Consider the following 42,322-nt stretch of genomic DNA (forward strand, 5'->3'; position numbering starts at 1 on the left):
AACCCTAAGGCCTTCATCACTCACGCGGCATTGCTGGATCAGGCTTTCGCCCATTGTCCAATATTCCCCACTGCTGCCTCCCGTAGGAGTCTGGGCCGTGTCTCAGTCCCAGTGTGGCTGATCATCCTCTCAGACCAGCTAGAGATCGTCGCCTTGGTGAGCTTTTACCTCACCAACTAGCTAATCTCACGCGGGCTCATCCTTGGGCGATAAATCTTTGGTCTTGCGACATCATTTGGTATTAGCAGTCATTTCTAACTGTTATTCCAAACCCAAGGGCAGATTCCCACGCGTTACGCACCCGTGCGCCACTAAGCCCGAAGGCTTCGTTCGACTTGCATGTGTTAGGCATGCCGCCAGCGTTCATTCTGAGCCATGATCAAACTCTCAAGTTTATGTACGACATGGCCGAGGTGGAATGCCCTGGCCAAGCCGCTCATTTCAAGGAGCCGCTCTGCACAAAATCTTATTACGTATGGAAACGTGTTAGGACTATGTAGAGCGACTTAGCTTTACCGAGATACCAACGCCTTGAAGCCGTTGGTCCCGGGGCCGCCGCCCACATGTCCCTTCATCAAAATCACAATGTCAAAGAGCGCAAAAGACCGACGCCTTACCTTACCCCTTTTTAGTGGGGCGGTCTGGCGCCTGGTTTTTGGTGACCGTCTCGATGGACCGTGTGGCCCGTCGCTCCGGTGAGAGGGCATATATGTGGGGGGTTCCCACCCGTCAACCGCTTCGTGAAATTTTCTGTCTTTTTTTCGAAACACGCCCCGAAACCCGCGGAAAACCGTGCTTTACACCATTTCAACAGGTCTCCGCTAAGCTCGTCCGGTGACCGAGATAGCCGCCGAATCGCCGAATCAGCCCCCCGACTCGCTACGCAACCAGGTGCGCAGCGCCGTGATCTGGCGCTCGGGCACCCAAATCGCGGGGCAAATGATCACCTGGGTCTCGACCTTCCTGGTGATCCGCGTGCTCTCCCCCAGCGATTATGGCCTGTTCGCAATGACTCAGGTCGTGCTGGTCCTGCTCAACATGCTCAATGGATATGGGCTGGCAAGCGCGCTGATCCAGCGCCGCGATGCCGGGCTCCGGGCCCAGCGCCAGCTTTTCGGCATGCTGATCCTGCTCAATCTCGCGCTGGGCGCCGCGCAGTTCCTCGCCGCGCCGGTTGCCGCGGCCTATTATCGCCAGCCGATGGTCGCCGATCTGCTTCGCGTCCAGGCGCTGCTATATATAGCGACTCCCTTCATCGCGCTTCCCTATGCGCTGCTCGCGCGGGAGATGGACTTCAAGCGCCAGGCCAAGGTGAATTTCGCCTCGGGCATCGGCGGCGCGCTCGCCGCGCTCGGCGGCGCTTATGGCGGGCTGGGCGTGTGGACTCTGGTGCTCGCGCCCGTCACGCTCTTCGCCATTCGCGCGATCGGCATGACCTGGGCGGCGCGCTCGCTGATGTGGCCCAGCTTCGATTTCCGCGGCGCCGGCGATATCGCGCGCTTCGGCGGAGTGATGGCCTTCGGTCAGATCTTCTGGTTCATCCAGAGCCAGGCCGATGTGTTCATCGCCGGCCGCCTGTTCGATCCGCACACGCTGGGCATCTATACGACCAGCCTGTTCCTCACCCAGATCTTCGTTTCGAAATTCGTGCCCCCGCTCAATGAAGTCGCCTTCACTGCCTATGCCCGGCTGAAGGATGACAAGGCGGCGGTGGGCGCGGCGTTCGTAAAATCGGCGCGGGTGATCATGGTGGTCGCCCTTCCCTTTTATCTCGGGCTCGCCGCCACGGCGGGGCCGCTGGTTGAAGTCGTGCTCGGTCCCAAATGGGCGGAGGCCGCTCCCATCGTCCATTGGCTCGCGCTCGCCATGCCGATGATGACGCTGCAGATCCTCTATGCGCCAGCTACGGATGCGTGCGGCCGCCCCGGCATCGGCGCGCAGAACGGCATGGTAGGCGCGGTCCTGTTGCCCGCGGCCTTTCTGATCGGCGTGCATTGGGGATTGCTCGGGCTCGTCGCCGCGTGGCTTGCCGCCTATCCGCTCTATTTCGGCATTTCGAGCTGGCGGACCTTGCCGGTGATCGGCGTGCGGTTCCGCGACCTTGTCGAAGCGGTCACCCCGCCGGCGCTGGCGGCGGTGGCGATGGCGTTGATCGTGACGCTGGTCGATGGCTTGCTGCCCGCGATGGGAGCGCTCGCCCGGCTCGCCTTTCTGGGCTGCACCGGCGCGGCGGCCTATGGAGCATGGCTGGCAATCTTCGCGCGCGACACGCTCGCCCAGGTTTACGATCTGGTCCGCAAGCGCCGAAGCTAGGGTCTATTCTACGCCGACTGGATATAGCTTCGCATCGCCTCGGCCTCGCTCTCGATCCGATCGATGCGGTGCTTCACGAGGTCGCCGATCGATACCATCCCCACGCATTTGCCGCCGTCGATCACCGGCAAGTGCCGGATGCGCCGCTGCGTCATCAGCGCGAGCGCGCCCAGGATCGATTCGCCCGGCGCCACGGTGATCGCGGGCGTGGTCATCACCTCCGAAACGCGCCGGTCGAGCGCACCCGCCCCCTCGCGCTCCAGGCCGTGGATCACGTCGCGCTCCGAAAAGATGCCGAGAACGGCATCGCCGCCCATCACGGGCACGGCGCCGATCCTTCGTGCGGCGAGCAGTTGCACGGCTTCGGATACGGTGCGGTCGGCGGTAATGGACACCACTTCGTGCCCTTTCCCACTCAGGATTGCCGCGATGGTCATCGCCAGTCTCCTCAAACCGGGTTCAGGCGGTTGTTTCTTCCATGTTTCGCCCCCAATTGCAAAAGCATGGATGAGTCGCCGAACACGCTCGACGATCCGCGCTACGCCGCCTTCGCCTGGGGCCGCTACAAACGGATCCTGTGGTGGATGGCCGGCGTCGCCGCGCTCGCCAGTGCGGTCGCGGTGACGATGATGTGGTGGTCGCTGGGCGAGCTGCGCATCCATGTCGCGATCACCACGGTGCTCGGCACTTTCCTCACGATCATGATGACCGCGGCCTTGATGGGGCTGATGTTCCTCAGCTCGGGCACCGGGCATGACGAGCAAGTCGAGGATCCGCTCAAGGGCGAAGTCGAGCTGGACTAACCCACGTCCTTCAGCCGATAGCTGAGCCGCGCCGTCCCGTTTGCGGGCACCTCCACGATCCACACATCCTTGCTCTTTCGACGGATCAGCCGCGCCGACGGGCTCTGGAGCCTATGGCTATCGCTGATGTCGAGCTCGGCCTCGTAGCGCACCGGATAGGGATTGGCGTTGGTCACCGTCAGGACATGCTCGTCCCAATCGCTGCCATAAGCCTCGCCGTCCTCCAGCGCCGCATGCACCTGCGTCGCGTCGCTCAGCTCGACTTCGACTTCCTCCCCGATCGCCTTGTCGGTTATCGCGCCTTCGCCGATCAGCATCCTGCGCTCTCCCAGCGGCTCGAAAACCGCGACCGGACCCTGCGGCAATGGCAGTCCGAGCCCCTTGTCCTTCCTGTTCTGCGCGCGCAGCAATATGCGCACTCCGTCGTCGAGATCGTCATCGCTTATCCGGCTGCGATAAATCACATCGACCGGCACCGAAGACTGATCGAGCATCGCCACCTGCTTCTGGCTCATCGCTGCGACGGTGGTGGAGTGCGGTATCCGATAGAGCTTGAGATCTCCCAAATTCTCCTGTGTCGCCCGCGATGCAGTGACGACGATTTCCTGGTCGCTCTCCGCCCGCATCGCCATTGGTGCCGGCATCGCCTGCGCGAGATTGCCGTCGGGGAAGCCACCGATATCTTCCGCCACCATCATGTCGGCCGACAACGGCAACGCGAAGCACCCAAAGCTCAGCGGCTCCGCGCGCGGCGCTTGCGGCTCCTCTCCCTCCTCGCGATTAAGTCGCCCCGCGATCACCATCGCCGTCGCATTCTCGAAACTGGTCACGTCGCCATTGGCCAGCGTAACCCACGCAAACAGGTCGGCGCTCTTTCCCCCCGGCCGCATCGTCGCGACATAATTGGCCTGCCAGTCATAGCCCCAGGCGAGATAGGAAAGCGTCAGCGTCACCTGGCCCGAGCGCGCGCTTTCGGTCTCGATCGACAAGGTCGGCTTGGCCGAAAGCCCTTCGGGCGCTTTGTCGTAAATGATCCCGTCATTCTGCCTGCAATCCGCCGCGACGAACCCCCCGGCGGTCTCGAAGATCGCCGCGCCGTCCGCGCCCGAGCGGATGATCGCGCGCTCCTCCGTCACCTTGCCGTCCCGCGTCCGCCGGATCGTCACCGGGCGGTTGAGGCTGCGTTCGTACAGGCTCCGCTCGGATAGCAAATCCGCATCCATGTTCTTTTCGCGCACGCCCTCGGGCAATCCGGTGACGATCGCGCTTTCGGGCAGCATGCGCCCGGCTACGCCTTCGAAGCGGATCACCGCGCGGCCCTGCGGGATCGTCACGGTGCGCGTCTCGGTGATCAGCGCGTATCCGCCCAGCCAACCGAGATTCATTTCACCCGATCCGCGATGCGGCGCGCGATAGATCGAGACGGAGACGCGGTCCGGCCCCTCCGAGGTCACCGTCTGCGCGAATGCCGGTCCGGCGAGAAGCAGCACCGCCAACAACACCAACCGCTCACCCTGAGCTTGTCGAAGGGTCGCTCGCGCCCTGCATAGCCCAAGCGACCAAAGATGCTTCGACAAGCTCAGCATGAGCGGGAGAGGGGCGAGGCCCACGGTTGCAGGGCTCAGTAGCGCGTGAGAAACACGGCAGTGACGACAGTCTCGCCATTCGCCGGCACCGCGACCTTCCACAGGGCCTCGTCGGCATTGGTCCGGTCGCTGGGCTGGGATTCGCTTTCGATCCGCGTGTCCTTCCACCAGCTGTCGAGCCCGCCCTGCGCCAGCTCGACGGTAACGCCCGCGTCGCGCGCATTGGTCACGCGGTAGCGCATCGTCGTGCGCCATTTATCGTCGCCCAGCCGCTCGCGCTTCTCCACCGTCGTCTGCACCTTCACGTCGAAGGCCTCGCCGGTCTTGAGCGCCAGGCGCGACCCCATCGGAGTATGGCCGATATTGCTCTCGCCGATGAATTGAGGCTGTCCGCGCACGTCACGCATATAGACGCGCACTGTGCCGGCGGGCAGCGCATCGCCCAGCCCGCCTTCGCGCGAAGAGGAAAAGCGCAGCACCGTATCGGCGCTCTGCGCTTCGTCGCTGCGGCCGAGCCAGGCATTGCGATAGAAATAAGCCTTGGCGGCGGGCGAGCCGCTCACATCGAGGAAGCTCACTTGCTTCTGCTGTGCGTTGGCGATCGTCGTGCGCTCGGCGAGCGGATAGACATAGAAGTCGCCCAGCCGCTCGCGATTCGCGCTCTCGGTGCCCGCGGCATTGCCCGGAGGCGCGGGTGGGCGGTAGTTGCGCCGCCCGCCGCCCTGCTCGGTGCCGACCGAGCCCGCCACAAGCAAAGTGCTCGCCTTGCTGAATGTGGTGCCGCTATTATTGGTCAGCGTGATCCAGCCCTGCACGTCGATCTTGCCCCCGGCCTCGTCGAACAAGGCGACATAATCGGCCTTCCAGCCCAGCCCGCGCGACAGGTAATTGAGCGTCACGGGCCGCGCGCCGGCGCTCGCGCTGTCCAGCGTCACCGAAAGCGTCGGTCGTGCCCGCAAATTGGGCGGCAAGGACGCAAACACTACTCGCGCGCCGCCCATCCGCTCCAGTATTTCGATCCGATTGCCGATCTGGACGACCGTGCCTCCGTTATTGGCAAGCACGCGGGCTTCCTCGCGGATCTCGGCCTTGGTCTCGGGGTTGGTGCGGATGATCGTGATCGTGCGGCCCACTGCCTTGGCCATCAGCTTTTCGGGAGTGAGCAGGTCGTAATCGAAATTCTGCTCGACGATCCCGATGCCTGTGCCGGAAAGCGTCACTGTCTCGGGGCGGATGCTCGCGGAGACGTCCGGAAATTCCTGCCGCGTTCGGCCGCCCGGCAGGTTCAGCATTCGCTTGTCCTGCACCAGCGCCAGATTATCGTTGTAGATCGTCACCGCGACTTCGCCCTGCGCGCTGCTCTCGGGATCGGTGAGGGGCACGCCCTGCGCGTGCGCGGCAAACGGAAGCGCCGTCAAAACAAGTGCGGCCAAACGCATAGCATCCTCCCCGATCAGTCGGGGAGGATGCTAGCAGGTTGATTGCGAAGGGCTAGGCCCGTCGCGAAAATCAGGCGGCCGGAGTCTCGCTGTCGTCGCTGCGCGCGCGGCGGCGGCGAGGCTTCTTCTCGGGCTCGGCGGCACCGCTCTCCGCCGAGAGATCGGCGCCAAGTGCGGGCGGCAGCACCGCCGCATCGATGCTGTGAACGGCCTCGGCCGGAGCTTCGTCGCGGCGCGGACGCGCGGCGCGGCGGGGGCGTTCCTGGCGCTCGCCCCGCTCGGGACGTTGCTCCTGCCGCTCCGGACGCGCCTCGCGTTCGGGCCGCTGCTCGCGCTCCGCGCCATAGCTTTCCTGCGTGCCCGGCTCGCCTTCGGCCTGATGGCCATTGGCATAGCCATTGCCGGCGTTGTTGGGGCGCGCGCGCCGGCTGTCGCGATCGTCGCGGTCGTTATTCCCGTTATTTGGGCGCGTATCGCGATACTCGCGCGGCTCACGGGCTTCGCGCGGCTCGCGCTGCTGGCGAGGCTCGTGATGCTGCTGCTGGTCGTCGCTGCGATTGCCTTCGGACTCGAAATCGAAATCGTCGTCCTGGTCGTCATTCGCTTCCTGCGGGCGGCGCGCCTGCGGGTTCTGCTCGTCCATGCGCGAGCGGCTTTCGCTCAGCACGCGGAAATAGTGATCGGCGAACTGCAGATAATATTCGGCGTTTACGCGATCCCCCTGACGCTGGGCGTCGGAGGCCAGGCTCTTATACTTCTCAAGCAGCTGAGCGGCATTGCCGCGCGCGCGATTGTCGATGCGGTTGCCATTGTCGCGCGGGCCGGAATTGCCGCCACCGGGGCGCTGCTGACCACCACGGCCGCGACGGCGGCCGTTATTAGCCTGACGATTGTTCATCAAGGTCTGTATGTCCTGTCTTTACTAAGCCGTCCGTCGGTCCATCTTGGGTCCCGGATGCAAGTTACCTGTGCGGAGCGCCTTGCCAGCGCTTTCGCGTGCCATGGCTGCCGGACTGCAGCAGCGCACATGACTATGGAGTGGAGCTGGGCGTTTTACCGCCCGTGCGTTCAGTCGCTTGTTTGAAAAGCCACCCTGCCCCGCGCACTGTCTTAGCGGCTGCAACACCAAAGTCCAAGCGGAAATATGGCTTGTCCGCAACGGGATTCAAGTAAGCAGCACCGCTCTGGGTCGCCCACCCAGGTCGTTTCGCGCACGCGGCGAAAAACCTTGATCCAGAGCAAGCCCGCAGACCGCCTCGGCCTGGGTCCAGCCGATCTCGATCACCGCCGCGCCGCCGGGAGTCAGGAGCCGCCGTAGATCAGGGATGATGCGGCGGTAAGCATCGAGCCCGTCCGCGCCCGCGAACAGCGCGGAGGGCGGCTCGAAGCGGCGCACATCCTCGCCGATAGCCTCGCCGATCCCCACATATGGCGGGTTGCACAGGATCAGGTCGAAGCGCCCCTCCACGCCCGCCGCCCAATCGCCCAACACGAATTCCGCGCGATCGGCCATGCCCAGCCGCCGGGCGTTGACTCGCGCATAGCCAAGCGCTGCCTCCGATCCGTCCACGCCCAGCCCAGTCGCCTTGGGCCATTGATCCAGCGCCGCCAGCAGCAGCGTTCCCGGCCCCGTCCCAAGATCGAGGATCGTCGAAGGCGCGCGCGCGCCGAAATGCTCGATCGCCGCTTCGATCAGCGTCTCGCTGTCCGCGCGCGGGATCAGCGCGCCCGGACCGACGGCCAGCTCGATCGTCCAGAAACCGCGCATGCCCGTGATGTACGCAACCGGCTCGTGCGTCATGCGGCGTTCGACCAGCGCCTCGAACTCCTCGGGGGCTTCTGCATCCAGATGCCGCAAGAGCAGCGCGTCCCGCTCCACCCCCAATGCATGCGCCATCAGCAGCTCGGCATCGAGCCGCGGGGTGTCGCTGACATCGGCAAGGTGTCGAGTCGCGGCCGCTAGCGCCGCGTCGATCATGAATCCAGCTGCGCCAGCCGGTCCGCTTCGTCCTGCGCGCTCAGCGCCCCTAGCAGTTCGCCCATCTCTCCCTGCATGATCTCGGGCAGCCGATGCAGCGTCAGGTTGATGCGGTGATCGGTCACGCGGCCTTGCGGGAAATTATAGGTGCGGATGCGCTCGCTGCGGTCGCCCGAGCCGACCATCGATTTGCGCGCGCCCGCCCGCTCGGCATGCAGCCGCTCGCGCTCCTGCTCGTATAGCCGCGTCCGAAGCACGCGGAGAGCCTTGGCCTTGTTCTTGTGCTGCGATTTCTCGTCCTGCTGGATCACGGTCAGCCCGGTCGGGATATGGACGATCCGCACGGCGCTGTCCGTGGTGTTCACCGATTGCCCGCCCGGGCCGGACGAACGATAGACATCGATGCGCAAATCCTTGTCGTCGATCTTGATATCGACTTCCTCGGCCTCGGGCAGCACCGCCACTGTCGCAGCGGAGGTATGGATGCGCCCCTGGGTCTCGGTCGCGGGCACGCGCTGGACGCGGTGGACTCCGCTCTCGAACTTGAGCCGGGCAAACACCCCCTTGCCCTCGACCGATGCGATTGCTTCCTTGAACCCGCCCGAATCCGATGCGGAGGACGAGATCAACTCCACCCGCCAGCCCTGCCCCTCGGCATATTTCTGGTACATCCGGAACAGGTCGCCGGCGAACAGCGCCGCCTCGTCGCCCCCGGTGCCCGCGCGGATTTCGAGCATCGCCGCGCGCTCGTCGGCGGCGTCGCGCGGCAACAGCGCCAGCGCCAGCGAACGCTCCGCCTCGGGGATGGTCAGCTTGAGCGCCTCGATCTCCTCGCGCGCCATTTCGCGCAACTCGTCGTCGCCATCGGCCTCCATATGGACCAGCACGTCGAGCTCGGCGCGCAACCGCCGAACTTCCCCCGCCGCCTTGGCGACTGGCTCCAGCTCGGCATATTCCTTGGAAACCGCGACGAACTTGTCGCCGGGCAAGTCGCCAGTCGCCATCAGCGCCTGCAACTCATCCCGCCGCGCCTCGATGGCGGCGATGCGATCGGGGGGGATGTTCATGGCGACGGCCTTTTCCCGTCACCCCGGCCTTGAGCCGGGGTCCCGCTACCTACGCAGGCGTCCGAGAGAAAGCGGGACCCCGGCTCAAGGCCGGGGTGACGAAGAGGAGTCATGCCGACTGCTCAATCAGCTTGAAGACCAAGTCGGAATCGAGCGCACCCTCACGCAGTACACGCGGATTCACTACGGGATTTCCGTCGCGGGTCTGGAATGAAACGGTCATGGCGGGCGCGGCTTTCAACGCTCGCTCATAACGCTTCTTGGGATTTCCAACCGCAAATAGCTCAGCCCGAAATCCGGATCGGCGCAGCGTCGCAACAAACGCTCCCGCTTCCATGTCGAACTCCGAAGCCTCCGCAATCACAGCGATCTGCAGCACCTCGGCCACCGGCTCCTCGATCAGCATCGCCAGCCGCTCGACACCCGCCGCCCAGCCCACGCCCGGCGTCTCCGGCCCGCCCAGCGAGCCGATCAGCCCGTCATAGCGCCCGCCCGCCAACACCGTCCCCTGCGCCCCCAGCCGATCGGTGACGAACTCGAACGCAGTGTGCCGGTAGTAATCGAGCCCGCGCACCAGCCGCGCATTGCGGGTCCAGGCGACGCCGGCCGCGTCCAGCCCGTCGGTCACCGCCTTGAAGAAGGCCGCCGCTTCGTCGGTCAGATAGGCGTCGATATCGGGCGCGGAGTCGGCGATCGGGCGGTCCTTGGGGTCCTTGCTGTCCAAGATACGCAGCGGGTTCTTCTCCAGACGCATCACGCTGTCTTCGGAAAGCTGATCCCGGTGCTTCTCGAAATGCGCCACCAAAGCCGCCCGCCAGGCATCCCGCGTCTCGGCATCGCCCAGTGTGTTGAGCTGGAGCGTCACGCCTTCGGAAATCCCCAGCTCGCGCAGCAGCTGATCGGCAAGCACCAGCAATTCCACATCGGCGGCGGGCTCGGCGGCGCCGATGATCTCGGCGTCCAACTGATGAAACTGCCGGAACCGCCCCTTTTGCGGCCGCTCGTAGCGAAACACCGGTCCGGATGAGACCAGCTTCATGGGAGTATGTTGCTGCCACCCCTCGGTGATGAACGCGCGGCAGATGCCCGCGGTGAACTCCGGCCGCAGCGTGATCAGGTCGCCGCCTTTGTCCTCGAAGGTGTACATTTCCTTCGAGACGACATCGCTGGTCTCGCCCATCGATCGCGCGAACACGCCGGTCGCCTCGAACACGGGGATTTCCACGCGCTGGAAGCAATACAACCGCCGCACCCGATCGAACGCATCGAGCACCGCGGCGAACCGCCTTTGCTCGTCGCCGAAAATGTCCTGGGTGCCCCGGATGCGCTTGGGCGTTTCGATACGTGCCATTGCGGCGGGGTTACTAGCAGGTTCGCGGCACCCTGCAACGCAAACGCGCTCTCTCCCTTCAAGGGAGGAGAATCAACCGGCCTTCCTTGCCCGAACCCCCGCTCATCCTGAGCTTGTCGAAGGATCATCCTGAGCTTGTCAAAGGGTTGCAATGTAGGATTTCGCCTGCTTGGCTGAGCCGGTCGGCAGTGCCGCCCGCTCTTTGAAATCGTCGCTATAAACTGCCCATGGCCAGTGCGAACATTGGGACCATTCGCGCGCCCGCTGACCCCTGACTTCCCGCTCAGCCTTACTCCCGCTCGGGTCATCCATCTTTAAGCCCTTGGCCTAAACTTCGCCTAAACTTCCGCCCGCGCCAGCAGCGCCTTGGCCTGCTTGAGATGCGGCTGGTCGATCATCTTGCCCCCCAGCTTCAGCGCCCCCGCACCGGGATTGTCGGCAAAGGCCTGGATCACCGCGCGGGCATAATCGATTTCGGCTTCGCTGGGCGTGAAGCCCGCATTGATCGCCGCCACCTGCGCGGGATGGATTGCCATCATGCCGGTGAAGCCGTCGCGCCGCCCGCCCGCGACATAGCCGGTCAGACCCTCAAGATCAGCGATATCGGGATACACCGTCTCGATCGCCGCCACGCCTGCCGCCCACGCGCCGAACAACGTAAGCGAGCGCACCATCTGATACGGCGCGGTGTAGCTGCCGTCCGCCTCGCGCGCGCTCGCCGCGCCGATCGCGGCGGGCAAGTCCTCCGCCCCCCAGGTCAGCCCGAGCAAGTGGATCGCTACCTCACTATAGCTGCCGAGCGTGAACACCGCCGCCGCCGTCTCGCTGGCGATCGGCAGGATCGGCGGGCATTCGCCCCATGCCATGCCCACCAGGGTTCGCACTGAGGCGGAGCCCTCGGCCTTGGGCAGCATGATCGCGTCAGGGCGCTTCTTCAGCACGGCGTCCAGATCGGCGCGCGCCTGGTCTCCATCGATCGGATTGATGCGGACGAGGCACGGCGTGCGCCGCTCGCCGCCCAACCACTCCGCCACTGCGGCCCGAGCCTCCGGCTTCTTCTCCAGGGCGACCGAATCCTCAAGATCGAGGATCAGCGCGTCCGCTCCGCTTGCCTCGGCCTTGGCGAAGCGATCGGGCCGGTCGCCCGGGACGAACAGCAGCGATCGCAGCCTCACGCGCTCAAGCCCTGTGCCTGGGCCAGCGCCCGCATCCGTGCGAATTCCATCAACTGGTCCGCCATCGCCGAGACCTGGCCGCTCACCGCCGGGTCCGCGAAACCACCCTCCGCATCGAAGACCGGGTTGAGCGAATTGATCGTCACCCCCAAGGGGGTCGGCCATCCACGCAGCGCATGGGCGATCGCGCGCAGCGTCGCCAGCGTGCTGCCCGTCGCCTGCCAGCCCGCCGCGACAGCCGCGAGCCCCACTGCGCGCCCGTCGAGATAGGGGCGCTCGTCCCCGGCCATGTCCTGCACATAATCCAGCGCGTTCTTGAGCATGCCCGATATCGTGCCGTGATAGCCGGGCGACACGATCACCACCCCGCCCGCCTCGCGCAAGGCGGCGACCAGCGCGAGTGCATCGCCGCAGCGCTCGTCGCTGATGCCATAGGTCGGGAAATCGAGTTCGGCCCCGGCGAACACCCGAGTGCGCGCACCGCGCGCCGCGCACGCCTCCAATATCTTGCGCGTGATCCGCTCGGACGAGCTGGCGGCGGCGACGGTGCCACCGAGTCCGACGATGAGCGGGGCTTGCGGATCGGTCATGCATTCCTCTCGGTTTCAGCGGCATCCTCTGCCCCGAAGCGCGGCGCGGCGCCAGCGATTTGGGCAGGCCGCATCAGGCAGAGCAAAGCCGCCGCCGTCGTGATCGCCGCGGTCGCGATGGCCAGCGGCACAAGGCCTCCCTCGATGAATGGCGCCACGGCGGCGGTGCCCAGCGATGTCGTGCCCAATATCGCCACGACGACCAGCGCCGCGCCGCGCGCATCGTCGCCGCGAGCTTCCACCACCGCGGCGTGGAAGCCCGGAGCGCCGCGAAACCCCAGCCCGGCGTTGAGCGCCAGGAAGATCGCCGTCACCACGCGCGTATCGCCCCCGCCGGCCAACGCATAACCGAGCATCCCCAGCCCACCCGCCGCCGAAAGCAGCGTCCCCCACAATATGACGCGCTCCGCGCCATGATCAGCGGTCAGCCTTCCGGTAAGGCTCGATGCGAAAATGAAGCTGGCGATCCCGCAAAGCTGCATCGCGATGAAATTCGTCAGCGTCCCGCCCAGGCCGTGCGTGAACACTGTCGGCGCGCCGAATACGAAGACGAGCAGCCCGCCTAGCGTAAAGGCATGGCCCAGCGCCTGGCGCTGGAAACGATAATTGACGAGCAGCCGATGATAGCCATGCTCACCGCGCCGGCTTGCCGCCGGAGGCAGCGGCCCCATCCACCGCGCCACCAACGCTGCCAGCAGAAGCGCGGCCACGGCGATCAGGTCGAACGAGGCGCGCCAGCCGAACCATGCCAGCAGCCAGACCCCCGCTATCGGTGCAAGCGCGGGAGCCATGGATTCGACGCTTCCCAGCAGCCCGAGCTTTGCCACCGCGCGCTCGTCGCCATACAGGCTGCGGACGATCCCCGGCGCATACACCGCAGCCGCCGCGCCCGCCGCTCCCTGAACCACGCGCAGCGCAATCAGCATCGGCAGGCTCGAAGCAAAACCGCAGAGCGTCGAAATCAGGCCATAGGCCAGCAGCGAGCCAACCAGCAGCTTGCGCCGATCGAACCGCGCTCCTAGCTCGCCGAAACCGAGCAGCCCGATCGCCGCTCCGGCAGTGAATGCGGCCAGCACCAGCTGCGCCTCGGCCAGTGTCCCGCCCAGCACGCGCGGCAGCCCCGGAATGGCCGGAAGCACTAGGTCGGTCCCGGCGATCCCGATCACCGTCCCGCTGACGACCAGGAGGAATTTGGAAGCAGGGGAAGATGCTCGCGCCATGGCCGGCCTATGGGCTTTATCCCGCCACGGCGTAAAGTGCGCCGCCGCCGATCGCCGGAACGCAACAGGTTGACCGTGCCAGCGTTCCTGTGGCAGTCGGCGCGCGGCTGGCGGGTATAGTACAATGGTAGTACAGCAGCCTTCCAAGCTAATGCGCTAGCTTATCATGGGTGCCCATGCTAGCACCTGTCGCTTCGAAACCCGCAGAAATCTCCCGTTCTTTCTCCCCATGCCGACCCATACATGCACCCCCCTACGCGGTGCATACTGGAGACAGAAAGGAGACAATTATGCCGAAGATGCTTCTAACCGAGATGAGCGTCCGCGCCTTGAAGGGCTCCGACAAATACCAAAAGTTCCTTGATACCAAGACCCCCGGCTTTGGCATTCGCGTCGGCAAGCGGGCGAAGACGTGGGTGTGCATGCGCGGTCGGAGCCGCGAACTTATCACGATAGGCTCCTATCCAGACCTCTCATTGGCGGACGCAAGGGCGGAGGCAAAGAAACTCTTATCGACGGCTCCGGAGCCGAAACAGGCACCCATGACGTTTGCGGCGGCCCGTACCGTTTTCCTCGCCGAGCACTACGTGGGCGCAGCCCTTCGCACGAAATACAACGTGACGAAGCTGCTCGAGCGCCATTTCAAGAAGATCGAACAAACCCAGCTTGCGGACCTAGACGATACGGACATCAAGGGGTGCCTCGATAAGATTGCGGCCACGCCATCCGAGCAGCTTCATGCGTACCGGGCCATCCGATGCATGCTCCGGTGGTGTACCCGCCCGCCGCGCCGCTACATCAAGCACTCGCCGATGGAGGGCTACGAACCCCCGAGCGCAGACCGGAGGGGCACCCGAATCCTCTCGGACAACGAACTCAAAGCCGTATGGAACGCCTCAGAAACCTACCCTCACCGCGTCTTGCGGCTGATGGTGCTCTGGGGCACCCGCAACACCGAAACGTGCGTCCTTGAGCGAAAATGGAAGCCTGAGGAGGTGCTGGTCATCCCCGGCAAGGTGACCAAGAACGGTCGGGACCACGCGATCCCCGTCCTCCCGCTCGCACAGCAACAGCTCGACGGGATGCCGGAGCAGGATCGATACTTCTTCCGTTCCCGCTGGGGCGACACGCACCTTTCTGTTGCCGGGCTCGCGAAGGCACAGCGCGAAGTAAAGAAGGCATCCGGAACGACCGGCTGGCAAATCCGAGACCTACGTCGGACGTTCCGTTCTAATATGGCGCGGCTCAAGGTTCCCCGCGAAGTTTGCGAGGTGCTCATCAACCACGCCCCGCCCGTCCTTGATGAAATCTACGACCGGTACGATCGCCTTGAAGAGAAGCGCGAGGCGCTGGCAAAATATGAAGCCTTCATGGTACGTTTGCTTGCCTAGGTATGACCTGGGACCGTTGCAACGCTCCCCTAATGGGAGCTTGCAATGAGGTTGCTATCGAAGAAGCAGGTGCGTGAGACAGTTCTGTACAGCCCAGCGCACATAGCCCGCCTGGAGGCGGCCGGACTATTCCCCAAGCGGGTACGTCTAGGTGCCGGAAGGGTCGGTTGGGTGGACGAGGAAGTGCAGGACTGGCTCAAGCACCGGATTGCAGAACGCGATAAACCCGGCTCCTAATGGAGCCACTTAGGGCCGACGGGAAACCGCCGGCCCTTTTTTCCAATCCTAGACTAGGATGTGAACTCATAAACGGCCGCTATCGGCATGGCGGCTGAATGTCCGGGATTGGGTGGTTTGCCGACTGTCCGGATTCAGTAACGAGAATCGCCTGAGCTGCCGTTCGCTGGACCAGTGGTGGCGACAGCTATGCGCCCTAGTTTCTGCCGTTCAGCCGCGACGATGTTTGGCCCGAAAGCCGCCGCTGATTCAGTTGCGTTGGCAACATGGGTTGGTGAGCTAGAAGGCCCTGTCCATTTGGTTTGAAAGATGGCCGCGCTGATATTCCTCGAATCTGAATCGTCGCCTATCTGCATCGAGTTCGACGAAATAGCCCAGACTATAGCCGCACACATGTTCGGGCAGCGACCGTCCGTCTGCCGACCAGATGTCGTCGAACGAAGCTTTGGTTAGCGCCCGCAGCCGAACCCGGTCCTTTTGCTTTTCGCGCTCGGGATGCGACAGGCGCTTCATCTCGATCGCGATCAGATTGTCGCGCTCTACGACTCGGCCACGGCTATGCAGAATAAGGTCGCATGTGATCCGCACGACATGCATCGCCTCGTCGAGAATCGTCTTTACCTGTCCGCCCTGCTTACGGTTATATTCGGTGTCGGCTCGATACTGACCAAAGCCCGCCTCGGCCGCGGCCATCTCCAGTAAGGGCCCCCATCGCGCGCAAAGGTTGCGTTAGCTCGTGCCGTGGAGGATATTTTCTGCCTCGCGCTCGGTGAACTGCTCGAACGAGCGGAAGAACAGTTCTCGAAGGTTGTCCATTGCCTCCTCCCCTGATCCGAGCAAGGAGGTGGCACTCGGCGGCCACTGTGACCCGGCCTTCAATTCAATGAGCGTGCTGCGCGCTCATATCTGCGCCCCACTACCAGCGCCGAACGATCAAGCTCCGGCGCAATTTTTGAGGTTGTGAGAATGATCTGATGCGGAACCGTCGCTGACTCGGACATGGCAACAAGCAAACGTTGGAAGTTCCAGGACCTCTCCTCGACCATCCCTTTGTCCTCAATATTATCAAACAGTATCCACCGCGGAAGGTTGAACCGCTGATCGACGAGTGCGGCATCGAGCATTCCGGCCGCGAAGCTGTTCTTCAGGATCACCATCCCGCTGGCGCTTCCCGCGCGGTTCTTCTCGCCGTTGATCGCGATCCAGTCACCGGAGAATTCGAAGGAGACATTCTCCACCTCGCCAAAATCGCTGTGTTCCTGGAGATCCTTGTCCAGCAACGCCTTTGTCCGGTTCGATATTAGCGTGAGCGCCTCTCGTTTCCGGTTCCCCTGCGCCCGGGAAATCGCTTCGATCTCCGCCTTGAGGCGGGTCACCCGCGAATTCAGATCCTCTTTGGCCTGTGATCCGGCCTTGATCTGTTTTGCCAATTCCAGGCGCTTCTGGTGCCCTTCCAGTTCACTATCGATGAAGCCGGCCTTGCGGCTCAACTCTGCGATAGCGCTTTCGCGGCCGGTGACGGTTCCCGTGTCGGCCAGCTCGATCGTCGAGGTGGCGCGTCTCAGCGCCTGCCGCGCCACTCGCAGCTGTCCGGATTTCTGGGTCCGTTCCGCGTGTCGGTCGGCCTGCAGCGCCTCGGACTCCTTCAACTGCATCTGCAGATCCAGGCGTACCGCCAGTGTCCTGGAATCATCGCCTCCCTCCAGTCGGCGCGCATTACACAGCTGACAATGGTCGGCATGCTTCGGTTCGACCGACGCGAAGCATGATGGACAATATTCGAAGGCAAGATGCCCAAGGGCAAAAAATGTCACGGAGGAATCTTCGAAGTCCGACAGCGATTGCTTTAGGTGACGGATGAAATCCTCGGCGTCGTCGATTTCAAAATCGAGAACTTCGATCTCGTTGACGAGCCGGACCACCTGGCGTCTAGCCTTGGCATAGTCGCTGAATGCGGAAGCCCGCATCCGCTTCAACCCATCCTGATCCACACTGGGCTCCGACGAGTCGACCAGATCGCGGATGGACTTTAACAATTCCGACCGCTCGGTTTCCAGCTTCCCGACCGAGGCCTGGATATGCTCGATGAGAATGTTCTCACCATACCCTGAGGCCACGGCGACTAGGCTGCGATACGCCGTCGCCGCCGCCTCATATTGTTTCTCGGTCTCTCGCAGCGCGATCTGCTTTTCGTAGAGATCGTATCCACCCACACCGGTCAGCAAGTCGCCAATCGCCTGACGCGTCTGCCAAGTGTCAAAATTCTCGACCCGAAAGATTCGCTGCACCGGCGTGAGCTGGTCCACATACAGGATACGCAGCAGTTGGTGCATCGTGATGTTGCTCGCGCCGTCACTAACGGACTCGGGGAGCCCGATGGCCCGGAACAACACTTGGCTAAAACTATAGCCATGCTCCGGTCGCTTGTAGCCGAGCAGCTGCCACCCATCGTTCGGCGAAGAAAGCGCATTGTCCATGTCGCCGAAATAGATCGACATGGGCCGCAAGCCATCCGTGGACACGTCGCGACGAAGGGTAAGCGTGCCTGCCGGGGTCAATATCTGTAGATACACGCGTTCCGCGCGCGAGGCCGATTCCTTCCACTCGCGCAGATCCCCGCCGAGACTGAAATAGATAAAATCGGCCAAGGTTGATTTGCCAGAGCCGTTCGAGCCGTGAATGATGTTCACCCCGGCATGAAACGGCTCGTCATAGAGCACGTTTGCCCCGCGCGTGATGAGCATCCGCTCGATGCGAAGAAAGGCGCTCATACCACCGGCCCCCGCGCCGGCAGGCCTGCGCGCTTGAAAAGATTGTCTTTCCCTGACATCGGCAACGATGCGAGATCGACCACGAGGAAGCGCATCAGCGCCGCGTCGTCGATATTTCGTTCTGTCGCCTTCGTAAGAATTTCAGCAGGAACCTGCTCAAATTCGAGACTGGCATATCGATCCCGCAGGGCATCGCGCTTCAACAGCCCAAGTCCGGTAAGCTGCTTCAGCGCAGTTGCCTGATAGATTTGCAGATCCTGCCAGACGGACGCGGTGCCCGGCAGGCGGACAAACGTTGATTTCTCGGTGTCGCTCCGCAGTTCTCGAAAGCGCGCCTTGATCTCCGATGGCAGCGAAAGTCGCTCTAGCATGACTGGGAACATAAGGAACATGTCGAGCACGCGAAGCTGCTCAAGCGGCAAGGCCTCACCCTTGGCGCATAGCAGACGTACCATGCGGAAGATGCAGTGATAGGGGTCGCGCGACGCGAACCAGACGCGGAAATCAGTCATGGTCCCATGCCAGATGGCAGTTGCCCGCAAGGTAATACAAGGCGCCGTCAACCAGGCCCGCGGTAATTTGCCCTTCACCCGTCGAATGTGCCGACACGCACGGCTCGACAACATGCTCCTGAACGACACGGTCGACCGCAGCAATATCGGCGCCGTCGGCAATCTCGCGCGCCACGTGGCGGTTGAACCGGGTTTCCACGTCGGCCATGAGCTTGGCGTATCGCGTCACCGCCGATGGCTGCGCGATATGCCGCTGGAGCATCATATTGAATCGCTCTTTCTTCCGCTTCGCGTCGTTAATCGCGTAGCTTCGCCCCGCTTCTGCCAGCTTCTGCTCAAGATCACGACGATCCTCTTCGGCGGGCGTCATGTAATATTGGAAATCCGCCAAGATTTCAGCATCAATCTCTGTCGGAATATCGTCGGAGGCGATGGTGGCTTGCCCTTCGCTAGCTCCTGGCTCCTTCATGCCCGCGGTTTCGATGCCCGCAGCCGGCGGCGTTACCTTCTTGAGCAACTGGCGAATGAAGGAGCTCATCGATTTGAAGATGGGCGCCGTGCGTGTGGCCGGCTTGCAGATGGCGATATGGTCGGTCTGCACCCCGATCGGCTCGCAGCCAGTCACACCTGGGTTGGCTGTCACCTTATCGACGACATGGACGCCATAGGTCTTCTCGGTCTCGAAATAGGCGCGGACCGCTACATCCTGCCGTGCGGCCCATGATCTGAAGAAGTCGTTCAGATCGACCAGATTGTCATCGCCATACGCGAGCTGTTTCGACTGCTTGCTCAGAAATTGCCGCACGAGCAGATCGAGCGTCTTCGCTGCCTGCGCCCCCTGATGCGGCGTTGCTAGAAAGGCAACACCCGTGACGGAGCGCCCGATTTCGATGAAGTCGGGGCTCAACGACTCCGCGCAGCGGCGGAGCATCTGCTTGACGATCAAGCCGCCCAAGCTGTGCGCGACAAGCAGGGTATGCGGCGCGCGTTCCTCGCGGCTCGCCAACCCGTCCGCCATGATGAGTGCAAGGTCTTGGATCGACGCGCCATCACCGGAAAGGAAGTTCGCGAACTTGGCTGAATCATATCCGACCGTAAATATTCGGCATGTGGGAAAGTCGGTAGCGAGCCACTCGAGCCAAGAGTCCTCCTTTGACGAACGCCAAGTCTCGAATTGATCGCCGCCGAGGCCATGCACGAAGACAATGTCCAATACCGCAGCAGGCGGCGACGTCAGCCGGGGACGCGCGAATACTTCTACCGGCCCGTCGTTCGACATTCCCACCCCAAAAAAAATCTCGTCGCTTATTCGATGTTGTAGGCCAATCTGTAAAGACGGGACTGAAATTCCAGTTACAGAAATCGAGCAGGAAACGAGATGCTCAGTCAGGATAGGCGCTTTGCCATCGGGTCCGGACACCGGCTGAAACTGGTCGCTTACATACCGCAATGCTCGTGGCTCTGGGCGCCTTGGAATCGATGGCTCGACCACGCTTTGGTCGAGCAAAGACGTGAGCAGGCGAATATCGCATTGCTGATTAATTTTGAGCGCTTTCGGGCTTCATCGCCGTTTGCGCCAGCGCGGTCTACGCCACTGGTGTTAAGTGTCGAAATTGGAGCGGTTGATCCAGTGCGGCTGCCTACAGCGAGGCGGCAACTATTAAGTGCCTGTGTTCGAAAGTAGTCAGTCCGCCACCGGCCCAGGTCAGGGCGTCACGCCCACCAGCGCGCCATTCAGCGTCCCGTCAAAGCCTTGGCCCGCGTACACGATGCCAATCTCTTCGGCGTTGGCCCCGAAGAATTGCAGCTTGTAGGTACCTCCCCAGGTTGCCCAGGTGTAAGTTGTGATACCGGAGGAAACGTTACCGGTGATGGGCCCACTAATCGTGAAGCCAACTAGCCCGCCCGTATTGCCAGTGATAAAGTCAGCGCCTGAGAGCACAATTGAAGATGTGCGAACCACTCCCGCGGCAAAATCTACGCTGATCGTGGCGTAGCTCTGCGCAAATTTCAGCTCATTGCTCGCCGCATAGTTTCCGGTACCGGCTACTCGATAGACAACCGTGCCGGTGGTGGGCATCGCAGACGCCGGGGTGGTAGGGCCATAGACGGCATAATCCAACCGGATACGCGTCGCTCCGCTGCTGCCTGGCGTGTTCTGCTGCCACGCGCCGTAGCCAACGCGAGAAAGCGGGATAGCCGGCGTTGCATTAGCTTGCTTGAAGAACAGCAGAAAATTGGTCTCGCTCGCCATGCGATTCTCAAACTCTACGCGCGGAAAGTAGTCCGGCACCGCGGTTTCGCGAACGAATTGCGCAGGGCCGAATAGCCGCGTCCCCACGTCATTTGTGAGGGAGTACGTACGCGTTGCAACATCGTAGCCAATTCGGATAGCCGGATTGGGCAGCAACACCGACCGGTCGCTGGTCGCGTTCCCGGAAGCGTTCAGCGTGAGCAACTGCGTGGTAGCGAGGACCTCCGAACTCGCGTTCGGTTTAATTTCCCCGGTGGCAGCTACAGGCGTTGGCGTTGGCGTGGGAGTAGGCGTTGGAGTGGGCGTTACCACCACACCACCACCTCCGCCCGTGCCCCCGCCTCCGCCGCTGCAGCCGGCCGACAGCATCGCAGTTGCCACCAAAACTGTTTTATTCCAGCGCATTGCCCCTCCTATGCGCTCCTTGGCTCAAACCGTCTGGCTAGTGCAAGCAAATTTCGTTTTGACGCTGCCTACACCGGCTCGGCAACATCGAGCGCCCCCCATCCGAAAGCTGCGGTGTCGTACTGCATGGCCATTGGGCCGTCAAAAAAGGAGCGTACTCGCGATTCCGCAGCGGTGCGCATAGCTGACCGCTTTGCGCCCCAGGTCCAGACGTTAGGTTGCTTAGCCGCGATGCTTGAAAGCCGTCGTTCATTCGAACTGCGCCAATGGAGACGACTGGGGGAACCGGCCTGGCGGCTTCGAGCGGTCGGGCCTCAACAGCCTTTGCTCACGATAGTTCGTCGGCACCGACGCCTCCGGCTTTGTGTGTCGCCCGTTCGTTTCGCCGCGATTGCGCAGAAGGTATGTTCGAAGGATAGCTCTGGCCGACGCGCGCCAAGGACAGATCAGATCAGCATCTCGCCTCGGCCCCCTCCCTTAGATGCCAGCTTCGCAGGAGGAGTGCGCCCTCCGAGGTCAGCGCGGCTTCGAGTGCCGCAACATCCACCTCACCCAGCTCCCGTTCGATGTTTTTCAGCCGTTCGTCGACATGCCGTTGACCAGCTTCCCCAGCGCTGCCGCGCCTGCTGATGGCACTGAGGAGGCAGTGGATGCAGCTAAAGACGAATACGCCGTGCAGCACGCCCTGCACGGCCCGGACGGTCCCGCGCCAGGGCGAATGCGCCGTCCGAGACATCGCAGCGACGAGCGGCGTCCGCGCCTCCTCGTTCGTCAGGTGGAGATGCATCGCCTCATGGACGACGCTTTCGGCCAGACGCAGCGCGCCGATCTCGTCGGTGCGCTCGGGGAACGAGACGAAGATGCGGTCCCGCCACCTAGGCTGGCTGTGGCTAACGTCGTAGCCGGGCTGAGCCGCGAGGGGATGGATGGCGCCGACAGTCGCATGTACGATCGCGGCGAGGTCGGGCGTCACGGCTAGCAGGTCGTCGACAGGGTCGAGCCGGCTCCCGAGCCCGTCGCACGGCATGGTCGAAAGCCCCTCCTCGTTCAACGCGACGAGCGCGTCTTGAGGGGCGTCGGTCAGCAGCACCTTCAGCCGTATTTCGGAGGCGACTTCGTCGAGGGTGAGCGCCTTCTCGAACAGCCAAGGCGGCGAGTGCGTCCCCCTAATCGCCAACTTCCTCGCGGAATGAGTACACGAGCGTGAAGCGCTCGCCCTCCCTGATGGTGGAGACGGCGTGGAAGGACCGGCCGGAGATCGCGAACCCAAAGCCCGAGCCGTGGACGGGTCGGATTACCCTGCGGATATCCCCGGCGTCTCCGCTTCCGAACAGCATTAGAAGCCCGCCCTGCTCGTCGCGCCACCCGCGGTTCAGCTGGATCAAGATCCTGTGGGTCTCGCCTCCCGGACGGAAGTCGTTGTGGACCCGGATGGTCTGCCCCGCCGTCATGCGGTGCGCCGTCACTTCGACGAGCCGGACGCGCCCCCGTCCGGTGGGCAGCAGCTCGTCAGCAAGGTGCGACGCGGTCGCCGGCGCCATCAGGTCCTCCAAGCCGACGGGGATTGTCTCGGCTTCCAGATGCATCTCCCACTGTTCGTAGAAGTCGGCGACGCGGAGCCTCCAGGGGGCTTCCTCCTCCATCCACCTCAACGTCCGCGCGACGAGCTCCGGAGGCAGGGCCTCGGCCGCAGTCGCGTGGGGGAATGGGTCGGTGCGCGTCGCGGCCATTCGATCGCTCAGGCCGCGCGGGCCGTGGCGTGACGTCCGACGTGCTCGTGCACTCGCTCAATCAGCATCGTCTGGTCGGCGCAGAATACCGTCGGATTGTCGTAGCCGGACGTCTCCGAGTAGCGGTGCGTGACCATGCCGCCCCCGCAGATACGCAAGTGGGGGCAGCGCCCGCAAATGCTCGACGAGGGCCGCTGAGCGCGGTGGTACGCCTGGAACTCGTCGGACGCCGCGATCTCGGCGAGGGAATGGCGGTGGACGCTCCAGTCCGCCGAGAAGCCGTCGCCGGGCGGCGAGCTTTTGAGCGTGTCATTCTTCTTCACGGCCCCGTCGGTGTCGACGATCAGTATGCCGTAGTCGGTGAGGCCCACGCCCTCCTTCACGCCCACCCCGCCCAGCGCGAGCTTGATCATGTCGTCGAGCATGCGGATCCGAAAGGGGGCGGGATCGGCGACGTAGCGGTCGAGGATCCTGGTGATCCACCGCCCGTATTCGGTTGAGGCCGCGGACGCCTTGCCGTGCGGCAGCGCGGCGTGATTGCCGTCGCGATAAAGGAAATCGACGCTCGGCACACCCAGCGCTGCGAACCAGTCGTAGACGGCGTCCGGGGAAGTGGCGGGGTCGACGACTGCCAGCACGCCCGAGAACAACGACTCCGACGAGCGGTGCGCCTTCAGCGCGCCGATGCCCTCGAGGACGCGGGCGTGCGATGCTCGCCCGGCCCGGTCGACCCGGAAGCGGTCATGGACCTCGGCCGGTCCGTCGAGGCTCACCGACAGGCTGACGCCCTCGCCGGCGCAAAGGTCCAGCACGTCGGGTCGCAGCAGGACGCCGTTGGTCTGGATCGAAATGCCGCAGTCGTGGCCGACTGCGGTTCGGAGCCTGCACAGCAGCCCGCCTAGGCCCGCCACTCCCAGCAGCAGCGGCTCGCCTCCATGCAGGACGATGGAGAACGCGCGTCCCTGTTCGCTCCTGAGTTCGCGAAGCCTCGACGCAACCGCGACCTGAGTGTCATCTGACATGCGCTTGGGCAGCAGGCGCCAGGTCTCGTCCCCCATGTGATACACGTAGCAGTAGCTGCAATCGAGGTTGCAGCGGCTCGCGACCTTCAGGAGGACAGTGTCGACGTGCACGTCGACCGGATCAGCGGTTGTGGCGGTTGAAGGTGCGGTTGTAACTGCGAGGCACGCCCGTCTCCTCGGCGCGCACCTCCTCGATCATCCTCGCGATGGCGACGCTCTCCAGCTTCACGTCGAGATCCGACGCCGCTCCCTCGTCCACTTCGGTACGGGAATCCTCAAACCAGCCGTCCATGGTGCATCTCCCTTAGCCAGCGTGGACCTTAGCGTGGTCAGGGGCGCATGGCGAGACGCTTGTTCGCCGCTTCCGCAGGCCGATGGGGATGTATTCGCTGTGAAGATGACGGCCGATACCGCTCCTCGACGAGCAGAGCTGGGCCTATTGGCAAATCCCCTATCTTCCGCCGTAGCGATCAAGTATGTAAGTCGTTCGCCCGCTCACGATCTCCTGAAACGAGCTCGGTAGGTGGGCCTGTCTATGTCGTCATGATATTCTTTTGCATTCTGGACTACTTGCCGCGATCATCACCGGCGAAATGCTTTCGAAATGTCATCGTGTTTTATCCCTGCATTGATGCGGCGTTACCGACGACGCTCGTCAGGGGCGTGGTCCGGAAGTTTGAGATGCGGTCCGCAAACGGGCCGATCGTGGATGCGAGATCGGCGCGCCGTGCTTGTTCTGGTCTTCCGCTGGCACGGGAGAGCGCGGCCGCATGCGGTCTTGGCTCGTCGGCTGTTGATCCGGGCTGTCCCCCTGTCTAGTCTGCGCATCGCTGGGGGTATGTTGTGATCGATGACGCTACGATACGGGTACGGACGCGGCGTTGCCCTGCTCGATTTGCACCTCTCGCGATCGGCGGCTCGTGACCTCGCCGCTGATCGGCCACCGCATCTTCGTGGCGTCGCCTGGCGGCCTCGGCAGCGTGCGAAGCCGGTTTAAGTCCGTCATCGCGAAGTACAACGAGGACGACGCCATGCGGCGCGGGGTGGTGTTCATCCCCGTCGGCTGGGAGGCGACGCTCGGCGGGTTCGAGCGTCCGCAGTCCATCATCAATAAGCAGCTCGAGGAATGTGACTCGCTCGTTCTCGTGCTCCATGATCGCTGGGGAACCCCATCGACCGCTGGCTACGCCAGCAACACGATGGAGGAGTTCGAGCTTTCGCGCGGGTGGCTCGGCGACGAGAGCAAGCCGATGTCCACGATCCAGGTCCTGTTCAAGGCGGTCGAGCCCGAACGGCTCACCGACGCCGGACCGCAACTGCAGGCCGTGCAGGACTTCAAAAAGAAGATCCAGGACGAAGACCTGCTGATGTACCACCAGTTCGACAGCGATGATGAGTTCGAGGGCATCCTGAGGAAGCTGCTCGCCGAGCTGGTGTGGAACGCCGAGCAGGAGTCGAGGCCGAAGGCGTCGGGCTCGACTCCAGTGGGGTCTTCTGCTCCCGCCGCGAAGCCGACGCCGGCCGAGACGACGGCGTTGGCGCCGCAAGTCCCGGACGAGGCGCCGAGCATTGACTATGCCGAGCGGCTGGCCAACGCTCACAGGTGGATCGAGGCGGAACGGGTCTTCGCAACGCTACTTACCGGCGAGGTCGACGTGCCTACGATGGTTGCCTATGCGACCTTCCTGGTCCGGCAGCGTCGCCGAGTGAAGGCGGCGGCGGTCCTGAATGACGCGGCAGCCGCGGCCAAAGCGGTCGGCAACCGCCGCTGGGAAGGGCTCGCCGCCCTGGCGAAAGCAAAGTTCGTCCATACCGTGGAGGGTGAGGAGGCCTCGCTGCCCCTCGTCACGAGCGCGGTCGGCGACCTTCAGGACCCCGACGCCGATCGCGCCGACGCGCTGCTGACGCTAGCGGACTTCTCATACCACGATGACGATCCAGCGTCCGGGGTCGAGGAGTTGCAGGCGGCGCAAGAGGCGGTGCTGCACGCCGACGTTCCGCGCCTCGTCGCGAGGCTGAACGCTCTGATCGCCCGTCGTGCGTTCAACGAGGAGCGTATCGACGAGGCAATCGACTTATATAAGGGGGCGATTGCGACGGCTGCGGGGGTGCTAGCCAACATTGAGATCGGCGAGATGCATGTCGCTCTGGGGGTCGCGCAGGAGCGGACCGGCATGGTGGACGACGCCTTGCAATCCTATCGGAACGGTGGTGCGCTCTTCGAGTCGGAGGAGGTCAGCGCGAAGCTCGCCGACGCGCTCGATCTGCAGGCCAACGCCGAACTTGAACTGGGTCGTTCTGAGGTCGCGGCGGCGCTCTACGAACGGGCCGCTGGTCTGTTCGAGACGCTCACCCGATACGGTAGTGCGGTTGACGCTTACCTCAGCGTATCGAAGATCGAGGAGACGCTCGGCCACGACGGCGCGGTCGAATTGGTAATGGAGCGGGTGCTGGAGCTGGCCGGTCGCCTCACCGATCAGAAAGAGATCGACGAGATCTACCAGATACTTGAGGCTTCGCGCGTTGCGAGGGAAGAGCGGGCCGCCGCGTCGGCCGACTAACCTGACTGTTCAGCCGGTGACGACGCCGGCGCCTCTAGCGGCGCGACAGGACCATGAAGCTGCGAGCACTGAGCGCATGTCATACGGCGCGCGACGAAATCCTCGAGATGAGTTCACGCTACGCACGGGCATCGCGAAGTCCAGGTTCGCGGCGTGAGCCATTCGACCACCAGTAAATAGGCGAACCTCCGAGCTGCGAACAATCCATTGCTCGGTATCGGTTGCAAGCCGCCGTCCGCGATCGACTGCGACTGTGTTTTGCAAATGGCAGCTATCGCCATTTGGCTCCTTAGAACCTAACGGTCGGCAACCGGCCCAACTATCGTCGAAAAGCGGTTGCGAAGCGAACGGCCGGTTTAGGGAGCCGAAAAACTGCGCGGATCGGCTGAATTTGGGTCGCTAGGCGATCGGCAGTTTATGAGTCTACCGCCTACCGCTAAGCCGCGGACAGTTTCGCCATAGACCACGACTGCCTATTCACCTACGGCATAGGGCTCCCTTTCCTGTATGCCGTAGCGCATGCGGGAAAAGCATCTGAAAGGGCGGCATTTTTCCCGAGCGTTGCGTCCCGACACACAGGGGATTTCCCTAAACAGGGCCGACGGCGATGCCTAAACAGCATCGCCCCTAAATCCCCCCGCGTGTGGTGGCGCCCCAATACGTTCCTCGATCGGCAGTGCCGAGGCAATGGATCCTGACTTCGGATTATGCCCCGAGCTGACCCGCAGCCCTTGAACAAAGTCAATGAAATCGATGTTTGCAAATTGGGCATGTTTGACGCCATCCACCATGGCCCTCCGAACAAATGAGATGACGGGCGGGACCTGAACAGGTTTTTACTCGCGCTGGGTCTCGACCGCCCTCAAAGAACGTGCCGCCAATTTTCACCCCGCAACAATCGCATTGTCGGGCCATATCCTTCCTCCTGGCAATCGACGGCTGTCGATATGAATTGGATCAAAGCAAGTCTCCGCTTCCGCACTTCAGCGTCCCAACTGGCCATATACAGATAGTCGCGCAGCGACCGCAGCGAATATCCGTAGAAAGTAGCCGAAATGGATACAAATATCCGCAATCTGCGCAGCTCTTGACTCTCGCCTTCCGTTGATTTCTTTTATCCTTCTCAAAGGCGAAGTTATTCGGGGGGATAATGCAGCTCAAACTCAAACGCTCGCAACGCGAAGGCGGTCTCGTGTCCGCGGCTGTCATCTTCTGCTTGGATGCTAGGGTCGAGTTCACACCGGCCGAGCAGCAGAACATTAAGCGGTACAAGCTTCAAAAGCAGATGATTTACAACAGCGAGGCGTCACAGAAACATCTCGCCAAAGCCGGTATGCAGATGGCAACCGGAAACGCGCTCGGCAGCGTCAAAGCGCTGGGCTCCCTCGCGCTCGCAGCAATGAAGCTCAACATCAGCATCGAGACCCTCCAGCGCGGGCAGCACATCGAGTGCAAAAGCCTAGACGAGGTGCTTGGTGCAGAAGAGGCGCTTATGACGGCCTGCCAGAACCTCAGAGGCTACCTCGACACCGCGGCTACCTTTGACGGACGCGAAGTGCTCCTGGACTTTTCGAGTGACGAGCCCGCCGTGGTCGCTCAGACAAGCACGCCCGCACCGAAGCTCATTGCCGCCCCACCCGTCGCACGATTGGAGCAGGAAACCGTCGGCCAAGAGAGTTACGCCGGGGTTGCTCCTTCATCGAACGAGGATCTCGCGTCATTCCGTGAGGCCATGACCTCCCTTTGGAATATGATTTGGAATAGGGGGAATCCGCGCCGGTACGTCGCGGTGGCTGTAGTTGCGGTGCTGTTGGTGCTGTTCTCTAATTCGTGACCGACCTCCCCGGCCCCTCCACGTACACGCCCTTCTTCCGTCGGTTCTTCACGGACGAACGTGCGAGGGAGATCCAGGAAACCCAGCAGCTCTATGACTGGGTAAAGCACCATCAGGACGCCTTCACCGAGACGAATGTCACCATAGGCAGGCGCGTCGCCGAGCATTTTGACCACCTCGGCGACACGATGAAGGACCCCCTTATTTACGCGCTATTGGACGTCCTCAACCTGGAGACTCAGCTTTGGGAGCTCCCACCGCCGGACTTTGACCGCATGAACATGAGGGAGTTCGTGGAGTACCGGAACCTCCTCTACGCAAAGCAGTATTTTTTTACCAACCGGACGACGCTTCTTGAGCATTTCGAGGAAGGGCTGGCGCGCATTTTCGGCGGACTGGCGGACGAGCTTCCCCTAACCGAAGACCCGTCGCCTTTCACCATCCCGCTGATCTATGCTCTCCCGCAGCCCGGCCTCCTCATCGATAAGATTTACGGCACTGTCGTTGATGATGCCTATGTCGATCGCGGGCTGTTCAAGAATGTGGGCAACACGCTGTATCGCAACCTCTGCCGGATTTCCGGGCGCGAGCCAGGGGAAGCCTCAAGGAAGCCGTGGAAAAACGCGAGCGACAACCCGCTCCCGCTCGACCAGATGGCGGATCAGTATCTCGCCGGCACGACGTTCCATGAGCTGTTCCAAACCCCCATCCCCCTAAAGCTCACCCACGAAAACCGCTTTTCCCACATGCATATTCTCGGCGGCACGAACGCGGGCAAGACAACCCTCATCGAGAGCCTGATCCACCACGACCTCCAGTCGGACGACCCGCCCAGCATCGTTCTGATCGATCCGCACTCTGATTTGGTCCGCAGGCTCACCCATACCGACCTGGGCCTTGGCGACCGGCTCATCATCATCGACCCCAGGGACATCAAACACCCACCCGCGCTCAATACATTCGCGGTCAACAAGGATCGCTTCGATTCCTACAACGAGGCGACGCAGGAACAGGTGACGGCCGGCGTCATCCAGACGTTCAATTACCTCTTCTCCGGCCTCACGAACCTCACCCTCACCGGCAAACAGGACGTGTTCTTCCGCTATGTCGCGCGGCTGATGCTTTCGATGCCGGATACGATGGGCAGGAACGCCACCATCCTCGACATGATGAAGCTCATGCACGATCCGCCGCAGTACGAGGTTGCGATCGCCGCCCTGCCTGACATCCCCCGTGAATTCTTCCGGCGGGATTTCATGAGCAAGACCTTCGAGCAGACCAAGGAGCAGATACGCTACCGCCTCCAGGCGATCATCGAGAACCCGACCATGGCGCGGCTGTTCACCAGCACCGAGACCAAGGTCGACCTCTTCACCGAACTCAATCGCGGCGCCGTGATCCTGGTCGACACTGCCAAGGATTTCCTCAAGGAGAATTCCTCGACCTTCGGCCGACTGTTCATCTCGCTCGTGCTCCAGGCGGTGCTTGAGCGGGCCGCAATCCGCGAGGCCGACCGCAAGTCGACGTTTCTGATCGTGGACGAGGCGGCCTCATTCTTCAGCAGCAACATCGACGATCTCTTGACCGAGGCCCGGAAGTACAAATGCGGGTGCGTCTTCGCGCACCAGTTTCTGGATCAGGCGACCGGCAGCCTGCGCGCGTCGCTTGCCGCCAACACCACGATCAAGTTTGCGTCGGGCGTTTCCGCGAACGATGCGCGCGCCATGGCGCCGGAAATGCGGACAACCCCCGATTTCATTCTCGACCAGCCACGGTTCCACTTTGCCGCGCACATCAGAAATGTCACCCCGCAGGCAGTGACCATTCCGATTATGCCCGTCGCGGATCAGCGGCAGTTGTCTTCCGCAGAATTCGAGGAGTTGATTGCACGCAATCGGGAACGGGTGTCGCTCACGCCGTTCGGGCGCGGCCGGGAAGCACCGCAGAGCTTCACAATGCGGGAAGAGCAACAGCCTCCCCAGCACCCTGATGAGGATATTTCGCCCGAGTGGTAAAAAAGTGGGGCTGCTCATACCCTGTCAGGGGTGCGCATTTCGCTCAATAACGCGCCATACCAACCGGTTACATCCGCCCATACCATGCATACCAAGCCTGTCCTCCACCGACGAGGGCATACGCCATGGCAATTCACCAATCGCTCTTTTCAAGCCGGACCGACGACTGGCCTACGCCCCAAACCTTCTACGACACCCTCCACGCCGAGTTTGGCTTCACGCTCGATCCGTGCGCTACTCGTGCGAACGCTAAGTGCAGCTCGTATTTCACCAAGGAGCAGGACGGCCTGCACCAGGACTGGGGCCAGCACCGCGTCTTTTGCAATCCGCCATACGGGCGCGCGATGCGTGAGTGGACGCGCAAGTGCTACGAGGCGTCGCAGGCAGGGGCGCTGGTGGTGCTTCTGGCGCACTCCCGCACCGATACGCGCTGGTTCCACGACTGGGTTTACGGCAAGGTGTCCGAAATCCGCTTCGTTCGAGGGCGGCTGCGTTTTGGCGGCGGCGCGCAATCCGCACCATTCCCGTCGCTTGTTGCCGTCTATCGCCCCGCAACCATTGGTCATTAATGAAAACCGACGCGCTCAGCCGGCGCCTGCGGTTTGCGACGCCCAACCCCGTCGTTCGACGGCTTGTTCTTACCGAAGCGGATTTCCGCATCTTCGAAGCCATCGACCGGCACGGCCCGTTGCCGACACACTACCTGTATCAGTTCACCCGCCATCTTCGCAAAGACTACACCCACCTTCAGAACAGGTTGACCGAGTTCTACAACGGCGATGCGCGCGGTATCTTCCTCACGCGCCCGACCCAGCAATTCGCTGGCTTCGAAGCGCGCTATCAGCACATCGTCTATGATCTCGCACCCAGGGCGAAGTCTGTGCTTGCCGATCGGCGGACACTTGCCCGCTTTCCGCCGCGGCGCACCGAACCCTTTCTGCATCAGCTCATGCAGGCGTGCGTCGGCGCGTCGTTTGAACTTACAGCGCCGACCAAGAGGCTTCGCTATATCAGCCGCGACGAGATTTTGACCCGCGTTACGTGCCCGCCAGCAACCAGGGACGCCAAGAATCCTATGGCCATCCCCTTGCCCGGCATGGGCGAGCAGCGAACGCTCGTGCCGGATGACCTGTTCGGCCTTGAGTATCCCGGTGTCGGGTTCCGTTTCTTTGCGGTCGAGATTGACCGGAACACCGAGAGCATCGAGCGTAAGAACCTTGATCAGGCTGCCTTCGGCCGGAAAGTTCAGAGCTACCTCACCGTGCTCAGAAATCAGACGCACCGGACCTATTTCGGGCTGCCGAATTTGAGCGTGCTCACCGTCACGACCAATGCCACCCACGCGCGCAATATACTGGCCTTCATCGAGAAGCGGAACGAGCCGAAATACGCCGATCGCTTCGCCTTCGCGTCCGAACCTTCCTTCGGCGCGAACTGGCGCGTGCCGCGAGAGGTGCTTTCGTACCTCCTAGACGAACCGTGGCTGACCCCCGTCGGCGCGAAGGATATCGCTATCCCGTAATCTCATCGGACGGGCATCGCAGATGATGGCAGGCAGGTTGCCCCCACCGCACCAGGGCATCTTGCACTCTCGGACTTTATTTATGAGGGGAGAGAAAGAGGAGCACATCAGGCGTCCACTCGCGCGAGGGCGTCTAGCGCTGAGGCACCGATGCTCCAGCATACGGGTCATAGCCGGGGGCAGGACTGGGCTGGGGTGAGGCGTGCGGCGGAGATCCGGCGTTCCCGCCGCGAGGTGCGGGATATTGGCGCGCCGCGTCGCCGGCAAGGGTCGCCATCGCTTGTATGCCTGCGGCGATGCTGGACGCGCCGAACAGGATGAAGCAGCCCAGCAACACCGTGGCGCCGCGTCGCAAAGGCATTCGCCCCGACAGCATCATCAGGCCGATACTCGCGACCGCGATCAGCGCGATACTGGTAGCGACCGTGCCCAGGATCGTGCCCTGAAGCCACGAGACCGCCGCGAGAAGCGGGCTCGCGCCCACCGGTTCCGATAAAGGCGGTCCGGAGAACGACACCAAGCTCGGCAGCAGGCAGCATCTCATGCCAGCAGAACTTCGGAGACACGTCGGCAGCCGTCGATGCGGTCGAGCTGGACGTACACATCCACGGTGCTCTTCACATAGTGGCGCACGTCTTCGCTTCCCAGCCGCGTGCCGGCCTGGAGCACCAGCAGGACGATCTGCTCGACCGCGCGCTCGGCGGAATCCGCATGGACAGAGGTCATCGATCCCGGATGCCCGGTGTTGACCGCGCGCAGGAATGTGTAGGCCTCGTCACCCCGCAATTCGCCGAGGATGATGCGGTCGGGACGCATGCGCAGCGACGCGGCGAGCAGGTCTGTCGCGCTCACCCGCGCCTCGCCAAGTTCGCCGCGCACGGCCAGCAAGCCAACCAGATTATCGTGGTGCTGATGGAGCTCGGGCGTATCCTCGATCAGGATGAGCCGCTCCTCGGCGGGTATCTCGCGGATCAGCGCGTTGAGGAATGTGGTTTTGCCCGTCGAAGTGCCGCCGGACACCAGGATGTTCTTGCGCCCGCGCACTGCGGCGGCAAGCATCCCGGCCACGTCGCCGGCCCCCAGCATCTCCGCGAGCCGCGCGCCGATCCCGGCCTTGCCCGGATCGGTCCCGCGCCGCGTCGTCTCGAACGCACCGGCTGCGACGTAATCCGCGAGCTTGAGGTCGGAAGAAACATGCTTGCGGATCGCGACCGCCATCGGTCCGCGCGTCGCGGGAGGCGCGACGATCTGGATGCGCGCGCCATCGGGAAGTGCTGCGGATAGCAATGGATACTCGCGGCTGATGCCCTGGTGCGACAGCGCCGCGATCTGGCGCGCCAACCGGTCGAGCGTCGCACTGTCGAGCGCGGGAGCGTCATGCCGCTCGACCGCGCCGCCCAGCGTCTCCACCCAGATTTCCCCAGGCCGATTGACGTAGATGTCGGTCACGTCGATGCGCGCCAGCATGCCCGTCAACGGCGCGAGGTAGGAGCGCAGATAAACTTGTCCCTCGACTTCCAGAGGGGCGCTGCTCACCGGCTCTCTACGCCGGTAAAATCCAGGTCCCGCGCTACGAAGACGGAAATGCTGGTGGCCGCCCGGACCTTCAGCGTCGGCCTGACCTGGGCGGACGTGGTGGCGGGGGCGCTGCCCTGAAGCGAGCCCGGCAATGCCACGATCAGTGGGGAGTTCGCCGAGCGGGCGACCAGATTCGCGCCCACATCAAGCGCCGATCGCAATATCGCGCCTGAAAAGCGTTCGAAGAAATGGCTGTTCACGCTTGCGCGGATGCCGCCACGGCCCAGCGGGTCGCCTGCGGGCGATCCGATCGCGATCGTGGCGCCATCGGGCCGTATCAGCCGAAGCCAGTTCACCAGCATCCGGTTCTGCCCCGCCTCGGTCCGCGAATCATATTCCCCGATCAAGCGGCTGCCACGCGGGATCAGCACGCGGCTCCCGTCGAATCCGCGGATATCTCGCGAGACGATCGCGCGCGCGAGCCCAGGCCGGGAGGAATCCAGCGCGGTCTCCAGCACGGCGGAGATCAGGGTGCCCTGAGGGACTGTCGTTGCCCGGTTCGCGAGGACTCCCGCGCCGGCGCGCGATCCAGCTATCGTGCTCTGCGCTGAGCTGGCGCCGTCCGCAGTGCTCGCCTGTCCGTCATTCGCAGCGCTGGATTCCGGGCTTGTCGTGTCGATCACAACGGTTGGCGCACCCGACATCCTCGCGGGCTGCGGGGAAGGTGCCGGTGCCGGGGCAGGTTGGGGAATGTAGATTGTCGTGGGAGACGCGGGAGGCGCTGACGTGGGTCTGTAGACGACGGGTGGCGCTGCTACGATCAGAGGTGGCGGACTTGGCGGCAGGACAGGCGCAGGGGCGAACTCGGGAGGCACGTAGAGGAGAGGCGGAGGGGCAGCGCTTGTTAGCGCATCGGCGGGCCGCGGACGCACCGCAGGCGCCGTCAGCGACTTGCGCCGCGCGTCCAGTATGAGGAACAGCACAAGGCCCAAGAGCAGCATGGCGACGGCGATTGCCCAGGCTGGCGCCCCTGCTCGGCTCGGCGCGACGAGCGGAAGCATGTTGGGTTCGACCCCCGTGCGAGGATCGGTGGGAGCGGTCGCCATCAGCGCCTGTCCTCCAGGCGCATGGCACCCGCGCTGCGGCGATCAATGCGAAAGACGAGGCGGGGCTGGACGCTGTCGATAACCATGCGCCCTTCGCGCATCATTCCGTTGACCAGGCTTTCCTGCCCCTGATCGTTGGGCGCATAGATCGCCGGCAGGGGCCTATCCGGCGGCCATTCGATATAAGTGTGCGTCCCGTCGTCATGCATACCGCTAGGCCTGAGCGACAGTTCGCCACTCAATTTGTAGCGGCCTGACGAGGCGCTGGCGGCGGCATTCTCGGGCGCTGCGGGAACTGGCGGCGGATAACGAAACTGGACCGAATAGGCCATGTCGGGCTGCGGTTCGGACAGGGATGCCAGTTCGAAGGCATAGACCCTGGCGTCGGTCACCACCGTCATATTGGTGGTCCCGCCTTGCTGGAGGGGTTTGACGAACAGCCGGTCGCCGCGCTTGTTCGCAGTCACTTGCCAGGCCGAGCCGTCACCCACCGCGACCGTTTCGATATGCTCGTCGGGCGCGAATTCCACGCTGATCTGGTAGCCAGGGGCCGATTGCAGGATCACAACTTGGTCGACGATGTAGTCGACCGACTGGATGTGCGGATTGCCCGCCCCCGGCTGCGGCCGTATCTGGCTATGGGCGACCGCCGGCCAAAGCAGCATTGCCAGGCATGCGATGGCGACGGATCGCATCCTAGCCTCCCACCGGGGCTGCGCCAGGCAACGCTCGCTGGGCTGGCGCCGGGCCGGGAGAAGGCGGTGCGGTCGCGGGCTCGACCGCGCGAGGCAGCGCTTCGGCATTGCGCTGATATCGAGTGACTTCGAACCCGAGCGGGTTGATGAAGCGGTCCTCGATGCTCATCGGCTCTCCCGAATAGCGATAGCGAATGACCGCGACCCAGGCGCGCGGCTGGTGGGGCTGAGCGCCGGCATCGCGCTGCACCGTTTCGAAGCGCACCATGGCGGAATTGGCGCCCAGCGGCGAAACGCTTTTCACTTGCGTCTCGACTAGCGTGTTGCGCGGGAGCCGCGCGAGCGGACTGTCGGGATTCGATGCCTGAACGCTGGACACATAAGCATTGCGCGCACTGCCTTCGGACCAGAGCGAGACCTTGCGGTAATTGGCCTGCAGCGCAGCGATATCGAAACTCTCGCGCGCGATCACATATTGGACGAGGAAGGACTGAGTGAGCGCGGTGTTACCGCTCACCAGTTGCGCATCCAGCGGCTTGAGCGCCTGGACGAACCCAGTCTGCTTATCGACTAGCAACGTATAGGGCTCGACGGTCTTCAGCGGTGTCAGCATCACCAGCGCGAGTGCTTCCATCAGCGCCACCGCCACCGCAGCCCCGGCGATGATCCAGGCGGTGCGGCGAGATGCCCGAAGCATCGCCTGGCGGTCGTCCGCCCAGCTCCCGGCCTCGCGGTAATAAGCGTCGAGCGCTTCACGAGCCTTGGGCTTCATTGGCGGCCGTCCCGGCGCCCGGCGCTGGCGGACACGCGACTTTGCGTTCTGCGGCGATTGCCCTGTCCAAGCGGTGAATGCGTCGGCTGAGGCAGGTCGCGCGGCGGCGATTGAGAGGCATTGCGCGAGGGCGCACCGACGGCACGAACCCCGACTGACTCGCGACGCTGCATATTCACGACGGACTCCGATATCACCGCCGCGCGCGAAAGCTGCTCATTGGCGGGCTGCGAGCGCCTTTCCATCCCTGTTGCGCGAGCCGTGGCTGTTTCGCGCAAATTTGCCGCGAATTGTTGTGAGGCTATGCGCCAAGGGCCGGGCAGCCGAAAACCGATCATGATCCGTGCGGCCATGCCAAGCCCGCCTACCAACCCGAATGCGAAACCAAGCGCCACGACCAGCAATTCGGTGGCCGCGCCGCCGATCGGGAGTTCGGCCTGCCGCTGCGCGATCAGACTGGCCAGCCACGGCTCGATCAGCGCAAGCTCCACGCCGAGCAGCATTGTTACTGCCACCGCTCCAATCGCGGCTGCAGCGAGCGCGCGTATCCAGCCTTCGAACAAGCCTCGCGTGCCTTCGAACAGCAGAAAGGCAATGAAGAGCGGCCCGAGCGCCAGCAGGAGTCCGGCTATCAGCCGCACCGAGGCGAAGCCGGCGATCGTCGCGGTCAGGAAAGTCAGGCGCGCGGTTCCCAGCGCAAATGCGCCAAACACGCTTGGCGGTTCAGCTACGGGCTCGGTGACCAGCACGTTCCGCCCGCCGACATTGCGAACGCGGCTCGCAAGGTTCACGGGGCCAGGGCCAAGCTGCCCCAGGATCAAAAAGCTGCTGTCGACCTGCCCGAGCCGCTCGATCAGTCCGCCGTCCGCACTGGGAATGCCGGCGGGTTTCCCGACTTCCGATACGAGTTCGGCGGGTCCATTGAATGCCACATCGTAGACCAACGTCCGATATGCGGGCCAGCTGGTCGCCAGCGCGAGGACGATGCCGATCTTCGCGAACGCGACCACGCCGTCGCGCACGCTCGGCGCTTCGCCGAGCAGGAGACGATAGCCCCAGAACGCGACGAACAAGGTAAGCATTCCCGTTAGCAGCAGCGACAAAGGTGACCCCGGCGCGGCGAGCGCCTGATAGCCTTGCGCGCCGATCATCTGCGCCTGGCAATCGACAAAGCCGAGCACGCTCTGAAGAAAGGCGCCGTCCGCCACGCCGGGGCACGTCGAGTTCATGCCACTTCCAACAAGCGCGGAAGCCATTCGGCGGGATCATCGCCATTGGCCGCGCGGATCTCGTCCAGCAATCGCACCGTGCGCTCGCGGCCGGACAAGATCGTCAGCAGATCCTGTTCGCCGCTGAGATTGAGCCGGGCGACGACGCTTTCGTTGCCATGCTTGATGAGGAAGCAATGCGCCGAATCCGGGAGCGTACGAACGAGTTCGTATTCGTGCGAAGTGAGGCCGAATCCGTTCACATAATCGACTGCGCGCGCCTTGGGGTTGGCCATGAAGATCTGCGTGGCCGCCTGCTCAATGATTGCGCTGGCGATCCGGCTCTCGAGGGCATCCTGCGCGCTCTGCGTCGCGAAGCCGACGATCCCGTTGCGCTTGCGGATCGTCTTCTCCCAATCCTTGATCCGCCGCACGAACACATCGTCGTCGAGCGCTTTCCAGCCTTCGTCGACGACGATGATCGCCGGCGTGCCGTCCAGCCGCTCTTCGACACGGTGGAAGAGGTACATCATTGCCGGCGTGCGCATGACGGGATCGTCCAGGATCTGCGTCATGTCGAATCCGACGGTATCGGCTGTGAGGTCTATTTCATCGCGGACATTGTCGAACAGCCAGGCACGTTCGCCGTCGCCCCACCAGGGACGCAGGCGTGACCAGAGATCGGCGGCATGCGGGCGGTGCCCGCCGCGAAACAGTTCAGCGAGATAGCCCAGCTTTCGCCGCTCGATCGCCTGCGCGAAATTGGCGTCGACTGCGTCCTTGATTTGCGCGGTTTCTTCGATACTGACGCCGCCCGCGAGCAGTGCGACCCAATCGATCAGGAATTGACGATTGGCGGGCGTCTCTTCGATCTGGAGCGGATTGAGGCCCGATGGCACACCAGGGCGCAGCAGATCATAGCGCCCGCCGATGGCGCGTAGGAATAGTTCGGCGCCGCGGTCTTTGTCGAAAAAGATGATCCGCGGCGCGAACTTTCGCGCCTGGGCGAGCAGGAAGTTCAGCACAACCGTCTTGCCTGAGCCTGAGGGGCCGATGACAGTGAAGTTGCCGAGATCGCCCTGGTGGAAGTTGAAATAATAGGGACCCGCCGCGGTGGTCTCCAGCAGCGTCACGGCTTCGCCCCAATGGTTTCCCATAGCCTTGCCGTGAGGCAGATTGTGCCCGCTCGCGAACCCCGCAAAGTTGCTGGTCGAAATCATTCCCCGGCGCGCGATATATTTGAAGTTGGCGGGAAACTGCGCCCAGAAAGCGGATTCTAGCGCGATGTCCTCGCGCACCGCCATGATCCCCATCTCGCCCAGCGTCGCCTGTACCTCCGAGACTGACTGATCGACGCCGGCGATACTGTCGGCGCGCACCGCGATCGTCATATGATGCTCGCCAAAGCCCGCGCGGCCCGCTGCGACATCGTCCTTCGCATTGGCCAGATCGGCGCGCAGGCTCATCGCCTCGTCCTCCGCCGAGCGCATGCGCCTGAGCGCGAGGTTCATCTTCGATAGCGCGGCCTGGCGATCGACGAAACCGAAGCTCTGGGAGATCGTCAACTCGAACGGGAGCCGGAGCAGTTCATCGAGCATGCCCGGAGCAGTCTGCCCTGGATAATCCTTGATCGAGACCAGCCCGAGAAAGCTACGCGGCAATGCGCCGGTGGGTCCGAGCTCGACCGTTTCCTGCCCGAAGCTGACACGTCGATAGGGCAGATAGGCCCCGAGATCCTGCATCGGCAGGAGCACCGGGCGCATCTCGCCATTATATAGCGACGACAGGAACTCCAGGGGCTCGGAGCAGGGGCCGGCGGGCGTTCGATACACGCCGAGCAGCCGCGGCTCATAGCTCCCCAAAGCAGCGAGAAGCGCATCGCGCGCGGCGTCGAGCTGCCTCAGCTCGCTTTGCGCATCTAGTTCGGAAGTGTTGCCGCGGAGCCGGTCGAGCAGCCCGATGCGCCCCTGAATCGGCCGGCGCACCAGCGTCAGGAACAGATCGTTGACGTAGAGCTTCTTGTCCGCGAGACGCGCCCGCCAGGTCGCATCGAGCTGCGCTGAAAAGGCGTCCGGAAACTCGGCAACCAGTTCGGCGTGGCTCTGTCGCCGGAGGACATGGCTGTAGACCGCGAAGCGCGAAGACCCGATCGATTGCAGCATCGCATCGCGCAGCCGCTTGCGATAATTGACTTCCTCGGTGTCCGCCGTCTCGAACAGCAGGCCGCGCATATGGATCACTTGCAGGAGCAGACCGTCGCGGGTCGCGATCGTGTGATCGTCCAAATGCCGGCCATACGGCAGATGCCGTCCCGCCGGCGCTTCGCGCTCGACCGCTCGCGGATCGATGCTCAGGGGCGGTAGGAGTTGCATCGCCAGATCGCATGATTGCGGACGCGGGGGCATCGGCCGATTCGGGCCAGCCAGAGATCGAAGAAGCGAGGCTCGCGCAAGCACAGCACCATGCCGGCCAGGTGGATCACCAGCGCTGCCGCCAAGACCCAGGCCGATTTGAAAATCAGGAACAGTTCGGTCGCAGCCACCGCGTTGGCGACGAAATAGCTGTACGTGACGCCGGCGAACATCTGTGGTCGCGTGAGCGCGACGAAGAGCGGGTCCACCTCCAGTCCGTTCACGTCACTGGCCCATCTGGGCGGTCGATTGGATACCCGCGACAATGCTGGCGGCTCCGAAGAGGATGAAGCAGCCCAGGATCACCGTCGCGCCATAGCGCCAGTTGATTCGTCCGGTGAGCATCAGGAATCCCACCGACGCGACCGCAATGACCGCGACGACGGTTGCGATGGTGCCCAACAAGGTGCCCTCAAGCCAATGCACCGCCGAGACGATCACCCCCGAACCGGCGGGGTCTCCGCTCAGCCCTGCCAGCGCTACTGAGGGGCACAAGACCGCCGAGCCCAGCAAGGAAAGCGAGCAAAACCATTTTGTGCGCAGGATGTGGGTCACCTTTCCCCCTTAGCGATTCGTTCAGAGGATCATGACGAACTCGCACAAAGAAACCAAGGCTTTAACAGTGTGCACCCGGACGAGCCGATCATCCTTAGCAAGTTCTATGTATCATGTTTCTTCGCCCACCCCTCAAGAGCAAGAAAACCGGTTAAGAGATAACTCAATCGGCGCAGTTTTAGGGGCCGCACCCCCCGCTCCGAAACGGGAGGGAAATTTTTCACATCCTCAGCTTCCGCTTGCATGCTGTCATAAGGATCCCGCAGCCTGGGGAGAAAACCTTCGCTTAGAAGAAAAACGGTCGAACGACGACATGTCGATCGAGCAAAATGTGGTCGTTATGAACGGATATTTTTCGCGTTTTCGTTACCCTCCCCTTGCGTTGCACGATTTGTGAGCATCCTAATGGGAAGAGCAAAACATTCGAGTCGGGGGGCTTAGCATGCGCGAAATACTATGCGGGGCCATACTCGTCTCATTGCTTGCGGGAATGGCGATTTCTGCCACTGGATCAGGCGCGCCACTTGGCAACGAAACGGTCACCTATGCCTATGACGAACTCGGGCGCCTGACCGGCAGCACAATCACGGGCGGACCCAACAACACGAGGACAACGGGCACCTGCTTCGATCGCGCAGGCAACCGAATGCGTTACGACATGGCAACCTCTGCGCCTTCGACGTGCCCAACGCCATCCCCGACGCCGACGCCCTCACCTTGAGATGACTTAGGCGGCCGCGCCGGCGGTTAAGGACAGCGAACAGCTACGCGCGACACAATTGGGACAATCTTTCCAGTTCGGCTGCATCTTTCGGGGGACAAGATTTGAGAGGCCACCAGCTATTTCTATCAACATGCGCCAGTCTGCTTGGGCTCGTACCGGGCCATGGGCGGGCGCAGGATATTATCCCTCCTAAGACCTATACGACCTCGCCCACCGGCATCAATCTGGCCGATGCCAGCTTCACTTATTCGAAAACCGATATCGCGATCGGGATGCTCAAGCTCGAGCGCTTCCATGTCGGCAGCTACGATACCGATCCCAACACGATGTTCTTCGGCAAGCACACCAGCCACAATTTCGATATCTACGTCGGGCGGCGCGTAGTCGGCGCCAACGACTATCGCGCGATCGTCCACATGGGCACGAGCGCGAGCGGCACCTACTATGAAGGCGCGAGCAGCATCTCGCCGGGCAACCGAGACGCGGAATCTGGCACGCTGGTCAAGACCAGCGGCAACTATGTCTACACCGACCAGGCCGGCACGGTATACGCCTTCACGTCCTCGGTCCCCGCGGCCGGCGCCGTCACCGGGACGGGCTCGCAGCGCGTTTCTACCATCACCTTCCCGGATGGACGCGTGCAGACCTTCTCCTATGTCTCGGGCCAGCTCAAGCTGGTGAGCGACACCGCGGGCTATGCGATCGTCTTCGAATACGGCTCGAACGGGCGGGTCTCAGCGGCATGCGGCTTCAACCTGTCGCAGACCTATGTGACCACTTCGACCAGCTGCTCCGGGGCGCCGCTGGCCACGAGTTACGGCTATAGCGGCACCACGCTCACCAGCACGACCGACGTGACCAACCAGACCACCAGCTACACCTGGGGCACGTATGGCATCACCTGCGTCACCCCGCCGGGCTATTCCACCTGCAAGATCGCCAACAGCTATCTCGGCACGCAGGTCAACCAGCAGACACTCGCGGACGGCAGTGTATGGCTATTCGGCGCGGACCTCGCGGCGGGCTACACCGTCGACGAAAGCACCGAATATCCCAACGGATCGAACAATGGCGGCTATGTCGATCCGAACGGCAAGTATTACGGCATGTGGTTCACCAAATCGACGCCCTATTCGGTGACCGATCCCAACGGTAACACGACCGAGTTCCGTTTCATGGGCGCGAGGGACTATCATTCGACCACGCTGAACACGCCCATGTCCGAAGGCTCGCTGATGACCGAGGCGACGCTGCCGGAGGGCAACAAATATGTCGCCACCTATGACGGCTCGAACAACATCACCAAGCAGGAGATGCAGGCCAAGCCAGGAAGTGGCCTTGCCGATCTGGAAGTAGAGTTCGGCTATAATTACTCCGGCACGCCGCAAAACCGCGCTAAACCGGTGTGGAAGAAGAACGCCAAGGGTAATCAGACAGACTACGCGCATAATAGCTGGGGTGGAATCACAAGCGAGATGCAGCCCGCGCCCAGCTCGGGCGCGGCACGCCCGCTCAAGCTCTACGACTATGTGCAGAAATACGCGTACGTAAAAAACT

The 42,322-nt window shown here is 63.0% G+C and carries 38 protein-coding genes and 1 rRNA gene; 10 read left to right on the plus strand and 29 right to left on the minus strand.

The annotated features are described in order from the left end of the window. Positions 1-395, minus strand: a 16S ribosomal RNA gene (locus VF617_RS06555); the annotation flags it as partial. Positions 396-834: 439 nt separating this feature from the next. On the opposite strand from VF617_RS06555, the gene VF617_RS06560 reads away from it, so the two are divergent. Continuing rightward, complete coding sequence (locus tag VF617_RS06560) at positions 835-2,313, plus strand: lipopolysaccharide biosynthesis protein (RefSeq protein ID WP_414713971.1); 1,479 nt, start codon at positions 835-837, stop codon at positions 2,311-2,313. 8 nt (positions 2,314-2,321) lie between these two features. Here VF617_RS06560 and VF617_RS06565 read toward each other — a convergent pair whose 3' ends face one another. Then, a complete protein-coding gene (locus VF617_RS06565) occupies positions 2,322-2,750 on the minus strand; it encodes a CBS domain-containing protein (RefSeq protein ID WP_331014072.1) in 429 nt (142 codons plus the stop codon). Positions 2,751-2,816: 66 nt separating this feature from the next. Between VF617_RS06565 and VF617_RS06570 the strand changes: the two genes are divergently transcribed. Then, positions 2,817-3,116: a hypothetical protein gene (locus VF617_RS06570; RefSeq protein ID WP_331014073.1), complete on the plus strand. Its 300-nt coding sequence runs from the start codon at positions 2,817-2,819 to the stop codon at positions 3,114-3,116. On the opposite strand, the gene VF617_RS06575 is transcribed toward VF617_RS06570, so the two are convergent. From VF617_RS06575 to VF617_RS06615, 9 genes are all read right to left on the minus strand, one after another. Continuing rightward, complete coding sequence (locus tag VF617_RS06575) at positions 3,113-4,618, minus strand: DUF4139 domain-containing protein (RefSeq protein ID WP_414713974.1); 1,506 nt, start codon at positions 4,616-4,618, stop codon at positions 3,113-3,115. The genes VF617_RS06570 and VF617_RS06575 overlap by 4 nt on opposite strands. Before the next feature lie 119 nt (positions 4,619-4,737). Next, positions 4,738-6,141 carry a DUF4139 domain-containing protein gene (locus VF617_RS06580; RefSeq protein WP_331014075.1) on the minus strand — a complete coding sequence of 468 codons (1,404 nt, stop codon included), beginning with the start codon at positions 6,139-6,141 and terminating at the stop codon, positions 4,738-4,740. Positions 6,142-6,211: 70 nt separating this feature from the next. Then, a complete protein-coding gene (locus VF617_RS06585) occupies positions 6,212-7,039 on the minus strand; it encodes a DUF4167 domain-containing protein (RefSeq protein ID WP_331014076.1) in 828 nt (275 codons plus the stop codon). A 267-nt stretch (positions 7,040-7,306) separates the two neighbouring features. After that, positions 7,307-8,119, minus strand: a complete 813-nt coding sequence (gene prmC, locus VF617_RS06590; protein ID WP_331014077.1) for a peptide chain release factor N(5)-glutamine methyltransferase — start codon at positions 8,117-8,119, stop codon at positions 7,307-7,309. Further along, the gene (prfA, locus tag VF617_RS06595) at positions 8,116-9,186 is read right to left on the minus strand and encodes a peptide chain release factor 1 (RefSeq protein WP_331014078.1); all 1,071 of its coding nucleotides are present in this window, start codon (positions 9,184-9,186) and stop codon (positions 8,116-8,118) included. The genes prmC and prfA overlap by 4 nt, the downstream gene beginning before the upstream one ends. Before the next feature lie 109 nt (positions 9,187-9,295). Then, positions 9,296-10,537, minus strand: coding sequence for a histidine--tRNA ligase (gene hisS, locus VF617_RS06600; RefSeq protein ID WP_331014079.1), 1,242 nt, complete (start codon positions 10,535-10,537; stop codon positions 9,296-9,298). 338 nt (positions 10,538-10,875) lie between these two features. Further along, complete coding sequence (locus VF617_RS06605) at positions 10,876-11,712, minus strand: CoA ester lyase (protein ID WP_331014080.1); 837 nt, start codon at positions 11,710-11,712, stop codon at positions 10,876-10,878. Further along, complete coding sequence (locus tag VF617_RS06610) at positions 11,709-12,302, minus strand: NADPH-dependent FMN reductase (protein ID WP_331014081.1); 594 nt, start codon at positions 12,300-12,302, stop codon at positions 11,709-11,711. The genes VF617_RS06605 and VF617_RS06610 overlap by 4 nt, the downstream gene beginning before the upstream one ends. After that, complete coding sequence (locus VF617_RS06615) at positions 12,299-13,522, minus strand: MFS transporter (protein ID WP_331014082.1); 1,224 nt, start codon at positions 13,520-13,522, stop codon at positions 12,299-12,301. The genes VF617_RS06610 and VF617_RS06615 overlap by 4 nt, the downstream gene beginning before the upstream one ends. 290 nt (positions 13,523-13,812) lie before the next feature. Between VF617_RS06615 and VF617_RS06620 the strand changes: the two genes are divergently transcribed. After that, positions 13,813-14,913 (plus strand): integrase family protein, encoded by a 1,101-nt coding sequence (locus tag VF617_RS06620; RefSeq protein WP_331014083.1) that lies wholly within the window; start codon positions 13,813-13,815, stop codon positions 14,911-14,913. Positions 14,914-14,958: 45 nt separating this feature from the next. Continuing rightward, positions 14,959-15,150 (plus strand): helix-turn-helix transcriptional regulator, encoded by a 192-nt coding sequence (locus VF617_RS16510; protein WP_414713972.1) that lies wholly within the window; start codon positions 14,959-14,961, stop codon positions 15,148-15,150. A gap of 279 nt (positions 15,151-15,429) precedes the next feature. On the opposite strand, the gene VF617_RS06625 is transcribed toward VF617_RS16510, so the two are convergent. The 9 genes from VF617_RS06625 to yhhA all read right to left on the minus strand — a co-directional run bounded on the left by VF617_RS06625 (position 15,430) and on the right by yhhA (position 24,136). Beyond that, positions 15,430-15,843 (minus strand): hypothetical protein, encoded by a 414-nt coding sequence (locus VF617_RS06625; protein WP_331014084.1) that lies wholly within the window; start codon positions 15,841-15,843, stop codon positions 15,430-15,432. A 182-nt stretch (positions 15,844-16,025) separates the two neighbouring features. Continuing rightward, positions 16,026-17,921, minus strand: coding sequence for an AAA family ATPase (locus VF617_RS06630; RefSeq protein ID WP_331014085.1), 1,896 nt, complete (start codon positions 17,919-17,921; stop codon positions 16,026-16,028). Then, entirely contained in the window at positions 17,918-18,433 is a 516-nt protein-coding gene (locus VF617_RS06635) for an ABC-three component system middle component 5 (RefSeq protein ID WP_331014086.1), read from the minus strand. The genes VF617_RS06630 and VF617_RS06635 overlap by 4 nt, the downstream gene beginning before the upstream one ends. Continuing rightward, positions 18,426-19,712 carry an ABC-three component system protein gene (locus tag VF617_RS06640; RefSeq protein ID WP_331014087.1) on the minus strand — a complete coding sequence of 429 codons (1,287 nt, stop codon included), beginning with the start codon at positions 19,710-19,712 and terminating at the stop codon, positions 18,426-18,428. Before VF617_RS06640 ends, VF617_RS06635 begins: the two co-directional genes overlap by 8 nt. A gap of 426 nt (positions 19,713-20,138) precedes the next feature. Next, positions 20,139-21,092 (minus strand): hypothetical protein, encoded by a 954-nt coding sequence (locus tag VF617_RS06645; RefSeq protein WP_331014088.1) that lies wholly within the window; start codon positions 21,090-21,092, stop codon positions 20,139-20,141. 451 nt (positions 21,093-21,543) lie between these two features. Then, positions 21,544-22,269, minus strand: a complete 726-nt coding sequence (locus tag VF617_RS06650; protein ID WP_331014089.1) for an aKG-HExxH-type peptide beta-hydroxylase — start codon at positions 22,267-22,269, stop codon at positions 21,544-21,546. Continuing rightward, positions 22,259-22,822: a cyclophane-containing peptide 2OG-Fe(II) oxygenase YhhC gene (gene yhhC, locus VF617_RS06655; RefSeq protein WP_331014090.1), complete on the minus strand. Its 564-nt coding sequence runs from the start codon at positions 22,820-22,822 to the stop codon at positions 22,259-22,261. The genes VF617_RS06650 and yhhC overlap by 11 nt, the downstream gene beginning before the upstream one ends. Before the next feature lie 8 nt (positions 22,823-22,830). Then, on the minus strand, positions 22,831-23,955 hold the full coding sequence (yhhB, locus tag VF617_RS06660) for a cyclophane-forming radical SAM/SPASM peptide maturase YhhB (RefSeq protein ID WP_331014091.1): 1,125 nt from the start codon (positions 23,953-23,955) through the stop codon (positions 22,831-22,833). Between the two features lie 10 nt (positions 23,956-23,965). Further along, complete coding sequence (gene yhhA / locus VF617_RS06665; RefSeq protein ID WP_331014092.1) at positions 23,966-24,136, minus strand: YhhA family cyclophane-containing RiPP; 171 nt, start codon at positions 24,134-24,136, stop codon at positions 23,966-23,968. A 628-nt stretch (positions 24,137-24,764) separates the two neighbouring features. Here yhhA and VF617_RS06670 point away from each other — a divergent pair. The 5 genes from VF617_RS06670 to VF617_RS06690 all read left to right on the plus strand — a co-directional run bounded on the left by VF617_RS06670 (position 24,765) and on the right by VF617_RS06690 (position 31,776). Then, positions 24,765-26,405, plus strand: a complete 1,641-nt coding sequence (locus VF617_RS06670; RefSeq protein WP_331014093.1) for a DUF4062 domain-containing protein — start codon at positions 24,765-24,767, stop codon at positions 26,403-26,405. A gap of 1,150 nt (positions 26,406-27,555) precedes the next feature. Further along, entirely contained in the window at positions 27,556-28,239 is a 684-nt protein-coding gene (locus VF617_RS06675; protein ID WP_331014094.1) for a hypothetical protein, read from the plus strand. Continuing rightward, positions 28,236-30,254, plus strand: a complete 2,019-nt coding sequence (locus VF617_RS06680) for a type IV secretory system conjugative DNA transfer family protein (protein ID WP_331014095.1) — start codon at positions 28,236-28,238, stop codon at positions 30,252-30,254. Before VF617_RS06675 ends, VF617_RS06680 begins: the two co-directional genes overlap by 4 nt. A 125-nt stretch (positions 30,255-30,379) precedes the next feature. Then, complete coding sequence (locus VF617_RS06685) at positions 30,380-30,823, plus strand: DNA N-6-adenine-methyltransferase (protein WP_331014096.1); 444 nt, start codon at positions 30,380-30,382, stop codon at positions 30,821-30,823. Next, entirely contained in the window at positions 30,823-31,776 is a 954-nt protein-coding gene (locus VF617_RS06690; RefSeq protein ID WP_331014097.1) for a replication-relaxation family protein, read from the plus strand. Before VF617_RS06685 ends, VF617_RS06690 begins: the two co-directional genes overlap by 1 nt. 133 nt (positions 31,777-31,909) lie before the next feature. Here VF617_RS06690 and VF617_RS06695 read toward each other — a convergent pair whose 3' ends face one another. From VF617_RS06695 to VF617_RS06735, 9 genes are all read right to left on the minus strand, one after another. Next, entirely contained in the window at positions 31,910-32,260 is a 351-nt protein-coding gene (locus VF617_RS06695) for a TrbC/VirB2 family protein (RefSeq protein ID WP_331014098.1), read from the minus strand. 56 nt (positions 32,261-32,316) lie between these two features. Next, entirely contained in the window at positions 32,317-33,312 is a 996-nt protein-coding gene (gene virB11, locus VF617_RS06700; RefSeq protein WP_331014099.1) for a P-type DNA transfer ATPase VirB11, read from the minus strand. Further along, positions 33,309-33,998: a TrbI/VirB10 family protein gene (locus tag VF617_RS06705; RefSeq protein ID WP_331014100.1), complete on the minus strand. Its 690-nt coding sequence runs from the start codon at positions 33,996-33,998 to the stop codon at positions 33,309-33,311. The genes virB11 and VF617_RS06705 overlap by 4 nt, the downstream gene beginning before the upstream one ends. Before the next feature lie 401 nt (positions 33,999-34,399). After that, a complete protein-coding gene (locus VF617_RS06710; protein ID WP_331014101.1) occupies positions 34,400-35,095 on the minus strand; it encodes a TrbG/VirB9 family P-type conjugative transfer protein in 696 nt (231 codons plus the stop codon). Between the two features lies 1 nt (position 35,096). After that, positions 35,097-35,867: a virB8 family protein gene (locus tag VF617_RS06715; protein WP_331014102.1), complete on the minus strand. Its 771-nt coding sequence runs from the start codon at positions 35,865-35,867 to the stop codon at positions 35,097-35,099. After that, positions 35,864-37,096: a type IV secretion system protein gene (locus VF617_RS06720; RefSeq protein ID WP_331014103.1), complete on the minus strand. Its 1,233-nt coding sequence runs from the start codon at positions 37,094-37,096 to the stop codon at positions 35,864-35,866. Before VF617_RS06720 ends, VF617_RS06715 begins: the two co-directional genes overlap by 4 nt. After that, positions 37,093-39,447 carry a VirB4 family type IV secretion/conjugal transfer ATPase gene (locus VF617_RS06725; RefSeq protein ID WP_331014104.1) on the minus strand — a complete coding sequence of 785 codons (2,355 nt, stop codon included), beginning with the start codon at positions 39,445-39,447 and terminating at the stop codon, positions 37,093-37,095. The genes VF617_RS06720 and VF617_RS06725 overlap by 4 nt, the downstream gene beginning before the upstream one ends. Further along, a complete protein-coding gene (locus tag VF617_RS06730) occupies positions 39,426-39,710 on the minus strand; it encodes a type IV secretion system protein VirB3 (RefSeq protein ID WP_331014105.1) in 285 nt (94 codons plus the stop codon). The genes VF617_RS06725 and VF617_RS06730 overlap by 22 nt, the downstream gene beginning before the upstream one ends. A gap of 1 nt (position 39,711) precedes the next feature. Next, positions 39,712-39,999: a TrbC/VirB2 family protein gene (locus VF617_RS06735; RefSeq protein ID WP_331014108.1), complete on the minus strand. Its 288-nt coding sequence runs from the start codon at positions 39,997-39,999 to the stop codon at positions 39,712-39,714. An 867-nt stretch (positions 40,000-40,866) separates the two neighbouring features. On the opposite strand from VF617_RS06735, the gene VF617_RS06740 reads away from it, so the two are divergent. Beyond that, positions 40,867-42,322, plus strand: a 1,456-nt coding sequence (locus VF617_RS06740) for a hypothetical protein (protein ID WP_331014106.1), incomplete at its 3' end; no start/stop codon positions are given.

This window comes from Sphingomonas sp., assembly GCF_036388215.1.
Taxonomy (GTDB): domain Bacteria; phylum Pseudomonadota; class Alphaproteobacteria; order Sphingomonadales; family Sphingomonadaceae; genus Sphingomonas.

Coding starts and splice junctions, on each gene's coding strand:
- VF617_RS06565 (WP_331014072.1), bottom strand. CDS start 2,750: ATGACCATCGCGGCAATCCTGAGTGGGAAAGGGCACGAAGTGGTGTCC.
- VF617_RS06570 (WP_331014073.1), top strand. CDS start 2,817: ATGGATGAGTCGCCGAACACGCTCGACGATCCGCGCTACGCCGCCTTC.
- VF617_RS06580 (WP_331014075.1), bottom strand. CDS start 6,141: ATGCGTTTGGCCGCACTTGTTTTGACGGCGCTTCCGTTTGCCGCGCAC.
- VF617_RS06585 (WP_331014076.1), bottom strand. CDS start 7,039: ATGAACAATCGTCAGGCTAATAACGGCCGCCGTCGCGGCCGTGGTGGT.
- prmC (WP_331014077.1), bottom strand. CDS start 8,119: ATGATCGACGCGGCGCTAGCGGCCGCGACTCGACACCTTGCCGATGTC.
- prfA (WP_331014078.1), bottom strand. CDS start 9,186: ATGAACATCCCCCCCGATCGCATCGCCGCCATCGAGGCGCGGCGGGAT.
- hisS (WP_331014079.1), bottom strand. CDS start 10,537: ATGGCACGTATCGAAACGCCCAAGCGCATCCGGGGCACCCAGGACATT.
- VF617_RS06610 (WP_331014081.1), bottom strand. CDS start 12,302: ATGACCGATCCGCAAGCCCCGCTCATCGTCGGACTCGGTGGCACCGTC.
- VF617_RS06615 (WP_331014082.1), bottom strand. CDS start 13,522: ATGGCGCGAGCATCTTCCCCTGCTTCCAAATTCCTCCTGGTCGTCAGC.
- VF617_RS06620 (WP_331014083.1), top strand. CDS start 13,813: ATGCCGAAGATGCTTCTAACCGAGATGAGCGTCCGCGCCTTGAAGGGC.
- VF617_RS16510 (WP_414713972.1), top strand. CDS start 14,959: ATGAGGTTGCTATCGAAGAAGCAGGTGCGTGAGACAGTTCTGTACAGC.
- VF617_RS06625 (WP_331014084.1), bottom strand. CDS start 15,843: ATGGCCGCGGCCGAGGCGGGCTTTGGTCAGTATCGAGCCGACACCGAA.
- VF617_RS06630 (WP_331014085.1), bottom strand. CDS start 17,921: ATGAGCGCCTTTCTTCGCATCGAGCGGATGCTCATCACGCGCGGGGCA.
- VF617_RS06635 (WP_331014086.1), bottom strand. CDS start 18,433: ATGACTGATTTCCGCGTCTGGTTCGCGTCGCGCGACCCCTATCACTGC.
- VF617_RS06640 (WP_331014087.1), bottom strand. CDS start 19,712: ATGTCGAACGACGGGCCGGTAGAAGTATTCGCGCGTCCCCGGCTGACG.
- VF617_RS06645 (WP_331014088.1), bottom strand. CDS start 21,092: ATGCGCTGGAATAAAACAGTTTTGGTGGCAACTGCGATGCTGTCGGCC.
- yhhC (WP_331014090.1), bottom strand. CDS start 22,822: ATGGCCGCGACGCGCACCGACCCATTCCCCCACGCGACTGCGGCCGAG.
- yhhA (WP_331014092.1), bottom strand. CDS start 24,136: ATGGACGGCTGGTTTGAGGATTCCCGTACCGAAGTGGACGAGGGAGCG.
- VF617_RS06675 (WP_331014094.1), top strand. CDS start 27,556: ATGCAGCTCAAACTCAAACGCTCGCAACGCGAAGGCGGTCTCGTGTCC.
- VF617_RS06685 (WP_331014096.1), top strand. CDS start 30,380: ATGGCAATTCACCAATCGCTCTTTTCAAGCCGGACCGACGACTGGCCT.
- VF617_RS06690 (WP_331014097.1), top strand. CDS start 30,823: ATGAAAACCGACGCGCTCAGCCGGCGCCTGCGGTTTGCGACGCCCAAC.
- VF617_RS06705 (WP_331014100.1), bottom strand. CDS start 33,998: ATGTCGGGTGCGCCAACCGTTGTGATCGACACGACAAGCCCGGAATCC.
- VF617_RS06710 (WP_331014101.1), bottom strand. CDS start 35,095: ATGCGATCCGTCGCCATCGCATGCCTGGCAATGCTGCTTTGGCCGGCG.
- VF617_RS06715 (WP_331014102.1), bottom strand. CDS start 35,867: ATGAAGCCCAAGGCTCGTGAAGCGCTCGACGCTTATTACCGCGAGGCC.
- VF617_RS06720 (WP_331014103.1), bottom strand. CDS start 37,096: ATGAACTCGACGTGCCCCGGCGTGGCGGACGGCGCCTTTCTTCAGAGC.
- VF617_RS06725 (WP_331014104.1), bottom strand. CDS start 39,447: ATGCAACTCCTACCGCCCCTGAGCATCGATCCGCGAGCGGTCGAGCGC.